Annotated in this window: 53 protein-coding genes (2 of these 53 only partly in view); 26 read left to right on the forward strand and 27 right to left on the reverse strand. The window is 33.4% G+C overall.

The features are described 5' to 3' along the window. From ACQ654_RS16725 to ACQ654_RS16745, 5 genes are all read left to right on the forward strand, one after another. Window positions 1-1,901, forward strand: the 3' portion of a protein-coding gene (locus tag ACQ654_RS16725; protein ID WP_430411493.1) for a serine hydrolase. 88 nt of this gene lie to the left of the window's left edge; only the last 1,901 of its 1,989 coding nucleotides appear in the window; its start codon lies off the left edge, out of view; it ends in the stop codon at window positions 1,899-1,901. Between the two features lie 25 nt (window positions 1,902-1,926). Next, window positions 1,927-3,168: a serine hydrolase domain-containing protein gene (locus ACQ654_RS16730; protein ID WP_430411494.1), complete on the forward strand. Its 1,242-nt coding sequence runs from the start codon at window positions 1,927-1,929 to the stop codon at window positions 3,166-3,168. A gap of 1,098 nt (window positions 3,169-4,266) precedes the next feature. After that, a complete protein-coding gene (locus ACQ654_RS16735) occupies window positions 4,267-4,836 on the forward strand; it encodes a hypothetical protein (protein WP_430411495.1) in 570 nt (189 codons plus the stop codon). Window positions 4,837-4,894: 58 nt separating this feature from the next. Continuing rightward, window positions 4,895-7,087: a peptidase domain-containing ABC transporter gene (locus tag ACQ654_RS16740; RefSeq protein ID WP_430411496.1), complete on the forward strand. Its 2,193-nt coding sequence runs from the start codon at window positions 4,895-4,897 to the stop codon at window positions 7,085-7,087. Then, entirely contained in the window at window positions 7,074-8,363 is a 1,290-nt protein-coding gene (locus ACQ654_RS16745; RefSeq protein ID WP_430411497.1) for a hypothetical protein, read from the forward strand. Before ACQ654_RS16740 ends, ACQ654_RS16745 begins: the two co-directional genes overlap by 14 nt. Window positions 8,364-8,386: 23 nt before the next feature. Here ACQ654_RS16745 and ACQ654_RS16750 read toward each other — a convergent pair whose 3' ends face one another. The 3 genes from ACQ654_RS16750 to ACQ654_RS16760 all read right to left on the reverse strand — a co-directional run bounded on the left by ACQ654_RS16750 (window position 8,387) and on the right by ACQ654_RS16760 (window position 12,128). Continuing rightward, window positions 8,387-9,835 (reverse strand): helix-turn-helix domain-containing protein, encoded by a 1,449-nt coding sequence (locus tag ACQ654_RS16750; RefSeq protein WP_430411498.1) that lies wholly within the window; start codon window positions 9,833-9,835, stop codon window positions 8,387-8,389. Between the two features lie 749 nt (window positions 9,836-10,584). Further along, window positions 10,585-11,742: a sensor histidine kinase gene (locus ACQ654_RS16755; protein WP_430411499.1), complete on the reverse strand. Its 1,158-nt coding sequence runs from the start codon at window positions 11,740-11,742 to the stop codon at window positions 10,585-10,587. 200 nt (window positions 11,743-11,942) lie between these two features. Continuing rightward, window positions 11,943-12,128 carry a hypothetical protein gene (locus tag ACQ654_RS16760; protein ID WP_430411500.1) on the reverse strand — a complete coding sequence of 62 codons (186 nt, stop codon included), beginning with the start codon at window positions 12,126-12,128 and terminating at the stop codon, window positions 11,943-11,945. 184 nt (window positions 12,129-12,312) lie between these two features. Between ACQ654_RS16760 and ACQ654_RS16765 the strand changes: the two genes are divergently transcribed. The 4 genes from ACQ654_RS16765 to aat all read left to right on the forward strand — a co-directional run bounded on the left by ACQ654_RS16765 (window position 12,313) and on the right by aat (window position 15,949). Next, window positions 12,313-13,173 (forward strand): flavin reductase family protein, encoded by an 861-nt coding sequence (locus tag ACQ654_RS16765; protein ID WP_430411501.1) that lies wholly within the window; start codon window positions 12,313-12,315, stop codon window positions 13,171-13,173. A gap of 5 nt (window positions 13,174-13,178) precedes the next feature. After that, the gene (locus ACQ654_RS16770) at window positions 13,179-13,553 is read left to right on the forward strand and encodes a DUF3127 domain-containing protein (protein ID WP_430411502.1); all 375 of its coding nucleotides are present in this window, start codon (window positions 13,179-13,181) and stop codon (window positions 13,551-13,553) included. Between the two features lie 201 nt (window positions 13,554-13,754). After that, window positions 13,755-15,131 (forward strand): short-chain fatty acid transporter, encoded by a 1,377-nt coding sequence (locus ACQ654_RS16775; RefSeq protein WP_430411503.1) that lies wholly within the window; start codon window positions 13,755-13,757, stop codon window positions 15,129-15,131. 188 nt (window positions 15,132-15,319) lie between these two features. Next, entirely contained in the window at window positions 15,320-15,949 is a 630-nt protein-coding gene (gene aat / locus ACQ654_RS16780; protein WP_430411504.1) for a leucyl/phenylalanyl-tRNA--protein transferase, read from the forward strand. A 339-nt stretch (window positions 15,950-16,288) separates the two neighbouring features. Here the strand turns inward: aat and ACQ654_RS16785 are convergent, their stop codons facing one another. The 3 genes from ACQ654_RS16785 to ACQ654_RS16795 are packed head-to-tail and all read right to left on the reverse strand — an operon-like array spanning window position 16,289 to window position 18,118. Beyond that, window positions 16,289-16,975, reverse strand: coding sequence for a DUF2490 domain-containing protein (locus ACQ654_RS16785; protein WP_430411505.1), 687 nt, complete (start codon window positions 16,973-16,975; stop codon window positions 16,289-16,291). Next, window positions 16,956-17,540, reverse strand: coding sequence for a hypothetical protein (locus tag ACQ654_RS16790; protein ID WP_430411506.1), 585 nt, complete (start codon window positions 17,538-17,540; stop codon window positions 16,956-16,958). Before ACQ654_RS16790 ends, ACQ654_RS16785 begins: the two co-directional genes overlap by 20 nt. Continuing rightward, on the reverse strand, window positions 17,537-18,118 hold the full coding sequence (locus ACQ654_RS16795) for a DNA-3-methyladenine glycosylase I (RefSeq protein ID WP_430411507.1): 582 nt from the start codon (window positions 18,116-18,118) through the stop codon (window positions 17,537-17,539). Before ACQ654_RS16795 ends, ACQ654_RS16790 begins: the two co-directional genes overlap by 4 nt. Before the next feature lie 159 nt (window positions 18,119-18,277). On the opposite strand from ACQ654_RS16795, the gene ACQ654_RS16800 reads away from it, so the two are divergent. Next, window positions 18,278-18,889: a thioredoxin family protein gene (locus tag ACQ654_RS16800; RefSeq protein WP_430411508.1), complete on the forward strand. Its 612-nt coding sequence runs from the start codon at window positions 18,278-18,280 to the stop codon at window positions 18,887-18,889. Between the two features lie 297 nt (window positions 18,890-19,186). On the opposite strand, the gene truB is transcribed toward ACQ654_RS16800, so the two are convergent. The 9 genes from truB to ACQ654_RS16845 form a co-directional block, all read right to left on the reverse strand. Then, the gene (truB, locus tag ACQ654_RS16805; RefSeq protein ID WP_430411509.1) at window positions 19,187-19,891 is read right to left on the reverse strand and encodes a tRNA pseudouridine(55) synthase TruB; all 705 of its coding nucleotides are present in this window, start codon (window positions 19,889-19,891) and stop codon (window positions 19,187-19,189) included. Continuing rightward, window positions 19,891-20,688 carry an undecaprenyl-diphosphate phosphatase gene (locus ACQ654_RS16810; protein WP_430411510.1) on the reverse strand — a complete coding sequence of 266 codons (798 nt, stop codon included), beginning with the start codon at window positions 20,686-20,688 and terminating at the stop codon, window positions 19,891-19,893. The genes truB and ACQ654_RS16810 overlap by 1 nt, the downstream gene beginning before the upstream one ends. Before the next feature lie 3 nt (window positions 20,689-20,691). Beyond that, window positions 20,692-20,982: a DUF3098 domain-containing protein gene (locus tag ACQ654_RS16815; protein ID WP_430411511.1), complete on the reverse strand. Its 291-nt coding sequence runs from the start codon at window positions 20,980-20,982 to the stop codon at window positions 20,692-20,694. A gap of 54 nt (window positions 20,983-21,036) precedes the next feature. Then, the gene (locus ACQ654_RS16820) at window positions 21,037-21,396 is read right to left on the reverse strand and encodes a hypothetical protein (RefSeq protein ID WP_430411512.1); all 360 of its coding nucleotides are present in this window, start codon (window positions 21,394-21,396) and stop codon (window positions 21,037-21,039) included. 181 nt (window positions 21,397-21,577) lie between these two features. Beyond that, window positions 21,578-22,414, reverse strand: coding sequence for a hypothetical protein (locus ACQ654_RS16825; protein WP_430411513.1), 837 nt, complete (start codon window positions 22,412-22,414; stop codon window positions 21,578-21,580). A gap of 12 nt (window positions 22,415-22,426) precedes the next feature. Continuing rightward, window positions 22,427-23,038 (reverse strand): MarC family protein, encoded by a 612-nt coding sequence (locus ACQ654_RS16830; protein ID WP_430411514.1) that lies wholly within the window; start codon window positions 23,036-23,038, stop codon window positions 22,427-22,429. 145 nt (window positions 23,039-23,183) lie between these two features. Then, complete coding sequence (locus ACQ654_RS16835) at window positions 23,184-24,539, reverse strand: hypothetical protein (RefSeq protein ID WP_430411515.1); 1,356 nt, start codon at window positions 24,537-24,539, stop codon at window positions 23,184-23,186. Window positions 24,540-24,656: 117 nt separating this feature from the next. After that, complete coding sequence (locus ACQ654_RS16840) at window positions 24,657-24,827, reverse strand: hypothetical protein (RefSeq protein ID WP_430411516.1); 171 nt, start codon at window positions 24,825-24,827, stop codon at window positions 24,657-24,659. 24 nt (window positions 24,828-24,851) lie between these two features. Beyond that, window positions 24,852-25,730 carry a cell division protein FtsX gene (locus ACQ654_RS16845; protein WP_430411517.1) on the reverse strand — a complete coding sequence of 293 codons (879 nt, stop codon included), beginning with the start codon at window positions 25,728-25,730 and terminating at the stop codon, window positions 24,852-24,854. Window positions 25,731-25,855: 125 nt separating this feature from the next. Between ACQ654_RS16845 and ACQ654_RS16850 the strand changes: the two genes are divergently transcribed. The 5 genes from ACQ654_RS16850 to ACQ654_RS16870 all read left to right on the forward strand — a co-directional run bounded on the left by ACQ654_RS16850 (window position 25,856) and on the right by ACQ654_RS16870 (window position 31,927). Further along, window positions 25,856-26,770 carry an ABC transporter ATP-binding protein gene (locus ACQ654_RS16850; RefSeq protein ID WP_430411518.1) on the forward strand — a complete coding sequence of 305 codons (915 nt, stop codon included), beginning with the start codon at window positions 25,856-25,858 and terminating at the stop codon, window positions 26,768-26,770. A gap of 5 nt (window positions 26,771-26,775) precedes the next feature. After that, complete coding sequence (locus ACQ654_RS16855; RefSeq protein ID WP_430411519.1) at window positions 26,776-27,558, forward strand: ABC transporter permease; 783 nt, start codon at window positions 26,776-26,778, stop codon at window positions 27,556-27,558. Window positions 27,559-27,699: 141 nt separating this feature from the next. Continuing rightward, window positions 27,700-30,543: a leucine--tRNA ligase gene (leuS, locus tag ACQ654_RS16860; RefSeq protein ID WP_430411520.1), complete on the forward strand. Its 2,844-nt coding sequence runs from the start codon at window positions 27,700-27,702 to the stop codon at window positions 30,541-30,543. Between the two features lie 20 nt (window positions 30,544-30,563). Next, window positions 30,564-31,145 (forward strand): hypothetical protein, encoded by a 582-nt coding sequence (locus ACQ654_RS16865; RefSeq protein WP_430411521.1) that lies wholly within the window; start codon window positions 30,564-30,566, stop codon window positions 31,143-31,145. Window positions 31,146-31,231: 86 nt separating this feature from the next. After that, a complete protein-coding gene (locus tag ACQ654_RS16870; RefSeq protein WP_430411522.1) occupies window positions 31,232-31,927 on the forward strand; it encodes a zinc metallopeptidase in 696 nt (231 codons plus the stop codon). 466 nt (window positions 31,928-32,393) lie between these two features. Here ACQ654_RS16870 and ACQ654_RS16875 read toward each other — a convergent pair whose 3' ends face one another. Both ACQ654_RS16875 and ACQ654_RS16880 read right to left on the reverse strand, forming a co-directional pair. Beyond that, window positions 32,394-32,864, reverse strand: a complete 471-nt coding sequence (locus ACQ654_RS16875) for an Lrp/AsnC ligand binding domain-containing protein (RefSeq protein WP_430411523.1) — start codon at window positions 32,862-32,864, stop codon at window positions 32,394-32,396. A gap of 249 nt (window positions 32,865-33,113) precedes the next feature. Further along, window positions 33,114-34,478 carry a saccharopine dehydrogenase family protein gene (locus ACQ654_RS16880; RefSeq protein ID WP_430411524.1) on the reverse strand — a complete coding sequence of 455 codons (1,365 nt, stop codon included), beginning with the start codon at window positions 34,476-34,478 and terminating at the stop codon, window positions 33,114-33,116. A gap of 90 nt (window positions 34,479-34,568) precedes the next feature. On the opposite strand from ACQ654_RS16880, the gene ACQ654_RS16885 reads away from it, so the two are divergent. Then, the gene (locus ACQ654_RS16885) at window positions 34,569-34,967 is read left to right on the forward strand and encodes a DUF423 domain-containing protein (RefSeq protein WP_430411525.1); all 399 of its coding nucleotides are present in this window, start codon (window positions 34,569-34,571) and stop codon (window positions 34,965-34,967) included. A 68-nt stretch (window positions 34,968-35,035) separates the two neighbouring features. After that, entirely contained in the window at window positions 35,036-36,634 is a 1,599-nt protein-coding gene (pckA, locus tag ACQ654_RS16890) for a phosphoenolpyruvate carboxykinase (ATP) (RefSeq protein ID WP_430411526.1), read from the forward strand. 98 nt (window positions 36,635-36,732) lie between these two features. Here the strand turns inward: pckA and ACQ654_RS16895 are convergent, their stop codons facing one another. Both ACQ654_RS16895 and ACQ654_RS16900 read right to left on the reverse strand, forming a co-directional pair. Next, window positions 36,733-37,479, reverse strand: a complete 747-nt coding sequence (locus ACQ654_RS16895; protein WP_430411527.1) for a uroporphyrinogen-III synthase — start codon at window positions 37,477-37,479, stop codon at window positions 36,733-36,735. A gap of 24 nt (window positions 37,480-37,503) precedes the next feature. After that, window positions 37,504-38,163: a DUF4271 domain-containing protein gene (locus ACQ654_RS16900; RefSeq protein ID WP_430411528.1), complete on the reverse strand. Its 660-nt coding sequence runs from the start codon at window positions 38,161-38,163 to the stop codon at window positions 37,504-37,506. A 110-nt stretch (window positions 38,164-38,273) separates the two neighbouring features. Here ACQ654_RS16900 and ACQ654_RS16905 point away from each other — a divergent pair, with 110 nt between their 5' ends. From ACQ654_RS16905 to ACQ654_RS16915, 3 genes are read left to right on the forward strand one after another with little or no spacing between them, the layout of a single operon-like run. Beyond that, a complete protein-coding gene (locus ACQ654_RS16905) occupies window positions 38,274-39,008 on the forward strand; it encodes a polyprenol monophosphomannose synthase (RefSeq protein ID WP_430411529.1) in 735 nt (244 codons plus the stop codon). Further along, entirely contained in the window at window positions 39,001-40,335 is a 1,335-nt protein-coding gene (locus ACQ654_RS16910) for a dihydroorotase (RefSeq protein WP_430411530.1), read from the forward strand. The genes ACQ654_RS16905 and ACQ654_RS16910 overlap by 8 nt, the downstream gene beginning before the upstream one ends. Continuing rightward, window positions 40,335-40,796, forward strand: coding sequence for a DUF4296 domain-containing protein (locus ACQ654_RS16915; protein ID WP_430411531.1), 462 nt, complete (start codon window positions 40,335-40,337; stop codon window positions 40,794-40,796). Before ACQ654_RS16910 ends, ACQ654_RS16915 begins: the two co-directional genes overlap by 1 nt. 84 nt (window positions 40,797-40,880) lie before the next feature. Here the strand turns inward: ACQ654_RS16915 and ACQ654_RS16920 are convergent, their stop codons facing one another. After that, on the reverse strand, window positions 40,881-41,885 hold the full coding sequence (locus ACQ654_RS16920; RefSeq protein ID WP_430411532.1) for an NAD-dependent epimerase/dehydratase family protein: 1,005 nt from the start codon (window positions 41,883-41,885) through the stop codon (window positions 40,881-40,883). 65 nt (window positions 41,886-41,950) lie between these two features. Here ACQ654_RS16920 and tyrS point away from each other — a divergent pair, with 65 nt between their 5' ends. From tyrS to ACQ654_RS16940, 4 genes are all read left to right on the forward strand, one after another. After that, complete coding sequence (gene tyrS, locus ACQ654_RS16925) at window positions 41,951-43,252, forward strand: tyrosine--tRNA ligase (RefSeq protein ID WP_430411533.1); 1,302 nt, start codon at window positions 41,951-41,953, stop codon at window positions 43,250-43,252. A gap of 164 nt (window positions 43,253-43,416) precedes the next feature. Further along, on the forward strand, window positions 43,417-45,783 hold the full coding sequence (locus tag ACQ654_RS16930) for a TonB-dependent receptor domain-containing protein (RefSeq protein ID WP_430411534.1): 2,367 nt from the start codon (window positions 43,417-43,419) through the stop codon (window positions 45,781-45,783). Between the two features lie 438 nt (window positions 45,784-46,221). Further along, window positions 46,222-46,905, forward strand: coding sequence for a sensor histidine kinase (locus tag ACQ654_RS16935; protein ID WP_430411535.1), 684 nt, complete (start codon window positions 46,222-46,224; stop codon window positions 46,903-46,905). Then, on the forward strand, window positions 46,902-47,645 hold the full coding sequence (locus ACQ654_RS16940) for a LytR/AlgR family response regulator transcription factor (protein WP_430411536.1): 744 nt from the start codon (window positions 46,902-46,904) through the stop codon (window positions 47,643-47,645). The genes ACQ654_RS16935 and ACQ654_RS16940 overlap by 4 nt, the downstream gene beginning before the upstream one ends. 285 nt (window positions 47,646-47,930) lie before the next feature. Here ACQ654_RS16940 and ACQ654_RS16945 read toward each other — a convergent pair whose 3' ends face one another. The 7 genes from ACQ654_RS16945 to ACQ654_RS16975 all read right to left on the reverse strand — a co-directional run bounded on the left by ACQ654_RS16945 (window position 47,931) and on the right by ACQ654_RS16975 (window position 56,668). Then, a complete protein-coding gene (locus ACQ654_RS16945) occupies window positions 47,931-48,908 on the reverse strand; it encodes an acyl transferase (protein WP_430411537.1) in 978 nt (325 codons plus the stop codon). Between the two features lie 49 nt (window positions 48,909-48,957). Beyond that, a complete protein-coding gene (locus ACQ654_RS16950) occupies window positions 48,958-49,458 on the reverse strand; it encodes a hypothetical protein (RefSeq protein ID WP_430411538.1) in 501 nt (166 codons plus the stop codon). A 205-nt stretch (window positions 49,459-49,663) separates the two neighbouring features. Next, window positions 49,664-49,999 carry a hypothetical protein gene (locus ACQ654_RS16955; protein ID WP_430411539.1) on the reverse strand — a complete coding sequence of 112 codons (336 nt, stop codon included), beginning with the start codon at window positions 49,997-49,999 and terminating at the stop codon, window positions 49,664-49,666. 182 nt (window positions 50,000-50,181) lie between these two features. Continuing rightward, window positions 50,182-50,313: a hypothetical protein gene (locus tag ACQ654_RS16960; protein WP_430411540.1), complete on the reverse strand. Its 132-nt coding sequence runs from the start codon at window positions 50,311-50,313 to the stop codon at window positions 50,182-50,184. Window positions 50,314-50,579: 266 nt separating this feature from the next. Then, on the reverse strand, window positions 50,580-52,406 hold the full coding sequence (locus ACQ654_RS16965; RefSeq protein ID WP_430411541.1) for a T9SS type A sorting domain-containing protein: 1,827 nt from the start codon (window positions 52,404-52,406) through the stop codon (window positions 50,580-50,582). 185 nt (window positions 52,407-52,591) lie between these two features. After that, a complete protein-coding gene (locus tag ACQ654_RS16970) occupies window positions 52,592-53,791 on the reverse strand; it encodes a multidrug transporter (RefSeq protein WP_430411542.1) in 1,200 nt (399 codons plus the stop codon). A 39-nt stretch (window positions 53,792-53,830) separates the two neighbouring features. Continuing rightward, window positions 53,831-56,668, reverse strand: coding sequence for a TonB-dependent receptor domain-containing protein (locus tag ACQ654_RS16975; RefSeq protein ID WP_430411543.1), 2,838 nt, complete (start codon window positions 56,666-56,668; stop codon window positions 53,831-53,833). 222 nt (window positions 56,669-56,890) lie between these two features. On the opposite strand from ACQ654_RS16975, the gene ACQ654_RS16980 reads away from it, so the two are divergent. Both ACQ654_RS16980 and ACQ654_RS16985 read left to right on the forward strand, forming a co-directional pair. After that, window positions 56,891-57,574: a response regulator transcription factor gene (locus ACQ654_RS16980; protein WP_430411544.1), complete on the forward strand. Its 684-nt coding sequence runs from the start codon at window positions 56,891-56,893 to the stop codon at window positions 57,572-57,574. A 3-nt stretch (window positions 57,575-57,577) separates the two neighbouring features. Further along, window positions 57,578-57,671 carry the 5' portion of a sensor histidine kinase gene (locus ACQ654_RS16985; protein WP_430411545.1) on the forward strand. 950 nt of this gene lie beyond the right edge of the window, so only the first 94 of its 1,044 coding nucleotides appear in the window; it begins with the start codon at window positions 57,578-57,580; its stop codon lies beyond the right edge, outside the window.

Raw genomic sequence — 57,671 nt, forward strand, 5'->3', positions numbered from 1 at the left:
CAAATGGAGAAGGAACTTCCTTAGTATTACCGCATATTCAAGTCATTCCAATAAAAGATACTAAGACAGAAAGAAACTATGAGCTTTATATAGAATTGCCCGAAGATTATTCTGAGAATACTAATAAAACCTATCCTGTTCTTTATTATACGGACGCTACATGGCATCGCGAAATGCTATCTGGGGCAACAGAATACATGCTAGAAGATGTGATTTTAGTTGGAATTTCTTGGCAATTAGATATCAATGAAGACCTGAAAAAAGAGAGAGGAACACACGTGAGTCGGTTTCGAGATTATAGTAGTCGCAAATCAAATAAACCTAAAATTCAAGCAAAATATCAATTAGGGCAAGCTGATAAACATATAGACTTTATTCGCAATGATGTCATTACCTATGTTGACAATACCTATCGAACTGACCTAAATAGTCGCACCTATTTTGGGTATTCAATGGGCGGAGAATTTGGTGCTTATGTACTATTGACACAGCCAGATATCTTTAATAATTACATTCTTGGAAGTCCATCGATCAAAAATGATGTTCCGTATCTAACTAAACTAAATTCGAAATTTGGACCTTTTGATGCGTCAAATAGAAAATCGAGTCTGAATGCGAATGTTTTTATTGCTTATGGTTCATTAGAAGAAGAGATGGTTGAACCTATTGAGGAATTTATTAAATTATTAAAAGATAGAAGAGATGGCGGTTTAGCCGTACATAAAGAAGTGATTGAGGGTAATCATGGAACTGCATTCCCTATGACAGCAGTTCGCAGTATAGCTTGGTTGACATCTTTGATGAGTCCTGTTTCAAGTGATAATTATGATGTCTCATTCTGGGATATGCCGCATCTCAATAATGCATTTATTAGCATAACACCAGAAGATAGAAAAGATGGGATATTTGTTGATACATTAGCGGTGAGTAGCAATGATCGAAACGCAATCCTCAAACTCTCTCAAGATATTTTTGATGGTAAACATGGTAACTATGATGCGTTACTCATTTCGCATAAAAACAAATTAGTTTTTGAATCCTATTACAAAAAAGGGCGTATCAATTTGCCTCATGGACAAGCATCAGCAGTAAAAGCGTATACTAGTTTGGTTTTGGGTAGAGCAATTCAAATGGGGTATTTATCTATGGAAGATCTACACAAACCTTTAATTAGTTTTCTAAAAGATGTAGATCCTGAAAAAATCACCAAAGGAGCCGAAAAAATTACACTTCATAAAGCATTGACCATGCACGGAGGATTGACTATAGACAGAGATAAATGGAAAGAAATTGAGAATGATTCAATTCGATTAAAAGGTCAAGGGCTGGTTCAGACACTTTTTGAGCAAAGCGAACCTATAACCGACGAATCTCAGACTTATTTGTATGGTAATTTTAATCCAATGCTGGTGATGACGGTCATTGATGCCGTGGTTCCTGGAACGGCAGAGGACTTTATTAAAAGGGAGCTACTTGATAAACTCGGTATTACAAATTATAAATGGTCAAATCATATTAGCGGTTTGCCAGAAGCAGGGTGGCGTGCAAATATCATGTCTCGCGACATGCTCAAATTGGGTAATTTGGTTCTCAATAATGGTAAATTAAATGGCGAACAGCTTATTTCTGTAGAATATCTTGCCAAAGCCACCAGTGGCATTGTGAAACCTACTCAAGATTGGATGCCAAAAGACTATCGTTACGGTTATTTTTGGTATCAAACATTCGTAAAGGTAGGCACTAAAAGTTATGATGCCACATTTGCTTGGGGAGGCGGTGGACAACGTGTAATAGTGATAGAAGAACTTGACTTAATAATTGTAATTTCTGGTCATGATAGAGACGATAAAATAATGTCTCAAATTTCTGAAATCATTATACCAGCGTTTGTAAAACAATAATTCCACAAAAAAATACATCTAAACCATGAAAAACATAACAGGACTACTACTTTTAATATTTCTTTTTCTTGCATGTAAAAATGAACAAAAAAAGGACTCAGATGCCTTAAGTACTACAAGCCCAAAATATGAAACGTATAATTATTCTGGATTTACAAAAGAAGAAATTTATGGATTCCATAAACGTATTTTTGAAGGAGGAAATTGGACCGAATATGGTGATCTGGAACGATACTATTATTTAAACTTTTCCGAAATAAAGAAACACTCGCGTATACTTAGGTCAAATACGCCAAAAATTCTAGAAGAAACACCAAGAGATGATGTAAAAAATTTTAGTACGTCAACAGATTTAAAAAAAGGAGGTGGACTATCATTAAATGACTATGTACAGCAAGTAGAAGTTAATGGGTTAATTATAATTCATAAAGGCACAATCGTCTTTGAAGGCTACCCAAGAATGTTCCCAACAGATTTGCATATTAATATGTTAATAACCCAAGTTTTTGTGAGTACTGCAATTGCTATTCTGGAGGATAGCCATTTAATCGATACTAGCAAACCCATTGATCACTACTTTGATGCCCTAAAAGGGTCAGGTTGGGAAGGTGTTCCAGTAGTTGATATTCTTAACATGAGTTCTGGAATTGATCGCCCATTTGAGACATATGAAAAAAGTTTAGACCCAATTAAAGAATTCGCTATGACAAAATCAACTAAGCCTTCAGGAACTGAGCAACAAAATTCCAATGCCGACGCTATGGTATTAACGCTATTAGTTGAAAAAATTAGCGGTCTTACCTTTAAAGATTTTGTGGAACAAAAAATATGGAAAAAGATAGGGGCTGAACATAGTGCCCTTTTAGCAATCAACACTAATGGGACTTCTGTTTCATATCGCGATGGCATGTCAACAACACTTCGAGATCTTGCTAAATTTGGTCTTGCTTTTACGCCTAGTGGTCGAAAGAGCGCCAATCCAATAATTTCTGATGCGCATTTATCTAAAATCAGAAATGTAAATAAAAATCTCAAAAAGAAGTTGCGATATTCAGAAGAAATAATATATAGTAGTTATCAATGGGGAGCAGTCTACGAAGATGGCGATCTTTACAAAGGTGCACATGGCGGGCAAGGTCTTTATATCTCTCCTTCTAAAGATTTGGTTATTGCATATTTCGGAACTGCCAATACTGATCGTGAAAGCAATCAACTTCATGTCATTTCTCGACAGCTTTCCAAATCAGGACTGTTTGATCTTGAGTGAAATGACCTATAAGAATATATAATACATGAAATATTTTGGTATTAGTAAGTATTTAAAAATTAGATCTTTAGAGTTTTAATACTTGTATGAGTACTATTTTTAAATGTTTGCAATACTGAAATTAAAAACCAACAAACTTACTGTTAAGTTGTTTATTTCTATGTATTGTTTCAATAAATGAAAGATAGAAATATGGTATTTTGTTTTCTTTTAATTTTGATACACTATATTTTTCAGCTACTAAAGAAGACGAAGTTCTTGATAAATTTTTCTTACTTTACAAAACGCATTAAACTCTATTAAAACAGGTGTTAACAAGTCTTTCATATCAACCCCAAAGTATCTAAAGTCGAACTTTTTGATTGAAGATTTAAAGGTAATTAGTCAGTTCGTTAATGAACATTCCGTAATTATTAATTTTTGTTAAGACTTACTTGTACATCATTGATACGGTTGACAATTAATAATTTTTTATTGATACTATGCTTTGCTAGTGCTCCATTAAAAATTTTCAACCAGTTTACAATTTCATTTTTACGTTGATCTCATAGAATGTTTTTTTAATATTCGGAAATATCAATATACCGCGGTTGTGCATTGAATAAATATTGCCAATTTCTTATTTCATTCGGTTATCAAAACCTTGTAATTTAGTTTTGAATTCTTTTTCAAAATCAATTACCTGAATTACCACATCTGCATAATTTGTGGTATATGGATATCATCGATTTTATCTCAATTCATCACATCAAATTTTATGTTCACACCGTACTTGATAATTTCTCAAGGAAAATAGTAGCTGATACTATTTCACACAGAAAGAATGTAAGAGCAAGAATGCTCATTGGTTTTCGTAAAGCCGTCAAATAAGAACTTGATTTTATTGTAGATGTAGACACCGAAAACCATTCTAAATTACTCAATTCAAAATACACAGAAATTTCTTTGATCAAATTTAATTTAATTGATCAATCACACATAAACAATTGATCAATCACAACTATAACTAATTGATAAACATATTTTTACTACATATATTTGGCTTATGGAAGAAGCCGAAAATCCAGAAAAGAGTAGGCACATTTTAAAATTATTAGTATGAAAAAAAAGATTTTAAACGACGGCTGTATGCGCACAATTATTGGAGGTCCAACACATCAATTACGGGATCCAATTCCACCTGGTGGTGCTGGTACAAGTTGTTTTCATGAAGAGACCATGATCGTGACTAACAATGGCTCAAAAATGATTAAAAACATAGATTTAACCATAGACAAAATTTGGAATCCAATTAATCAAAAGTGGATGGAATTATCTAGAAAAACGGTGACTCTTTGGCAAGGTGAAGTCTGTAAAATTGCAACTTCTGAAAATGAACTGATCACCACAAGCAATCACCCTTTTATGCTTAAAGATGGAACAGTTTTAAAGGCTGAAAATTTGGAGGTCGGTGATGTATTGGACAACGGCAGCGAGGGCATAGTTATTAAGGCTATGCAATTGAATAAAGTTCAGGAATATGTCATAGTGCATAATCTGGTGTTTAAAAATGCTGGAACAGCCGATTGTGAACATTTTGTAGAAGCTAATGGTATTCCTTCGGGAATTTTACATTTACAAGATAAAGTAGCAAACGCATCACTTACGAAGGCTTTACAACTCAATTAGTAATCTTGTACTGATTCAGGCTCTCGCTTGGATCGGTACTTCTTCTTTTACAATAACTATGTTTAAAAAAGCAAATAAACCATTCCCAATAATCATCCAAACTGGAATGATGGAGTGTGGCACTACCTCATTAGCAATGATTTTCAAATATTATGGATTGTACAATATACAACGCGCTCTTGCTGAAATGGCAGGAGTAGATACCCAAGGTACAGATCTTTACACGTTAGCGAGAATCGGAGTGCAATTTGGATTTAAATCCGAAGGATATGAGTTAGACTATGAAGGTCTCAGAGACATTACTTTACCCTGTATTGCACACTATGAAGGAGTACATTTTATAGTTGTTTATAAGGTTAGCCAAACGCATGTATGGGTAGTAGACCCAGCTTATGGCAAAGATAAATTCACTAAGAAAGAGTTTTTAACCAAATGGAATGGCACCGTTCTCACATTGACACCAACGGACAATATTTTTAAAAATAAAGATATGATGGATTTGGTTGCTGATGAGGTTAAAGAGAACCAATCAATGTTCAAACGGTTCTACAAACCCGTTCTAAAGCCTAATTACAAACTGCTAGTTCAGATTGTTCTTACTACCTGTTTTTTACAAATTATCGGATTGTCAATTCCATTATTCACTCAAGCCATTGTGGACCAAGTTCTTGTAAATCAAAACTTGAACTTATTGTACTCAGTTTTAGCGGGTTTGTTCTTTATATTCATCATACAAACGGTGTTTCTATATTTCAGGAATATTCTTTTGATTCAACTCAAGGTGCTTATAGAATATGATTTTTTTAGTCAATATTTTAAACATTTTATCTCGCTCTCTCAGCAATATTATGATCGGCACAGAAGAGAAGACTTTATAAATAGATTTAGAGAAAATATGACCGTAAGGCAAATATTGAATCCAGCGATGCTCCAAGCTATTTTCGATCTATTATTAGTAGTTATTTACATTCCTCTGCTATTTGTTTATAATATAAAACTAGGACTTTTGGGGGTTATTTTATCGGCAACTATTCTAATGGTTGCAATTTTATCATTACCAAAAATTAGAGCTTTAACCAATAAAGTCTTTTATAAAGATGTTGCTGTACTGGGTAAATTCCTAGATGTGCTCTTGGGAATCAACACCCTAAAACTACTGAGCATAGGGCAATTAAAATTCATGAGTTGGCAGCGTGAATACCGAAGTAATTTAAATATAGTGTCTGAGGCAGAAAAAGTGCAAACAATATTCATTACCATCCAACGCAGTCTCTTTCTCTTTACTCAAATTTGTGTTTTCTGGCTAGGTGCTTATTGGACTTTTAATCAAGAGTTAACTATTGGAGAATACTTGGCTTGTATTGCCATTTTTACCATTGTATTGAATGCCTTGAACAATGTTGCCGTACTCTGGATTCAAATGGCTGATCTATCCGTTTCTATGGCAAGATTAAATGATGTTTTACGGCAACCTAAAGAAGAATCAAAGATACTTCCGGGTATGACGGAAACTATAAATACCATCACATTTGATAACTTAAGTTTTGATTACGGATCAGATTCGGGTCGACTTACACTAAGAAAGATTAATCTCGTAATTAAGTCAGGTGAGAAGATAGGAGTAGTAGGACGCAACGGTGCAGGAAAAACCACTTTGGTGAAAATGTTAGTAAATTTATATCCAGAATATATGGGCGCTATCTTATTAAATCAATCGCGAGAAATCCGAACCATATCTCCCACGGTATTAAGAAAAAAAATATTCTTCTTTCCACAAGAAGTCTACATCTTTAATGGTACAATACGAGAGAATATTTTATACGCAAACCCGCAAGCAAGCAATGAGGAAATAATAGAAGCTTGTAAGTTGGCAGATTTTCATGAATTTATAAAGAATAATTTTTTAGGTTACAACCAAAAAGTAGGTGATGAAGGAGCAAACTTATCTGGTGGAGAAACCTTGAAACTTGCCTTTGCTCGGCTCTTTGTGTGTAATCCAGATGTAATAATACTCGATGAAGCTAGTAGTGAATTAGATATTGAAACGGAACGAATTATATTGACCAATGTTATGGAAAAATTTGCTAACAAAATCATCATATCCATTGCACATAGAATCAATACTCTTAGAAACTACGATAGAATTGTGGTTATGGACCAAGGTGAAGTCGCCGAATGTGGTCACCACGAAGAACTACTTAAAAAAGAAGGACTTTATCATCAATTAATCAATACCTATGTCAACTTCTAAATCAAAAAACAATCACAACAATACCCACGACCTTAAAGAGCTACAGTACAATGATTTGTATAAAAACAATGATCGACCTCTAAATGATCTCCGAAAACAACACAAATCATTTGTACTATGGGTTTGTGCAGGCCTATTTGTGTTAGCCTTAATCCTTGCAATTACCTTAAAGATTCCAAATTATGTAACTATTCCCGTTGTAATTGAAAATCAAGGCGAAACTAGAGAAATGAGTTTCTCTCACGATGTAAGAGTACTCAAAAATTATATTGGTCTTGGTGATTCTATAGTTGTTGGAGATCAACTTTGCTTAATTACATCACCTGAAATCAAATCGTTAATCAGTCAAATCGTAAAGGCAGAACAGAAATTACAATCACTCGTACAATTGGATTCAATTCAGCTTGAATCTACATTGCTTGGCTTACAGGAAGAACAGACTGCAAAATATGCATTGATCAAAGCGATCCAGACCGAACGTAAAGCAGCATTATCTGCATTCAAATCGGAACAACTAGCGCTTAAAGCCTCTGCTGATTATACGACAATTTTATTTCAAAAAAACCACACGCTCTATCGTAAAGGAGTCATAAGTCAAGTAGAATTTTTAACTGTGAAAAGAAACTATCAACAAGTTTTAGCGCAACGTGATGTATTGATGAAAAATCATTTGCAGAACATGCAATCTTATGAACTTCAGATTGAACGGATTAATGAGTCTTTAGTGCCAATTCGCAACCAAGAAACAGCTACTACATTAAATTATGAAATTAAAATTAAAAAGTTATATCAAGCTATTGAGATAGCTCGACACGAACTTGAACTTCAATACGGAAACGTTGAAATTGATGGAAATAGTCTTATTCTGAAAGCGCAAAAAGATGGAGTAATAACATATCGTTCATCAGGGCAGTCACGTTTAATCAGCGGTCAAATCCTTTACAGAGCCGAATACTCAAGAGAAAAATTGTTTGCGAAGGGATTTCTGAATAGTGAGATTATAGGTCAAATTGAAACAAATATGATTGGGAAGATCAATTTTGAGTCTTTACCTTCATATCAATGGGGAATATTAAAAGGTCGAATACACACCATTAGCCTTTCAACAGACAATGAAGGTAGGTATGCCTTTACAGCTACCATTAAAAATACTAATCCCAAAGTTTATCGTCGCTTGCGGAACGGGCAAAGTGGTAATATGTCGGTCATTATAGATTCTAAAACACTGATCGGTTATTTGACTGTTAGCTTCAAAAAAAACACGAGCATGTTGTAAAGCTATTTTAGATAAAATTTTTATTACGATTTTAAAATATCAGATGGATACTGACCATATTTGTTGTAGAACTTGCGAGAGAAACCTCCAGCATTCTTAAATCCACATTGTTGCGCTATAGCCTTAATAGTATATCGTTTATAGACAGGATTACTCGCCATTTCATTAAAGGCAAAATCGAGTCTTAGGTCATTTATGTACTGCGAAAAGTTTTTGTCTTTATCCATATTAATAACCTTGGAAAGATAGGTGTAGTTGGTACCAAACTTTTTGGCTAGTTGGCGAAGTTGAATTTTTTCAGAGAGAAATTCTTTAGTATTCTCAAAGTTTTCTAGTTGCTCTCGAATCTTATTTATGACATCAATAGAGATAGACAAGTACTGTTCAATTTCAGCTGCGTTTTGCTTAGAAATATTTTCTTCCTTTAAGTTAAGTAACACCCAATGCCTTAGCTTTGATTTGATCTTAATATTCTTGTAAACAAGCCAAACAATGAGCGACAAGACAAGTAAAGTAGCAACCAATAAATACACTAAACGAGTTATTGCTCTATTTTTCGATTTATACTTTTCAGAAGTCTTTAGCAGAAGTTGTTCACTGGCTTGAGACGTTTTTAAGGCCTCAAGCTCTTTAGTGAATTTCTCTTCATATTGCAAATCCATGTATTTAAAAATGGAATCTATTGATTGCAATACAATTTTAGGTTCAGAATTGGTCAAGGATGATACACGAAGCTGATATTTTAGCACTGTGTTTTGCAGACTCCTGTCTATGTTGTTTATGCCAATTGCATATATAGAATCAATATATTTTTGGGCGTCTTCATACTTGCCAAGTTCTAAAAAAGCTTCTGCAATATTTCCATAAGCAATAGCAAAACTAGTGTTGGTTCTAATGCTATCTTCAGATTTCCTCAAATTTTCAAGTCCCTTTAAATAAAAATTTAAAGCTTGATCATACTCTTTTTTATAGAACATATAAATACCATACTCTCCATAGATACTCTTCCTATAACCATAAGGTAAGCCGTCGACTTGGTCAATCAGCTCGTTCATGATCTCAAAAGCACCATTTAAGTCATTAAAATAATGGTATCTTATTTGTGCCCGTACCATTTTTGCACCGATAACGTTGATTGTATCTCTGGTACGTCGAACAGCTTGAATACGCAACTGATTATTGTCTAAAGCAAGATCATAATCTTTGGTCTCTAAAAATATATTCTCACAGAAAAAATAATATATCGCCAGCGATGTATAATCAGAAGATTCATTAATCAACGATTTAAACTTATCAGCGATCACGATACACTCACCATACTTCTTAAGATTAGAAGCAGTATACCAAGCCATGTAGAAATAATCTCGTTGCCGTGGATAACTTATTTCCTGATTTAATGCATCCACTGCCTTATAGAAGTAGACAGCTGCACTATCAATTTTGTTTTGAGCGTAGAAATATTCTCCAATCAAAAAATTATTTTCAACAATCAGTGAATCGTAAGTCGGTTCAAGCTTAGATAAAAGACTTTCAGACTGTTTGAGTAAAAAAAACGTTGAATCCTTTGAGGAAGTTGTTGATAATGATTGGAGTCTTTCGATCTTTAAGATCGACTCTAGCCTATCATTTTGGTTAAAACAACCAATTATTATTGTACAAGTTAACAATACAGTCAGAAAAATTATACAGAAATTTAGATTAGTTTTCAATTACTATCATGTTAGGAGAATCAGACCCTATGTCTATCTCTCATTTAAATATTATAGGCTTAACTGTATACTAAACAGGACTTTAAAATCTAAACTACGTATTCCTTTATTACTTTACTATTGAGTCCAATAGTTTAGAACACCTGTTCTTCGAGAATTCGAATTCGCAAATTTAGAAAGATTAGATTTTCGAAAGGCCCAGTTTTTTTGTACCTAACATCAACAATTATTCCAATATCAAAATTCAAAAATATTCCGGTTTTACGAGAAGTATAATCATAAAAAAATCATCATGTGTCGCCCTAAAATCGGTTGACAGTTTTTCAGTTTAATGTGCACTTTCAAAGTTAAGTAATAAATTATTTAACTACTTGGTTTTTTTATGTAATTACACGTTGTTATCTCATAAACTATAATTACTTAAACTCACACTATTTTTGATAGATGTGACCCTAAAACTCTTTTAAAATGACATATTAATAAGTCAATTCTTCCCTAACAGCAAAGTACGTCTAAACCACTGTTTTCAAAGAAATTTGCATGGTAGTTCCTTTGCCAATTTCTGATTTCAATACTTTTACTTTTCCTTCGTGATAATTCTCAACAATACGTTTTGCAAGCGATAAGCCCAATCCCCAACCACGTTTTTTACTTGTAAATCCAGGTTGAAACACCTTTTTAAAATTTCGCTTTGGAATTCCTTTTCCATTATCCGTAATTTGAATCTTTACAAACGAATCCGAAGGAATAATTTCTAACTTCAAATTGCCTTTTCCTTTCATGGCATCAATGGCATTTTTCACCATATTCTCAATTGTCCAGCTGTACAATTGTGCATTAATTTCACTGTAAATAGGTGTTTCAGGAGCTGCAAAAGTAAAATTGATCAACTTAGAAGAACGTGTCAACAAATAATCATACGAATCCTTGGTTTCTTGTACAATATCCAAACGTTCTAACTTAGGAATAGAACCAATTTTAGAAAAACGTTCGGTGATGGTTTGCAAACGATCAATATCTTTTTCGATTTCCATTATATAGTCAGGATCAACATTTTCGGTCTTCAAAATCTCAGTCCAACCAACTAAAGATGAAAGTGGTGTTCCAATTTGATGCGCGGTTTCTTTAGCCATTCCTGCCCATAACTTATTCTGCTCGGAAGCTTTGGAAGCACTAAAAAAGAAATACGCAACTGCGGCAAACAACACGATAATCAACAATAATGCTAACGGATAATATTTGAGTTTGTTTAAAGTTTCAGAATTTCCGTAATAAAGTGTACCAGATTTTACTTCTTTCTTTAAGCCTTTATCAAAATAAAATACTTCTATTGAATCATTCTCTTTTGAGAATTGTTTAATTTTCTTTTCAATATAAATTGTATCACTTGATTTTTCCTCATCTATATTCATAGTGATAATCTCACCATCAGTATTTCTTATGATTCTTGGATTAGAATTTTCAATAGCAATAACATCTACGGCTAATAGCAAATCTTCTTCGGCATTAATTGATTTTAATGCTCTTACCCAAATTTGCATTTTTGTGCGTTCATCTTTTTTAAACTCTTGAAAAAAGATATAGGTATTCCATAAAATTCCTGAAACAATAATAAAAGAAGCGAGAATCAGGATTCTTCTAATTAAAACAGGCTTATTTTTAAAAATCATATAAACACTTTGGAAATACTAATATAAACGAAAAGTTACAGTTTTATTGTAACAATAGAAAACTTGAGGTAAAATATACGTCATTCCGAACTTGATTCGGAATCCCATAGTGAAAATTATCGCTTCAGAAATTGGAATCAAGTTCGGTTTTAGACAAAATCTGAATCAAAATAAATTTTAAGCTCCTTCTATTTCCTTACTTATGATACTATAAGTTCTATAGTGATCGTAAACATTACTAAGAAAACTCCATCTTGAAAGTTATGACAGTGACAATTAGCAAGACCACCTGAAACAATAATTCCGTCAGAACAAACAATTTTTACAGTTTGACCTCCCAAAATAGCAAACTGCTGTACTTTTGTCAACGTTTTTACACCATCCATCTTTAAAATGTTTTAAATCATGATTAAAAGTTTTAGTGGATACTTCTCTAAATGCAACGATAAAACACATTAAATAGCATTTAGACTTCAAAAAAAATAAGTATTAACGCATTTATGACGTTTGTAATTAGAGTTGTTTCCTCCGCTTTTTTACACTAATTTTGTACCACTAAAAATATTGAAAATGGTATCAATTGATCCAAAAGAAATTCCAACTGCAAAACTACACGGCTATCTGTTAGGTGCTGTCGCGCCAAGACCAATTGCGTTTGCAAGTACAGTTGACGAAGAAGGAAATCCAAATCTTTCTCCGTATAGCTTTTTCAATGTATTTAGTGCCAATCCGCCAATTATGATTTTTTCGCCAGCGCGAAGAGTTCGTGATAACACCACAAAACACACACTTGAAAACGCAATCGCAACGAAAGAAGTAGTGATTAATGTGGTAAATCATGCCATTGTGCAACAAATGTCGTTAAGCAGCACAGAATATGCCGCAGGTGTAAACGAGTTTGAAAAAGCAGGATTGACAATGGTGCCTTCTGACAAAGTAAAGCCGTTTCGTGTAGCAGAATCGCCAGTGCAATTTGAATGTAAAGTGAATGAAGTTGTACACTTAGGAAATGAAGGTGGCGCAGGAAACTTAATCATTTGTGAAGTGGTAAAGCTACACATAAATGAAGATGTTTTAAACGATCGTGGAACAATTGATCATTACAAAATAGATTTAGTTGCCAGAGCTGGTGGAAGTTTTTACAGCAGAGCACGTGATGGATTTTTTGAAATTCCAAAACCAATTGCTACCTTGGGAATTGGCGTAGATCAAATTCCAGAAAATATTCGTACAAGTACAATACTAACAGGAAATGACCTTGGAATTTTAGGAAATGTAGAACAATTGCCAACATCAGAAGAAATTCAAGAATTTATCAACACAACAGAAATAAAAATTTCAGAAAACAAAGAAAAAAATCATACAGCAGCAAAAGAACTTTTAGCAAAAGGAGACGTAACAACTGCTTGGAAAATATTATTAGTAAAATAAATAAGATGGAAGTACAAGGAAAAATAAAAATGATTGGAGAAACTCAGACGTTTGGAAACAATGGGTTTAGAAAGCGTGAAGTTGTGGTAACAACAGAAGAACAATATCCACAACACATTATGGTGGAATTTGTACAGGATAAAACAGACTTATTAAACAACTTTCAAGTTGGACAGCCTGTGAAAATTAGCATCAATTTACGTGGTAGAGAATGGGTAAATCCGCAAGGAGAAACTAAATATTTCAACTCTATTCAAGGTTGGAGAATTGAAGGTGCACAGCAAGATGCGCCTGCAGGAATGCCACCTGTGCCACCAGCAGATGCTTTTGAGCCAGCAAGCGATTTCAAAGAAGAAGATCACGACGATTTACCTTTCTAAGAAAATAGTTTGGATATATTTTGTCTTTTCGAGCGAAGTCGAGATATAGATAAAATTATAACTCCTTTTAAAATATATAAAACCTCATAGCAATCTGTTATGAGGTTTTTATATTTTTCTTGAATCCAAAATGAACTAATGCCACATTGAGCAGAGTCGAAATGAAAGCATAATTTTGTAAATTCACACAAAAATCAACCAATGCAACTCACCAAAGCTATCGAAACGTTGTTCAAACGTTATTTGCCATCACCATTTACGATTGCTGTTTTATTGACATTATTGACCATTGTGTTGGCAACACTTTTTACAAAACCTGAAGCTTCAACAACAGGAAATCATTTCATACAAGTACTATCGTATTGGGAAAGCGGAATTTGGAATTCGAGCTTACTCGTTTTTGCATACCAAATGATGTTAATTTTGGTTTTAGGACATGTGTTGGTATTGAGTAAACCTGTCAATAAGATAATTTTAAAAATCACAAAATCAGTCACAAATACGACAAATGCTGTCATTTTAGTAAGTGTAACAACAATGTTAGTCGCCTTCTTTAATTGGGGATTGGGTTTAATTTTCGGCGCTATCCTAGCCAGAAAAGTTGGTGAGCATGCGCAGAAACATCAAATACCGATAAACTATCCGTTAGTTGGTGCCGCAGGATATGTTGGACTCATGGTTTGGCATGGCGGAATCAGTGGATCAGCACCTTCTAAAGCCGCCGAAATAGGTCATTTACAAGGTTTAATGAATGGTGTGTCAGATGCAAATATGATGGCGCAAATACCAGAAGTTATTCATTCTACAAATACCATATTTAGTTGGTGGAATTTACTCTTATTCGGAATGCTATTAGTTTTAATTCCATTCGTATTAAGTGTAATTTCAAAAAAAGCGAAACCAACAGAACTCAATTTACCAGCGTACGAATTTGATACAGTAAACAAGGAAACACTAGAAGGTGCCGAAAAACTAGATTATTCTTTTTGGTTTGCAATTGCATTTGGAATCTTAGTATTATTTGTATTCTTTCTTCAATATGGAAATAGCTTAGATTCGCTTTCGCCCAATATGTTAAACTTTTTCATGCTAGGTTTGGCAATCGTTTTACACGGAAATTTTAAAAGTTTCTTAAATGGAGTAGAAGAAGCCATCAAAGGAACTTCAGGAATTTTAATACAATTTCCACTCTATTTTGGAATCATGGGAATCATGAAAAGTTCAGGAATGGTCGGAATGATCTCAGATTCATTTGTCTCAGTCGCAACCATAACAACCTTGCCAATTTATACATTTTTTAGCGCAGGATTGGTAAACATATTTGTGCCAAGCGGCGGCGGACAATGGGCAATACAAGGACCAATTGTAATAGAATCTGCCATAAAATTAGGTGTTCCATTACCAAAAGCAATCATGGCGTTGGCGTATGGAGATCAAATCACAAATATGCTACAGCCATTTTGGGCATTGCCACTTTTAGGAATTACACGATTAAAAGCAAAAGAAATATTACCGTATACAATCATTTTAATGTTAGTAGGTTCGTGCGTGTATATTTTAGGCTTACTATTGCTATAAAAAAAGTCCCGAAAACGGGACTTATTACTGTGGTTTTAGGCTTTAACCCTAACGTACTAATTCAAAAAGCATTTAATGAAATAAATGTTTAGAAATGTTAAGATTATCACAAAATTGGTGAAAAATTACTAAAAATCAAAGATTTATGTGTGCTTTTCCAAAATAAGGCACTCGATTTAGAACAGAACATGTACATTTTAAAAGAAAAAATAGCGTTTCCTCCAGTTGAAGAAGCTTCTCCAGAAGGTTTTTTAGCCATTGGTGGCGATTTGTCTCCCGAACGATTATTACTAGCATACAAAAGCGGGATTTTTCCTTGGTTTAGTGATGATGAACCTATCGTTTGGTGGTCGCCAGATCCGCGAATGGTATTGTTTCCAGATGATTTAAAAGTTTCCAAAAGTATGAAACAATTATTGCGTCGTGAAACATTTACAGTAACGTATAACAAAGCTTTCAAAGAGGTAATTCGCGCATGCGCTTTCATAGAACGTCCAGGACAAGATGGCACTTGGATTACATCAGACATGGAAGAAGCATACATCAAATTACATGAGCTTGGATATGCCATTTCTGTGGAAGTTTGGCAAGATGAACAACTCGTTGGTGGCGTTTACGGAATTGATTTAGGTCATATATTTTGTGGCGAAAGTATGTTTGCTAAAGTCAGTAATGCGAGTAAATACGGTTTTATTCACTTAGTTGAACGATTAAAAAAGAACGGTTGCCAACTCATCGATTGTCAAATGCATACCAATCATTTAGCAAGTTTAGGTGCGTATGAAGTTTCACGTGAAGTGTTTTTGTCGTATTTGTGATAATTCAAAGATTCAAAGATTAAAGAGTTGTTTTAATCATAATCGGGAAACAGTCAAAGTCAAAGTTTAAAATTTATCATTCTTCAATCTCTTCATAAAAGTTGTAATACAATATAAGATGAACTTTATAGAGAGAAAAGTCAAAAACAAGCTCGAAATTATGATTAAATTTACCATAAGATCAAAAGACATATCAACACCTTTATTAATTTTTAAGTAGGCAAAGAATCTTGTTGCCAAATCTATATACAGAAGTATAAAAGTGTAAAATATAAGAGTTCAAATTAAATTGTAAAAAAAAGATTTCATACATTATTAGTAGTGTAAGATAGAAAAAAGTTACATTTTCAAAATTACAGAAGTTAGTACAAATAGAATTTCGCTAGTAGTATTTGTGTAATTTTCAAAGCGATATTCCAAACCAGTTTGAAGCTTTAAATTCTTTGTCCATTGCCAACCAATTTGTGTGGTAAAACGTTGATCAATTTGTGGTAAGTCAGTTTTTGCAACGCTTAGTAACGATTCAACATTAGTCACCAAATACGGTTCGCCAACATCTAATTTGTCACCTTGCAACGGAAAATCGATCGTAAATCGATACCGAAAACGATGCACAGTTTGGTCGGTTGTAATACGTTGTTCAGAACGAAATCGATGTCCAAATCGGATCACATTTGGTCGGTACGCGTAATTGTATTGTTGCGTCAAGCGAAGTTCATTGCTTTTATCTTCAAAATTCTCGCGAAAGCGATACATAATTCCTGCACTTACACTATGATTTGAGTTAAAACTATACGTGGAAAAGTGAATAAATTCAAACTGTCGCATTGTAAATTCAAATTCATCATCACGATAGATATAGTTTCTAGCTTTTGTGGCAAAATTTACTTTATACGTATCATTCACTTTATGATTTACCGCAAAAAGTGGTTCAAAAAAAGTAGTGAAATCATTTTGTGAAAAGACAGAATAAGAGCAGAGAAAAATCGCGAAAGCGAAGTAAAACCTAATATAAGATATGATCATAAGAGCCTTTAATAACTGTTCTTACCTGTTTAAAATCGCCATCTTTTGTAAATGTAATTTCGATAAAATAACGCTTCTTATCTTTCTTCACTTCTGCAATAATTTCATAAGAAAAAGTGCCTTTTAGATCACCTGAAAATGCATTTTTGATTACTTTTTTAGCTTGTGAAATATTATTTTGATATTGTCGTTGAATCTTTTTAAAACGAAAAGAAGCATACGCATTGTACATATGTTTTTTAATCATTTCAAGTGTTCTCGGTTTAATGTTTTTTGCTTTTATCGTAATTTCTACATCTTCTAAAACACCTTTTTTACTAAACTCAATACTGTACTTTTTTCCGTTGTATTTGAGTTTGGTTTCATAACTTAATTTCAAGCTGTCTCGTTCTTTATAATACTTTACTTTTTTGACGTTTTTTGGGAGTGTATTTTTTAGTAATTCTAGTGCATTTTTTGGAAAATCAACTTTTTTTATGCGTTCTTCCTTTTCGTATTTAAACGAATTTTGCGCGCTACAAAATAGCGAACTGCATACTATGAGTATTACAAAAAGTTGTTTCATAATTTCTGAACTTCTTTATATCGAAAACAATCAATCGTATGATCATTTACCATTCCTGTAGCTTGCATGTGCGCATACATCACCGTAGAACCGACAAATTTAAATCCTCTTTTTTTCAAATCTTTACTCAATGCATCTGATAATTCTGTCGTTGCAGGAACTTCTTTTTTATTGGAAAATGCATTTTGAATTTGTTTCCCATCGGTAAATTTCCAGATATACGTTGCAAAACTTCCAAACTCTTCTTGAATTTTCATAAAAGCTTGCGCGTTGGAAATGGTTGCTTTTATTTTTAATTTATTTCGAATAATGCCAGCATCTTGCAACAAACTATTATATGTATCTTCTCCGTAATTTGCAATCTTTTTATAGTCGAAATTATCAAATGCTGCTCGAAAGTTTTCACGCTTTCGTAGAATAGTAATCCAACTCAAACCCGCTTGAAACGTCTCTAAAATCAGAAACTCAAACAACGTATCATCATCACGAACAGGAACGCCCCATTCTTCATCGTGATAGGCCATATATAAAGGATCATTTCCACACCAAGTGCATCTTTTTTTATCCAAAAAATCCATTGTTTATCGTTTTAAGTGATTTTATGACAAACATCATAAAATGCTTTTTATTCGTTTTGTAAATTTACGAAGCTAAATAGTAAGAACAAAAGAAGTCGAAATTTACATTCGTAAGTTTTTTGTAAAACTGCGACTGATTTTGAGTAAAAACGATAGAAAATGACAACTACAGACATACATATAAAAAATATAATTGACGAAAGTTTACAGAAAGCAATTTCATATCCTGCCTATAGAACCTTGGTTAAGAGCTTGGTAGAAGAAGGGAAATCGACAGGAGAAACACAAACAGACGCATTGTCAAATTATTCTATGTTGAATGATAAGCGTATGAAGCGTTTGGATAAAACGACGAAGTTAACCGAAGAAGCTGTTGCAGAAATTGAAGCTTATAACGGAAATGTAACTTGGTTAGTGTTAACAGAAAGTTGGTGTGGTGATGCTGCGCAAACGATGCCAGTGATTAACAAAGTTGCTGAATTGAATGACAATATTACGCTGAAAGTAGTGTTGAGAGACGAAAATGAAGCGTTAATGAATGAATTTTTAACGAATGGAGGAAAATCAATTCCGAAGTTAGTTGCTATTGATAATGCATCCGGAAACATACTTGGAGATTGGGGACCAAGACCTACCAAAGCAACACAATTGGTGAATGATTATAAAGCCGAACATGGAAAATTGACACCAGAATTTAAGCAAGATTTACAAGTTTGGTATAATAAAGATAAAGGACAGAATACAGTTGACGATTTGTTGAAGCTTGTGTAATTTTTTTTGTCATTCTTCCGAAAACAGGAATCAAATTATATAAGATTTTAGGAACCCATTGTGCATTTTGAGTTCAAAAGTATAAACAAGCGTTAGCTTGAGTGATTTTGAGGTGCTAAAAATTGTATCGAGAACTTATTTAGGATTAAAATATTGTAAGATGTTTTGATCCTTTTTTTGTTGCTAAAGAATTACGTCATTGCGAAAGTTTTGAAAAAACTTGTGGCGATCTGCTTAATGAAGCAACAGACTACTTCGTCATTTTTCCTCGTATGACGTTTTTGGGAATTTTTAGACTCAATATTTATTACTGACTCTTAGGCTTTCACCAAAAAAGTCAGGAGTAATTGCGTTTTTTACATCGAAATCTCCAATTTTTGTTCTGCGCAATGCAGAAAGATGTGCGCCAGAGTGTATTGCTTTTCCAAAATCGTGTGCTAATGAACGAATGTAGGTTCCTTTGCTACAAACCACTCTGAAATCAATTTCGGGAAGTTCAATTCGTGAAATTTCGAATTCATGAATCGTTACTTTTCGCGAATCAACTTCTATTTCTTCTCCAGCACGTGCCAATTTGTACATGCGTTGTCCATCTTTTTTTAAAGCAGAAAATACAGGTGGCACTTGATCAATTTCGCCAAAGAAATCTAAACCTGTTTCGTAAATTAGTTTTTCAGTAATATGTTCCGTTGGGAAAGTTTCATTAATCTCGGTTTCCAAATCGTACGAAGGCGTAGTGCCGCCAACGGTAATTGTTCCGGTGTATTCTTTAACTTGACCTTGGAAATTGGTAATTTTCTTTGTGTCTTTTCCAATACAAATAACTAATAAGCCAGTGGCTAATGGATCTAACGTTCCGGCATGACCAACTTTTAGTTTTCGAAGCTTGAAATGAGATTTGAGCGCTAATTTTATTTTGTTTACTGCTTGAAACGAAGACCATTTTAACGGTTTATCAATCAGTAAGGTTTGTCCAGCTTGGTATTCTTCAACTGTTTTCATTACAAGTAAGTTTGATATCCTACATATCCGATTGCAATTAATCCGACAACTAAACAGTATATGGAGAAGTAACTTAGTTTACTTTTCTTCACTAAATTAATCATCCATGTGCATGCAAACAATCCAGCAATAAACGCGGCTAAAAATCCAGCAGACAATGGAATAATCTGAGAACTATCTAGCGCAAGCTCTCCACTGAAAATATCTTTTCCAATTTTACCAAAAATTAACGGAACGACCATTAAAAACGAAAAACGAGCTGCTTTTGTTTTGTCATTTCCCAGTAAAACAGATGTTGATATTGTAGCTCCAGAACGTGAAATCCCTGGTAACATAGCAATTGCTTGTGCAATTCCGATGACGATAGCATTTTTGTAACTTACGTCTTTTTTGGTGTTTGTTGCTTTGTCGGCTAAGTACAATAAAATTGCGGTAACAATTAGCATGCAACCGACTAATAGAATGTTTCCTTTGAATAAAGCTTCGAGTTCATCTTCAAATAAAACACCAACTATTACAGCTGGAATCATGGAAATAATGATTTTCAATGCAAATTTGAAGTCATCATTCCATTTAAATTGAAATATTCCTTTGAGTAATTCTAAAATATCTTTTCTGAAAATAACAATCGTGCTTAGTGCAGTTGCAAAGTGTACAACGACTGTAAATAGTAAGTCTTCTTTGAGTTCGACGCCCAAAATGGCTTTTCCTAGTTCAATATGTCCGCTAGAAGAAACAGGCAAAAATTCTGTTAATCCTTGAATAATTCCAAGGATGATTGCATTAATTACATCCATGAATTAGGCATTCGGATTCAACAATATTGCGTATACTTCAATGGCAAAACCTGCAATCACCAACATTGGTGCTATGTGAATTCGTTGTGCATTGAAAACGGCTTCATTGAATACATTTGGATCGTCGCTTGCGCCACCTGCCATTAAGATAAATCCTAAAGCAATTACAGCTAAACCGATAAACATGAATAGATAGTTTTTCTTTCCAAAAACAAATTCTTTTTGTTGCGGTTGTGGTTGCGAGGTATGTTGAGGCGTAGATTTTTTGCTACTTTCTGACTTCTTTTTTTTCATGTACGTTCTAATTTACAATTCCCATACGAATGCAGAAAGTTATAAAGGTTTGTTTTAAAACTCGCTGTAAACTACGGTTGTTCCTTTATCTAATCTAGAAATATGTGGAACAATGCCATCCGGACTTACTAATGTCCATCGGTTTGGGCAGTACAAAGTAACGGTTTTATTTAAAACTTTTGAACTTAATTGCGCTAAATTTACCCCTTTCTCTATACCACGATTGATATAGTAATAATGGCTATCGTTTTCGAGTCGAATTTGAATATCATTAGAAGTTCCTTCTTCAATAGAAACTATTTTACCTGAAATAAGTACACAATCATCCGAATTTACCGAGGTTACTGGCTTGAATGAATATGCTAAAAATATAACGAATGCTATGCCTAAAAATATAAATGTGAGTCGTTTCATCTTTTATAGTTTTTAAAAATTAAACAGTATTAGTATCACGTAAATATTTTCATCATAAATTGTGGTTTGAATTTGTTATTGTAAATATAACTCAACATTCTCCTAAATATTTTATAAGGAAAGGTTAAAAGCTGTTAATGTTTTTAGAGTGATTTTTTTTAAATGTAACAATTTGATGCCATCATTTTTTTGAACCTTCAAGTATTTGCTGAAGTTCATTGTGAAGTTTTCCATCAACTATATCAGTGAGTTTTTCTGTTTGAAAATTATAACGTTTTAAGATAGAAGGTTCTCGGTATTCTTCATACGTTCCATTCGTATTCTTATCAATTCCGTAGCGAATTAACAATTCTTTACTATTATTGATAAACTGATAATCTATAATTGGCAACTCACTATCTCCAACCTGTTGAAACTTTTTTGAATAAAAAGAATACATGTACAAAGACTTGAAATCTCGCAAATTAATCACACCATCTTTATAACTGTCTTTTGTGGCAACGTTGCATAACAAAAAGATATCGTCGTCAAAATATACAGTTTTAAAACCACTAAAGTTTACACGTTCGGTAAATAATTTTTGTGTATTTCCAGTTTTTTGATTGTAAATAATAATATTATTAAAATTGCCATAATAACTACCAGAATAGCGAATGTCTGCTTTTTCCTTTTCAAGAATTAAAGCTTCATGGTACATATTCAACAAATTACTTTTATTGATAATTTCGGCATCTTCTAAAGATTTCTGCGAAACAGGAATAATGTATAGTTGCTGTAATGTATCAATTAATTTTGGAGTTTCATATGAAATAACTTGTTCACGTTTGTTTTCTTTCTGTAACTCTTCTATTTTTTCTTCGGATAAAATTCCATCATCTTGATTGTCGTAATAGGAAGTTCTTTGGTATTCACTAATTAAAATAGAACAGAATCCAATCAATCCAATTACTAAAAAAACAATAGCAATAGAGCCTAAAACGGCTAGTAATTTTTGATTGTATTTTTTAAGTTTTTCCATGTTTAAATAAATTTACGAAGCTCCAAAATAATGACTAATTCCACTCAAAATACTTTGGACAGCGTAGGAAGCTAAAATTAATCCCATAATTTTACTAATTACGGTAATTCCATAACTTCCAATGCGTTCTTGTACCGAGTTTGCGACCAAAAGAATCAAGCAAGTGAGTCCAATCACAACCAATACCAATACAGTTGTTATTGCTTGTTGTTGAATGGAATAAATGTGGTTATCAGTCATAAGAACAACTGCCATAATGGCTCCAGGCGACGCAATTGATGGAATGGCTACAGGAAAAATAGTAACATGTTTATAATCTGTAATTTGACTTTTTTCACGTTCCGGTTTTCCATCACCAAAAATCATGGTTAGGGCAAAAAGAAAAAGAATTACACCTCCAGAAATTTGAAATGCATCTAATGAAACCGACATGCCTTCTAAAATTAACTGTCCAATTAAAATAAAGAATAGTAAAATCATAAAAGCAATTCCACACGCTCTAATGGCAATTTTTCGTTTGTGAATTTTATCAAACTCTTTTGTAGCTTCTAAATATACAGGAACCGAACCAATAGGATCAATTACTGCAATAAGAAAAAATATAGTAGTAAAAATAGCTGTCATGAGTTTTGTTTAATATGTTTTGTCTTGCTGCAATGAATCTTTTTTTAGATTAATTTTCAGAACGAATAGAACTGATTTCTTCAATTTCTTTACAACGAATCAAAAGAATTGTAATTAATCCTGAAAATATAGGGATTAAAATAAATCATTCTGCAATTTCGCCTAATAATTGAAACATTCCTGTTAATTTCATGCCCATTACCAAATCTGAAAAGCGCATGTTTTTTTGATTGACAAACATATCGATCGTAAAAAAGTCTTCAATTTCTTCGTTATTAATCAATTTAACTTTTAGAATGTATCCACTATGTTTTGAATCATTAAAATAATTGGCTTCTTGTATTCCTTCCAAAATTCCAACAAAATCAAAACAACCAAATTCAGCTGATTCCTGACTTGGCATATACATGCAAAAATTGTCACTAAACTTCACATCACCTTTTCCTTCTTTTTCCTCGGTAGGAATATCTACAACATACGCAATAGCAGATAATTGCATACGATGTTTTTTATTTTGCAAATACTTTTCCCTGTTAATTGCGTAATCAGTAGCGAAATAACGAATGCCAAATGTATCACGTCCACTTCCATGCACAATAGCTTCCAAATTGTTGGTGTTTTCCCATTCGTCAATTTGTGTATGTTCTACCTCAATTGCATAATTTGTATGTATTGTTGGAAACGAAGTTTTCATTTGTTTGTGTTCACTTACAACGCGTAATGTTAACCGATCAAAAGTTAATTCTCGTACACTTACAACTTTGTCATTTCTTAAAGAAACACCTTCTTCTTGTGCCAATGCGATATACTCATACAATTTTTCGGGAGAAGTACTTCTGAAAAATTCAAAGCCAAAAATTCCGCCCCAAAAATCGCCCACTTTTCCGTTGTTGACTGTTTTTATGGTAATTCCGACTTCGTTTTCAATCATTTTGGGTTCACGCTCTATACGTTCTTGGAAATAATCTTTTCCTTCTTCTAGTTCCGTTTCTAAAACTTTTTTGTATTCTTTATTCGTAACATCAGTCATAGGACCAACGGAAAATCCATCGTCTTCAAACTCATATGGAATTGCTATTGTTTTGCTAAACTTGTTTTTATCTTTTAGAATGACAGAAATTGCTGTTGGTTCATGAAAATCGTCTGCAATATCATGATCGTCATCATCATTGTCAAATAATGAATGGTAATAAATTGCATATGAATTGATGGTATTTTTATTCAATCGTGAAGCAAATTCCGCTTTCATTTCGGCAATCACTTGCGCTACAGAAAGCATGTAACTTTCATCTTTTGTCACATACAAGTAACCAATAATTTCACCAGTTGGCTTTTCGTATGCGGCAATTGGCGCATAATTTCCATTTGCCATCATGTTGATAAACAGTTTGGTATATTCGTTGTATTTTGAAATTACTTTGTACGCTTCGGAAGTTTCAGGCGTTGAAGAATTTTGTGTTGTTGAAGTGTCTTTGCGTTTAAAAAAATCAAAAAATCCCATACATATAATAATAGAAAAGCAATGCGCTTGTGTTTAGTGTACCAAGATATTAAAATTATAGTTTGAATACTATTTGTAAATCAAATGCATTTGAATGAAATAAAATCTAAACTTGTGCTATTTTTTCTGCTGACTTCTGATTGTTAAAATCATAGCAACAATCAATAAAATACTAGATACATTTCGCATCCAAAATTTACGATCAAATGCTTCAGAAGCTACAATGTTTACGATGATTAAAATAACACTCGCAACTATTAATATAATAGGAAGTACTGATTTTTTCATAAAGTTAATTCGGGATGAATAATTTTAGTAATACAATTGATCTGTGCGTAAATTTAAGAAACGTTGTGTTGCAAAAAAGCTACTAATCCATGTAATTAAAACGCCAATCAAGAAAATTCCAGCAAATACTGATCCTATTAATACTTTGTCATTGGCAAGTTGCAGTTGTGGCAACGATTTGTTTACATAATACAAAACACCAGCCATTCCTGCTAAAGCTAAAATTGCGGCAATAATGCCCATTTTTACACTATTCCAAATAAATGGCTTGCGGATAAAACTCTTAGTTGCGCCAACCATTTGCATCGTTTTAATGGTAAAACGTTTTGCATATACCGACAAACGAATAGAACTATTAATTAACAATGCGGCAATAAGTGAAAAGAAAATACACGTAATCAAAATTCCGAGTCCAACTCGCTTAATATTTGCATTCAGTTTAGAAACCAATGGTTTATCAAACGAAACTTCTGAAACAAAATTCTTTTCAGCAATCTCAGCGGCAATCGTTTCCATCTGTTCACCTGAAACAAACTGTGCATTCATATACACATCTAATGAATTCAACAATGGATTTTCACCTAAATAGTTTACAAAATCTTCGCCAATATCTTCTGTCAAATTTGCTGCTGCCGTTTCTTTCGAAACAAAATCAGCCGACTTCGTATATGCAGCTAACGCTAAAGTTTTCTGTAATTGCTTAATTTCAACATCTTTGGCGCTGTCTTTTAAATACACCGTTAAAGCAATTTTTTCCTTATAATAATCAGCTACTTTCTTAGTATTTAGCACCAACAATCCTAAAACTCCCAATAAAAAAAGTACAAGCGTTGTGCTTAGTACAACGGAGAAATACGAAGAAATCAATCGGTTTTTTTGATACTTTTCAAAAGAAGAACTCATAAATAAAATGTTGATTGGTAAAAATAGTAAAAAGTAAGTTAATATGATGGTGTTTCAAACTGTTAAAAAACAATAAGCTGTTACAAAAGTGGAAGTTGTTCGTCGTTACTTAAAAATACCAACCAATGAAAGAACTCTTAATTAAAACTAAAAATCTAGATTTTTCTTATACCAAAGGAAAAAAAGATATCAAAAATCTATCGTTAGAAGTCCCAAAAGGAAGTATTTATGGATTTTTAGGTCCAAATGGTTCAGGAAAAACAACTACAATCAGACTTTTACTAGGACTGCTAAAGAAAAATGGAGGAACCATAGAAATTTTTGATCAACTCATTGAAAAATCAAGAATAGAAAGCTTAAGTAAAATAGGTGCGCTCATTGAAAATCCTTCATTATATGAAAACTTGAACGCGCACGAAAACTTAAAAATTGCGGCAAACTATCGCGGAAATATTTCCAAAGAAAGAATAGATGAAGTGTTAGAAATTGTAAAACTAACGTATGCAAAGGGGAAAAAAGTAAAAGCATATTCGCTAGGAATGAAACAACGTTTGGGTTTGGCAATATCGTTACTAAGTAATCCGGAATTGTTGATTTTAGACGAACCAACAAACGGATTAGATCCAAAAGGAATCATAGAAATGCGATCGCTTATCAAAGAACTCAATCAAGAGCACGGAACTACCATATTTATATCAAGTCATTTACTAAGCGAAATAGAAAAAACATGCACGCATGTAGGAATCATAAGAGCAGGCGAAATGCTGTTTCAAGATACTGTAAAAGTATTGCAGGAATCTCAAAATGATACACTAAAAGTAGAAATAGAAACAAATGATATAAAAACAGTAGCATCAGTTTTAGAAACACTTTCCTTTTCTTCCGAACAAGTGAACGATCATACAATTGCGACCACTTTACAACATAAAAAAGATATTACAACTGTTATTGATACGATCAGAAATCGCAAAGTAGAAATCTATCAAATAAAAATAATGAACAATCTTGAAGAACTCTTCTTATCACTAACAGAAAACTAAAAATTATGAATGCCATTACATACTACATAGCAAGTCTAAAAAACGAAAAAATAAAGCTAAAAAGAACCTTTGCATTATGGCTAACATTCATCAGTGCACTATTTATTCCAATCATCTTTTTTCTATACTATCTTTTAAAATATGAAACACTCATTCCTGCCGAAGGTGTAAATCCTTGGGATAAGTTTATCAACGATCAAGTATTTGCTGCAGGACCATTAATTCCTTTATTCACCGTATTAATAACGAGTCTCATCATTCAACTAGAACACAAATCTTCGGCGGTAAAACACTTATTTGCTATGCCAATTCCAAAATGGAGTATCTACTTTGGAAAACTATCTATTGTCATTGGAATGATTATATTTACCTATAGCATCTTTTTTATACTCATACTCTTAAATGGCGCTTTTCAAGGAGCAATTCATGGTGAACTTAGCTTTTTAGAACATACGCCAAACTATACGAAATTTATCAAACTACTATTCCGATCATTCACTGCCATACTAGGAATTGTAAGCATACAATATTGGTTGAGTTTCAGAGTCAAAAACTTCATCATTCCATTAGGAATTGGAATGCTATTAGTCATGACAGGAATGATTGTTTACAGAGCTGAAGAAGCATTGTATTTTCCGTATGCATACAACATGCTTAGTTTATTTCCTGTAGACAAAGATGTGCTAAACTTACTTTGGTTTCCATCTGTCTCTTTCTACAGTTTAGGATGTTTTGCAATAATCTCAACACTAGGTTATTTAGATATAAAACGAATGAATATCAAATAATAGTCAAACAGTATTCATTTCAATACTTAAACGAAAGCGTTACAAATAATTTGTAGCGCTTTTTTGTATAGGATTACTACTCAACTTAGTAGGCTTTTTAATAGTGAATGCTTAAATTTGCGCTTCTTAAAAATCATCAAAATGAAGTACAATTTCAACGAAATTGAAGCCAAATGGCAAAAATATTGGGCAGAACACGGAACATTCCATGCCGAAGACAACTCGGACAAACCAAAATATTACGTGCTCGACATGTTTCCGTATCCATCAGGAGCCGGACTGCATGTTGGTCATCCATTAGGGTATATTGCTTCAGATATCTATGCGCGTTACAAGCGTCACAAAGGTTTCAACGTATTGCATCCGCAAGGATATGATAGTTTTGGGTTGCCAGCCGAGCAATATGCAATTCAAACTGGGCAACATCCAGCAATTACGACCAAAACGAACATTGCACGCTATCGTGAACAACTAGATAAAATTGGGTTTTCATTCGATTGGAGTAGAGAAGTACGCACGTCTGATCCTGCATATTACAAATGGACGCAATGGATTTTTATCGAGCTTTTTAACTCTTGGTACAATGTAAAAACTGACAAAGCGGAACATATTGATACGCTAATCGCGAAATTTGAAACGGACGGAAATGCTAACGTAAAAGCAATTTGTGATGATGATATCGCTGTGTTCACTTCCGTAGAATGGACTCAGTACAACTCAAAGACACAACAAGAAATACTACTAAAATATAGATTGACATACTTAGCCGAAACAGAAGTAAACTGGTGTCCAGCATTAGGAACGGTTTTGGCAAATGACGAAATTGTAAACGGAGTTTCGGAACGTGGCGGACATCCTGTCGTGCGTAAAAAAATGACGCAATGGAGCATGCGAATCTCTGCGTATGCACAACGTTTATTAGATGGTTTGAATACCATTGATTGGCCACAACCACTAAAAGACTCACAAACCAATTGGATTGGTCGCTCGCAAGGAGCAATGGTGACGTTCAAAGTAGACGGACACGACGCAAACATTGATGTTTTCACCACACGACCAGATACAATTTACGGTGTAAGTTTCATGACCTTAGCACCAGAACACGATTTAGTAGCAAAAATTACAACTGACGATCAAAAAGAAGCAGTTAAAACATATAGAGAAGCAACGTCAAAAAGAAGTGAACGCGAACGTATGGCAGATGTAAAAACCATTTCAGGAGTATTTACAGGCGCATACACATTGCATCCGTTTACGGGAGAAAAAGTGCAAATATGGATTGGTGATTACGTACTAGCAAGCTACGGAACAGGAGCCGTCATGGCAGTTCCATGTGGAGATCAACGTGATTACGACTTTGCAAATCACTTTGGACTTGAAATTCCAAATATCTTTGAAGGTGTTGATATTTCTGAAGAAGCGCATGCTGACAAAGAAGGAACTAAAATTGCAAACTCTGATTTCCTAAACGGTTTACCATACAAAAAAGCAATGAAAACCGTTATTTACGAACTAGAGAAACGCGGAATTGGAAAAGGAAAAATAAACTATCGTTTGCGTGATGCTGTATTCTCGCGTCAGCGCTATTGGGGAGAACCATTTCCAGTATACTACATAAATGGAATGCCGCAAATGATTGACGTACAGTATTTACCAATTGCCTTGCCAGAAGTAGAAAAATATTTACCAACCGAAACAGGCGAACCACCATTAGGAAACGCTGAGGTTTGGGCTTGGAATACCAATACCAATACAATAGTTGACAACAAACATTGTCATTCCGCACTTGATGCGGAATCCACTAAAGACAACGGAATCTATCCACTAGAACTAAACACCATGCCAGGTTGGGCAGGAAGTTCTTGGTATTTCTTCCGTTACATGGAAAAAGCATTGCGCGACGAAAACTTTGCAAGTCAAGAAGCGTTACAATATTGGGAAAATGTAGATTTATACATTGGAGGAAGCGAACATGCAACAGGACACTTATTATACGCACGTTTTTGGACGAAATTCTTAAAAGACAGAGGTTTTGTCGGAGTTGAAGAACCGTTTAAAAAACTCATTAACCAAGGAATGATTTTGGGGACGAGTGCAATAGTTTACAGAAAAACTGGAACAAACACTTATGTTTCAAAAGGTCTGAAAGATAATCTTGAAGTAGATGAAATACGTGTAGATGTAAACATGGTGAATGTTTCAGATGAAATAGATATCAATGATTTGAAAGCTTGGCAACCACAATTTAAAGATGCTGAATTTGTTTTAGAAGACGGAAAATATGTTGTCGGTAGAGAAGTAGAAAAAATGTCTAAACGTTGGTATAACGTCGTAAATCCAGATGATATCTGTGAAGCGTATGGAGCTGACAGTTTGCGTTTGTTTGAAATGTTTCTCGGTCCACTAGAACAAGCAAAACCTTGGAATACGGCAGGAATTACAGGTGTTTTTAGTTTCTTAAAGAAATTATGGAAAATGTATATTGCTGATGAAGGACCAAGAGTTACCGAAACCGAACCAACAAAAGACAACTTAAAAACGCTTCACAAAACGATTAAAAAAGTTCAGGAAGACATTGAAAACTTCTCGTTCAATACGTCAGTAAGTACGTTTATGATTTGTGTAAACGAATTAAGCGCGCAAAAATGTACAAGTAGAGAAATTTTAGAACCACTAACGATCTTAATTTCGCCATACGCACCGCATATTGCAGAAGAATTATGGTTTCGTTTAGGAAATGAAGGTTCTATCTCGCAAGTGCCTTTTCCAGTATTTGAAGAAAGACATTTGGTAGAAAGTTCAAAAGAATATCCTGTTTCATTTAACGGAAAAATGCGCTTCAAGAAAGAGCTGTCATTAGACCTTTCAAAAGAAGAAATAGAAAAAATAATCTTGGAAGACGAACGTACAAAAGCACAACTTGATGGAAGAACTCCGAAGAAAGTAATTGTAGTTCCGGGAAAAATCATTAATATAGTAGGATAAAATTATCTAAAGAGCTAAATATGAAAAGAGTAGTTTTTTTAATTGCCTTCATTTGTATGTCTTCTTGTCTGGCACAAAAAAAGCAAGTCAAAGAGCGTGTAGGGAAAGATTCTGAAGACAAGAAGTTTCCAACAGAATATGCATTTCCAAAAGAATATGTAGGAACCTATGCAGGAAACTTAAATGTAGCAGATGCTTCTGGTGTATTGCAAAATGTACCTATGGAGCTAAGCATCACGGCAACAGAAGATCCGAAAAAGTTCGATTACACGTTATCATACATTGTTTCAAAGAAAAAAGACGAACGTAAATACACACTAATTGTCGTAGATTACGAAAAAGGATTGTTCGATTTAGACGAAAATAACGGAATTGTACTACGCGCAAATTATATGCGACAAACCTTATTTAGTACGTTTGAAATCAATAATAGAATACTAAATAGTCGTGTAGAATTTAACAATGACGGACGCGTATTCTTTTCAATTACAGTTACTGAAAAAACGAATCCGCGAAAAACGGGAAGCGAAAAATTAGAAGTAATCAGTTATCATACAATTACCATACAAAGAGGAACCTTGCGCAAAGTAGAACGTGACTAGCAACTGACAAAAATTCATATACACACAAACCTCGCTAATTTGGCGAGGTTTTTGTATTTTAGAGCATATACAAAATAAAATAAATTATGTTTTCAAGCGGATATATGCTCTTAGCGGGCGCAATAATGTTGATAAGTATGTTTGTGAGTTCCAAACTCAAAAGCAAATTTGCACATTACTCCAAATTGCAATTACGAAATGGAATGAGTGGAGCTGAAATTGCAGAAAAAATGCTTTCCGATCACGGAATTAGAGATGTAAAAGTAGTTTCAACAGCAGGAATGTTAACCGATCATTACAATCCTGCCAATAAAACAGTAAACTTAAGTGAAGGTGTGTACAATCAGCGAAATGCAGCAGCAGCGGCTGTTGCGGCACATGAAGTTGGACATGCTGTACAACATGCTAAAGGTTATAAATGGTTGCAAATGCGATCTAAAATGGTGCCTTTGGTAAGTATAGCTTCAAAATTTTCACAATGGGTCATCTTTGGAGGAATCGCGTTAATGGCAAGTCAAGGAGCTGGATTAGGTCAAAATATCTTAATTGTCGGATTGATCATGTTTGCCATGGGAACGTTATTTAGTTTTATAACATTGCCTGTAGAATATGATGCAAGTAACAGAGCTTTGGTTTGGCTTAAAAATAAAAACATGGTATCACAAGAAGAATATGCAGGAGCGCAAGATGCTTTAAAATGGGCGGCTAGAACGTATGTAGTTGCGGCACTTGGTTCATTAGCAACCTTATTATACTTCATGAAATATTTGAATAGGAGATAATTAGTACACAATACTTTACAAGGAATATAAAATTTTCAAAGTGCAATACTATTAATTTTTCAAAGTGGGTTAAATAAGTGTGTCATTGCCTCTTGTTTTTGTGTTTACGCACGATTTGGAACTTGCCAAAATGTTAGAAAAGAACAAATACAATTTATACCATTTTAGCGAAAAAATTGGTGGAACTATATTGGTATTTGATCATAAAATATAAGCGAGAAAACTAAAAACGCGGAATGCGAGTAAGATTTTGGAATTATACGATTATCCTAAAGAAATTATTTTAGATGCTCAAAAAACGAAAAAAGATAATTTTAAAGGTACTTCTTGAGGGAAAATTGCATGCCCGTTTTCTGTCAAATAGTTACTGCGTCATTCTCTGAATCAAGTTTAGGATGACGTACTTTATAGCTTTTTACGAATATGTAGTATGAAAAATAAAAGTAAAATCAGTTATAAAATTCACTTACACTTTAATCTGTCGATCAATTTGTTGATTTAAAGAAATAAACGTTTCTGTTCGTGAAACACCTTTAATTGCTTGTATTTTATGGTTTAAAATGTGCATGAGATGTTCATTGTCTTTACACAAAATTTTAATCAATAACGACCAATTTCCTGTGGTATAATGACTTTCCATCACTTCTGGAATCAACTCTAATTCCTTAACAGCATCAGGATTTCGCATGGCTTTATCTAAATACACACCAATGAATGCCATTGTTTTATAGCCCAAAACTTTCGGATTGATGACAAATTTTGAACCCACAATCAATTTTGCATCTTCCAATTTTCGCAATCGTTGATGAATGGCGGCTCCTGAAATTCCAACAGTTCTGGCAATACTCAAAATAGGCGTTCGTGCATCTTGCATTAACGCGCGAAGAATTTGTTTATCAATACCATCAATTTCAATTTGCTCATTAACCACTTTCATAACAATATGTATTTTAAAATATGAAAGTTAAAAGTAGCTATTTTTTCTTAAACATAAAGTAAAAAGGTGTTTTGTCAACAAATTTGATCTTTTTTAAGAAGATTTCCTTTTAAATTGAAGTTTTATAAAAATGATAACTATTGTGCATAAAAGTAGATCTCGATACAAATTTACGCTGTAAATTCACTCGATTTGACAATGATAACGCTCATTTACAATTTAAAATTTAGCATTCAAAATAATATGAGTTTACATATTTGCAGGATCGTAGCCGAAATATGGGACTTCTTCTTCTTTAAAAACGACACCGTAATCTTCCAATTCTTTTAAAATAGGTGTGTATACTTCTTTTGTAATAGGTAATTGAACTCCTGGTGTTTTAATTTCGCCGTTCAAAATTTTCAAAGCGGCAATTGCTACAGGTAATCCAACGGTTTTTGCCATGGCTGTATAGGTTTGATCTTCTCCTAAAATTACCATTTTTGATTCAATTTGATGCTTTAAGCCGTCTTTTTCATAGCCAAATTTATGATACATTACAATCATATCTTTATCTTCTGGCGCAAGCGACCAACTGTCCATCAATATCTTTTGAAGAATTTGTGCAGGTGTTGCATTCTCTAATCCTACTTTTTTAGTTGGATTAAAAATGTCTAATTCCAATAGTTTTTCCCAAAGTGTATCATCTTGGTCAATTTTTAAATTATGACGCATTTTCAACTCTACAGAATCGGTTGGACTATAGGGTAAAAAAGAATTTACAAAGTCACGATAGCTCATTTCGGCTGAATTTTCAATCGTATAACTATCGTCTGTCATTCCTAAAATTACAAACATTTGCCACGCTCTTGAAAAACCAACTCTACGGATAGTTCCACGATATAACGTTAAAATATCGTCCAATCCGTAAACACTTCTATACTTTAATGAATCACGATTGGCATACGCTTCAAACTTTCCATAGCCTTCTACTTTTAAAAATTCTGTTCTACGAAATAATCTGTGATATGGAATATATTTATACGTTCCTTCCTGAATAAACTTTGCGGCACCACCTTGTCCCGCTAGTACAACATTTCTGGGATTCCAAGTGAATTTATAGTTCCACAAATTGGTGTCACTTTCTGGAGCAACCAATCCGCCTGTAAACGATTCAAACAAAATCATTTTTCCATCATTATCACGAATACGATCAATAACTTCCATAGCGCTCATATGATCAATTCCTGGATCAACTCCAATTTCGTTCATAAACACAAGCCCTTTTTCCTTTACAGATGCGTCCAAAGCTTGCATTTCTTTACTAATATAGGAAGCAGTTACCATGTTTTTTCCGTAATGAACACAGTCCTTGGCAACTTCAATATGAAAACGTGCTGGCAACATTGAAATTACAATAGAAGCTTTTTCAATGGCTGTTTTTCTACTTTCTTCATTAAAAACATCTAACAGTATTGCAGTAGCATTTGGATGATTTCCAACCAGCTTTTTTGCATTTGCTAGCGTAATGTCTCCAACTGTTATGTGTAAATTTTCAGTAGTACTTTTATCTAAAAAATATTTGATGAGGTATGAAGCAGATTTACCTGCACCAATAATTAAAATGTTTCGCATAGTGGCTTTTGTTCCGTAATTTTGTAAAAAAATGAAATATAACACGAATGTAGCAAAATGTTACATTTATAAAAATATCTATACACTTTTATGAGAAAAAAGATTTTAGTAACAGGAGCTATTTTAGGTTGTTTGGCAGTCATATTAGGAGCATTTGGTGCGCATGCACTTAAAAAAGTATTAACTATTGATCAATTAAATTCTTTTGAAACTGGCGTTCGGTATCAAATGTATCATGCGTTGTTATTACTGTTTATAGGTGTTGCACCTTATATTTCTGCAAAAGCACAGAAATTGATATACGTCTTTATACTTTGGGGAATTATATTGTTTTCAGGTTCCATATATCTGTTAGCGACAAAAGATGTAACAGGTTTTGATATTTCAACTATCGGAATCATCACGCCAATCGGTGGAACTTTATTAATTGTAGCTTGGATACTAATGATTGTTAGTTTTTTTAAGTTGAAAACGGATAAAATCGCTTAAAAATCTGTTATCTATAAAAATATTTATACTTTTGCTCTTTACAAAAAACACAACAAGAGTTAAAAGTTATGACGAATAACACCTTCTCAACGAAAACGATTTCGTTAAACCAATACGGAATCAAAGATGCGAAAGCACATTATCAACTTTCCTCAGATGAACTTCATGAAGAAACTATTAAAAACGGACAAGGAGTTGAAACTTCTTTAGGAGCTATAACTGTAAATACAGGAGAGTTCACTGGAAGATCACCAAAAGACCGTTTTATAGTAAAAGACAGTATTACAGAAGACAGAGTTTGGTGGGGAGACATCAACATTCCTTTTGAAGCTGCCGCTTTTGATAAGTTATATGATAAAGTTGTTGCATACTTATCTGAAAAAGAAATTTATGTACGTGATGCCTATGCGTGTGCAGATGAAAATTACAAACTAAACATTCGTGTAATTAATGAGTATCCTTGGAGTAATATGTTTGCACACAACATGTTTTTACGTCCAACAGAAGATGAATTAGAAAGGTTTGAAGAAGAATGGTTAGTGGTAAACGCACCAGGATTTATGGCAGATCCAGCAGTAGATGGAACGCGTCAGCATAACTTTGCTATTTTAAACTTTGAAAAGAAAATTGCATTAATTGGTGGAACTGGTTACACAGGAGAAATTAAAAAAGGAATTTTTTCTGCATTAAACTTCATTCTTCCAGTATTTAAAAACACTTTACCAATGCATTGTAGTGCAAATGTTGGAAAAGATGGAGAAACTGCAATCTTCTTTGGATTATCAGGAACAGGAAAAACAACCTTATCAGCAGATCCAGAACGTAAATTAATTGGTGATGACGAGCACGGTTGGACAAACGAAAATACAGTCTTCAACTTTGAAGGTGGTTGCTATGCAAAAGTGATTGATTTAAGTGAAGAAAAAGAACCAGACATCTATAAAGCAATTAAAAAAGGAGCAATTCTTGAAAATGTAGTGTTAGATGAAAACAAAAATGTAGACTTTGCCGACACAACAATCACGCAAAATACGCGTGTAAGTTATCCAATCTATCATATTGATAACATTCAGGTGCCATCAATAGGAAAAAATCCTAAAAATATATTTTTCTTAACGGCTGATGCATTTGGTGTGTTACCTCCAATTTCAAAATTAACACCAGGACAAGCGGCATATCATTTTATTTCTGGATATACTGCAAAAGTAGCTGGAACCGAAGCAGGAATTACAGAACCAGTTCCAAGTTTCTCAGCGTGTTTTGGAGCACCTTTTATGCCTTTGCATCCTACAAAATATGCAGAAATGCTAAGTAAAAAAATGCAAGAAGCTGGCGTAAACGTTTGGTTAATAAACACTGGTTGGACAGGTGGACCATACGGAACAGGAAGTCGTATGAAACTAAAATATACACGTGCTATGATTAGCGCCGCGTTGCAAGGAAAATTGAACAATGTGGAATTCCATACACATCCAGTTTTTGGATTGGAAATGCCAAAAGATTGTCCTAATGTACCGAAAGAAGTACTAAATCCAGTTGATACATGGGCAGATAAAGCCGCATATACAGCAAAAGCGAATGTACTTTCAAACTCATTCAAGAAAAACTTTGCACAATTTGAAGATTATGCAAATGAAGAAATCATGGCTGGCGGACCAATACGCTAGTTGGTAATACTAAAACCAATTCAAAATTTTTAAACTAAAAAAGCCTGAATCATTTGATTCAGGCTTTTTTACTATTGTAAATATATTATATAGCGTAATTATTTCTTATTCACTTCGTCAATGTATTTTGCCAATGCCATTGTCATAGATGGTGTTTCTGGTGTTGGTGCTTTGATATCAACTCTCAATCCAGCTTCTGTGGTTGCTTCTATAGTAGAATTACCAAAAACGGCTATACGTGTATCATTTTGCTCAAAGTCTGGGAAATTGGCTAATAATGACTTAATTCCTGATGGACTGAAAAACACTAAAATGTCATAATACACATTACGTAAATCAGACAAGTCACTTACTACAGTTTTGTAAAATACACCACGTTCCCAAGTTATATTAATAGAATCAAGTGTTTCAGGAACTGTTGGTTTCAAAGCATCTGATGATGGCAACAAAAACGATTCATCTTTATACTTCTTAATAAGTGGAGATAATTCTTGAAATGTGCGTTTCCCAACATAAATTTTACGTTTTCTGTACACAACATATTTTTGCAAATAATATGCTACTGCTTCCGATTGACAGAAATACTTCATCGTATCAGGAACTTTAAAACGCATTTCCTCAGCAACTCTGAAGAAATGATCTACTGCATTTCTACTTGTTAAGATGATCGCAGTAAACTTTGCTAAATCAATCTTTTGATGTCTTACATCACGAGCGCTTACGCCTTCAACGTGTATAAACGGCCTGAAATCGATTTTCACCTTTTGCTTGTCAATAAGCCTAGAATATGGTGAATTCTCAATTTTTGGTTCCGGTTGAGAAACTAAAATAGTTTTTACTTTCATAAACCTGTTTTTTTAAATTTTGCGTTATTTAACTAAAAATTTATACATAACTAAATAAGGGGCAATTTCAAGTGCGCAAAGATACAAAATAAAATAAAACAACTTACTGATTATCAATTTTTGATAATTTTTTAGTAGAAAAAATAATCCAATGAGATTATATAGTAAAAATGTGAGAATTATTGAGAAAAATATAATCTTATTACCATTTATATAATAAACCAAAAGCAAGTTAATAGGAATTAAGATGATTCCGAACAAGTTACGCGTGCTAAGTTTGTAAAAATTATAGGTGTCAACCTGTGACTCTAAATCTAAAATAACAGCAATTATTTTCTCAACAATATATTTTATGATGATAAAAAAAGTCGTAAAAGTGATGATTTTCACAAACAAAAAAGGCGCAGTTGCCAATGATGGATAGAAAAAAGTAATGGTTACGTAAATAAAAATGGTAAAAGAAATAACTTGAACCAAGAATAATAACGCGCTAAACCAATTAATAAGACCTTCCTGTTTGCTTAAAGCTTGATTTTCATACTTATTCGAAAACAAAAAAACTAAAAACAATGAAAATTGCTTTCCGAATACAAAGCGAATCAACACTAGTAAACAAAAAGAAACCAAGAACAATAGCGTAAGCCAATCCTTAGAAATAAGCGTTCTCTCAATACTCTCAAACATTTGGTAAAATTAGTGAGTATGTTAAATAATACATAAAAAATTATCACAAATCCTGACATTTCTTCGTTAAACGTATAATTTAGTTACTTTTGTTTGCTTAATTTGTAGAGATGTCCGACGCAATTGTTGTCATACCAACGTATAACGAAATCGAAAATATAGATGCGATTCTTGAAGCAGTATTTGCGCAGGAAAAAGCATTTCATGTGTTGGTTGTGGACGATAATTCTCCTGACGGAACATACAAACGTGTTGAAAAATTACAAGAAAAATACCCAACACAACTATTTCTAGAAAAGCGAAATGCTAAAACTGGCTTAGGAACGGCATACATTCATGGCTTTCGTTGGGCGTTAGAACGTACGTACGAATATATTTTTGAAATGGATGCCGATTTTTCACACAATCCAGATGATTTAATTCAATTATTCAATGCCTGCCAAGAAGGTGCTGATGTTGCCATTGGTTCACGCTATGTAAAAGGTGTAAACGTGGTCAATTGGCCAATGAACCGCGTATTAATGTCCTATTTTGCATCAAAATACGTGCGTTTCATTACAGGAATTCCTATTCATGACACAACCGCCGGATTTATCTGTTACCGTAGAAAAGTACTAGAAACTATTGGGTTAGATAACATTCGTTTTGTGGGCTATGCGTTTCAAATTGAATTAAAATTCAAAGCATGGAAATTAGGGTTTAATATCAAAGAAGTATCGGTTATCTTTACCGACAGAACCAAAGGCGTTTCAAAAATGGATACTTCTATCTTTTCTGAAGCTATTTTTGGAATCATAAAAATGAAGATAAGAAGTCTATTTACAAAACATAAACGCAATGCATAAAATACTCTTAAAAAACGCACAAATTGTCAGTGAATCTGAAATTAAAACAGCAGATATTTTAATTGAAGGTGACCGAATAACGACAATTGGAACGGAAATTAATGACGCTGATGCGGAAATAATTGATGCAACAGGAAAGCACGTTTTCCCAGGTATAATAGACGATCAAGTGCATTTTAGAGAACCAGGATTAACACACAAAGCAAACATTCAAACAGAATCAAGAGCGGCAATTGCTGGAGGAATAACTTCTTTTATTGAAATGCCAAACACAAATCCGCAAACAACTACAGTTGAGAAAATGCAGGAGAAACTTGACATTGCTAAAGAAACTGCATTTGCAAACTATTCGTTTATGTTCGGTGGAACAAATGATAACTTGGATGAAATCTTAAAAGTTGATCCAACGCAAGTTGCTGGATTAAAACTATTTTTAGGTTCATCTACTGGAAACATGTTGGTAGATGATGAAGCCGTTTTGGAAAAAATATTCTCAAGTACAGACATGGTTATTTCGGTACATTGTGAAGATGAAGGCACAATAAGAAAGAACTTAGCGGAATACAAAGCAAAATACGGAGACGACATTCCAATGGAGTTTCATCCAATTATACGAAGTGAAGAAGCGTGCTACATATCTTCTTCTCGTGCAATTGCATTAGCAAAGAAAACAGGAGCACGTTTGCATGTTTTTCATCTGTCCACAGGAAAAGAAACGGCATTGTTTGACAATTCTATTCCATTAGAAGAAAAGAAAATCACGGCAGAAGTATGTATTCATCACTTGTGGTTTTCTGATGAAGATTATGCTACAAAAGGAACCAATATAAAGTGGAATCCGGCAGTAAAGAAAGCTTCTGATAGAGCACAATTGTGGGAAGCCTTATTAGATGACAGAATTGATGTTATTGCAACCGATCATGCACCACATACCATTGAAGAAAAAAGCAATGTATACACAAAAGCACCTTCTGGAGGACCGTTAGTACAACATGCGTTAAACGCGATGATACAAGCACACAAAGCAGGAAAAATTTCGTTGGAAAAAATTGTGCAGAAAATGTGTCACAATCCAGCGCGACTATTTCAAGTAAAAGATAGAGGTTTTGTAAAAGAAGGTTATTATGCAGATTTGGTATTGGTTGATTTAGAAAATTCATATGAAGTTAACAAAGACAACATTCTATACAAATGCGGTTGGTCTCCATTTGAAGGTACAACATTTGATTCTGTAGTTACGCATACATTTGTCAATGGAAACTTAGCATACGTTGATGGGAAAATCTCTGAAAAACGTCATGTAAAACAATTAGAATTCAACAGATAATGAAAAGATATATTTGGTGTTTACTCGTAGTATTAGGAATGGTTTCTTGTAGAAAAGAAGCGGTCCCAAAACCTGACAATTTGTTGTCAAACCAAGAAATGGCAAATATTCTGTACGACATTACACTTATTAATGCAATGAAAGGTGTTGACAAAAAAGGCGTAGAAGCCAGTTTTATACAATATGACACGTATCTCTATAAAAAATACAATATTGATAGTGCACAGTTTGCGAGAAGTAACAACTATTACGCCGCAGATCCATTAAGATATGATAAAATTTATGCACTTGTAGATGCGCGCCTAAAAGAAGAAAGAGCAGAAGTAGAAGCGACAATGAAAAAAGAACAAGTGCGAAGAGATTCACTTCAAAAAGCAAAAAAAGAAGAACAAGCACGCCTCAAAAAGCTAAACGATACAATTCCAAAGGCTAAGTATGATTTAAAAGAAAAAGTCGGATAGTAAATTAATCAATCTATTTATATGTTTGAATTTAACAGTGAAACAATCTAGTTTCTAATAGGCTGTGACATAAACAATAAATGGTTAGTTTCTGTAGTGTTTACTCACACGTTCAATGGTTTCTTCTAAGGGCTTGAATTTGAAATTTAATGCATTTTGAATCTTGCTACTATCAAAAAATGATTGTGATTGAATTGATTTAGCCGTTTGTTTAGTCAATCTTCTGTGTTTTCCTGTAAAAAACTGTCGCAACCAATCCATTCGCCAAGCAATTGCTAATAAAAATGGACTAGCTTCTTTTGTTGGCGGTTGTACATGTAACGCTTTTGCTGTTGTTTTTGTAAATTTTTCTAGCGTCCAATTTTCAGCAACCAACACAAAACGTTCACTTTTTATATCACTTTCCATCAACTGAATCATGATGTAAACAACATCTTGCACATCAACATAACTCAAAACTCCGTTAGTGTAATACTTCAATCCTTTGTCAATTTTTCGAAACAAAGAACCACTTCCCAAACGCCAAAATCCAGCACCTAAAATAATAGCAGGATTTACAATTACAACATCCAAACCTTCTTGCGAACCGCGCCAAACTTCCATTTCCGAACCGTATTTTGAAATTGCATACACACTATTATCAATTTCAGGATTCCAGTGCGTTTCTTCCGTAATCGGAATTGTTGGATCTTCATTTTCGCCCACAGCGGCAACCGAACTCACAAAACAGAGTTTTTTTACACCATGTGCGATACATAAATTTACAATATTGGCAGTTCCTTCAATATTAATCTTGCGTAATGTGTCAAAATCTTTCGGATCAAACGAAATCAAAGCGGCTACATGATATACATGTGTTACATTCTCAAAAGCAAGTTCCAGCGAAGGAATATCCGTTACATCAGCTTTTAACCATGTTATCTTATCAAAAAAAGGAGTTGGATTGTCAAAATAGTATGAGAAAACATTTTTAACTGCTTCCAGCTTGTCAAGCGTTCTATAAATTGCCTTTACACGCTGTTCATTTCTTACTAAATACGCTAATAAATGCGCGCCAACCAATCCAGTTCCACCAGTAACTAATATCATGCTACTAAAATAAACTTTTTTCTTTTCACTTTTATATCTTTGCGAAGCTTTAAAAGATTATACAGATGAATAGCAATTTAGTAGAAGAATTACGTTGGAGAGGAATGATACACGATATCATGCCAGGAACTGAAGAACAATTGAATAAGGAAATGACGACTGCGTATATAGGATTTGATCCAACATCAGATTCTTTACACATTGGTAGCATGGTACCTATTATTTTATTAATGCATTTGTATAAGTCTGGACACAAGCCAATTGCGTTAGTTGGTGGTGCAACAGGAATGATTGGCGATCCATCTGGAAAGTCAGACGAGCGTAACCTGTTGACAGAAGATATTCTAAATCATAATGTTGCTGGAATCAAAGGTGTATTGTCTCGTTTTTTAGATTTTAATTCGAATGAAAAAAATGCGCCAATTTTAGTAAACAATTACGATTGGATGAAGAATTTTTCTTTTATCGATTTTGCACGTGATGTTGGAAAACGAATTACGGTAAACTATATGATGGCAAAAGATTCTGTAAAGAAACGTGTCACAAGTGAAGGAGCAGGAATGTCGTTTACTGAATTTACATACCAATTGATTCAAGGATACGATTTTTACCATTTACACAAAGAACACAATTGTTTGTTGCAAATGGGCGGATCGGATCAATGGGGAAATATTACCACAGGAACAGAATTGGTTCGTAGAATGAATACGGAAGAAGCTGCAAAAGCATACGCAATGACCTGTCCGTTAATTACCAAAGCTGATGGAACGAAGTTTGGAAAAACGGCTGGCGGAAATGTGTGGCTAGATGCCGATAAAACTTCGGTATACCGTTTTTACCAATTTTGGTTAAATGCTTCGGATGAAGATGCGATAAAATATATTAAAATCTTTACATTTTTAGATAAAGAAACAATTGATAACTTAATTGCGGTACATACAGAAGCGCCACATATGCGTTTGTTGCAGAAGCGATTGGCGGAAGAAGTTACAACATTGGTTCATAGTAAAGAAGATTTAGAAAATGCACAAAAAGCAACCAATATTTTATTTGGGAAATCAACTACGGAAGATTTTAAACAGTTAGACGAACAAACCTTATTAGATGTTTTTGAAGGTGTTCCGCAAGCGGAAATTGAACGTGCAGACATTGAAGAAGGTTTGGATATGATTGCGGCATTAGCGGCTAAAACAAACTTTTTAAACTCTAATGGAGACGCGCGTAGAGCGTTGAAAGAAAACTCGGTTTCTGTAAATAAAACGAAAGTTAAAGAAGATTATAAAATTACGACAGACGATTTGATTAATGATAAGTTTGTAACGATTCAACGTGGAAAGAAGAAGAATTTCTTGTTGATTGTTAAATAGTTTAATCAATAAATGGTATAAGAAGGTGTTTGACAATTTTGTTGAACGCCTTTTTTATTTCCCCGAATTCATTTCATTTTTTCCTCGATTCATTTCATAGCTATTTCAAAAACGGCACTCTCAAGATACTTTTGGAGTGTTATTAATTTTGAATTACTATAATTATGAAAACCATTACAAGACTTTTAATCGCTTTTGTTTGTTCAATTAGTTTCGGACAAAATTTTACAGGAAAAATAATTGACAAACAAAAGCTACCTATCTCATTTGCTAATATTGTAGCAAAAGATAAAGCTGACGATTCACTAATTACAGGTGTTATTTCTGATAAAAATGGGGAGTTTTCAATACATATAAAAAAGGGAAATGTGTATTTAGAAATTAGTTTTGTCGGATTCAACACTAAAAAAATATATCCGACGCAACCTACTATCGGAACAATCGTTTTAGAGGAAGATGGACAACAACTACAAGAAGTAGTGATTACTGCTCGTCAAAAACTCATTCAACAAAAAGTAGATCGATTAATTTTTAACGTAGAAAATACTGTTGCTGGTACTGGAGGAACCGCTATTGATGCACTAAAGGCTACACCAAGTGTTAATGTAGATACAGACAATTTAGCCATTGTAGGGAAAGGAACTGTACGTGTAATGGTTAATGATAGAATTGTACAATTATCTGGAAGTGAATTAAATGCTTATTTGAATACGATTGCATCCGATGATATTAAAAATATTGAAGTGATTACAACTCCTCCATCCAAATATGATGCTGAAGGGAATAGTGGACTTATTAATATTGTGCTAAAAAAATCAAAAGAAAATAGCTGGAATAATCAAGTAAGAGCTTCGTATACACAAGCAACATATTCGTTATTTAATTTTGGAAACACATTTAACTATAATAAAGACAAGATAAGTTTAATTGCTTCATTAAATCGAACTAAAGGACATACGGCACAGTTTAATGAGTTTGATATTATTTACCCATCTGCTTCCACCGAAACAAATCTTGATATGAAAAATAAAGAAAATCTGATTTCAGGTAGGTTAGGTTTAGATTACAATTTAACAGATAACGCTACTATTGGTATTTTATATTCTGGTTCATTTGAAGATAAAGGTATAAACGATGATGGAATAACACGAATGAATGATGGTAATGGAACGTTTACAGTTAATGAAGGTAACGCTGAGACCACAAGAAAAAACCACTCTATTAATGCGCATTACATTCAAAAATTAGATACGCTTGGTAGAAAACTATCTGTGGATGTGGATTACTTTAACTTCAAAAATTCATTTAATAGAAATTTTAGCAGTGAACAATTTATTACAAATGAAAGCTTCTTTTCAGCAGAAAATAGTACCAATCAAAATCTTAAAAATTACAGTGGAAAAATAGATATGGAACACCCAAGCGAGTGGGCAAATTTTTCTTACGGAGTAAAAACAACACTTACAAAAACAGATAGCGATGTAGCGTTTTATAATACCACTACTGGGACTCCAATTTTTGATCCAACACAGAGTAATGAGTTTGTGTATTCTGAAAACATCAATGCCATATATGCAGACATGTCTAAACCTTTAGGTGAAAAATGGCAAACAAAAATTGGGCTTCGTTTTGAAAACACACGCACAAAAGGAGTTTCAAAAACAAACAATCAAACAGATATCAATTCGTATAACAAACTATTTCCATCTGTGTTTATTGGGTATACTCCAAGTAGCGTAAACATGTTTAACTTGAGTTATAGTAGAAGAATTCAACGTCCTAGTTTTGAGCGTTTAAATCCGTTTCGTTTTTATATCAATTCTATTTCGTATCAAGAAGGAAACCCATTTTTAAAACCACAAATTTCTGATAATTTAGAAATAAAGCATATTTACAAAGGAAAACTCATCAGTAAAGCATTTGTAAGTTATGTAGACAATGGATATTTCAATATTATTGAAGCAGCAGATGGAGCGCAACAAAGAATTGTAGTAACATTTGACAATTTTTATACAGCTTATAATTACGGGTTAACGGAAACTTTCCTATTCAACCCAACAAATTGGTGGAATACAACAACACAAGCAACCCTATCAAAAATGGACACCCGATACAAAAATGGATTCGATTTAGATGCTGAGTTATTAAGCGGATGGAACTTTCAATTTTACAACAGAAACGTATTCCATTTAAACGAAGCAAAAACAGTACAAGCAGAAACTACACTTATTTACGCTTCGCCACAAAAATTGATGTATTTTTCAGTATCAGAAATGGTGAGTTTAGATTTAGGATTAAAGTTTTCACTACTAGATAAAAAGCTTAATTGCACACTTGCTCTTAACGACATATTAAGACGAAAAGCAACTAGTGTAAATACCAAAACTAACGGAATAGACCAAACATACTATAACTATTTTGATACTAGAAGTGTGAAAGTTAGCTTAAATTATAGCTTTGGCAATAAAAAAATAAAAGTAAAGCAACGTAACTCTGGAAACGAAGCAGAGCAAAATAGAGCAAAACAATAAGTAATATACAAGAAGGCTGTTTAAAGAATTAAATATTTTAAACAGCTTTGTTTTTAAACTAAAAATGTATTTTGTAAATCTAAAAATTATAAAGAAGTGAAGGTTTTCAATCAAAAAATAAATCTAAAACAAGTTTTAATCGTAATTGCACTATTGTTAATAAGCAATAGTGTTAAAATCTTTATTTTTTATCTCATACGACTTAAAGGTGACATTGATTTTTATAGCTATTACCATCACGTAACTATTTTAATATTTTCTATAGTTGCATTGCTATCTGTACTGGTTTCCTGGAAACTCATCAAAAAAATAGATACTACAAATACAATTCTGAAATTTGTAAAGGTCTATATTTTATCATTTTTTATATTCATTAGCATAGGTCTTATTATCGATTTTATTTTATGGACAACATTTAGTAGTCAAGAATATGATTTTATGGCTAGATTTTTAAATATGCTGTCGGTTGCTTTTGCATTTGTTGATGTCTTTGCGCTCACTTCAGCATTCTTATATTTTAGACAATCTCAAAAAATCACATTAGAATTAGAACAAGCCGAAAAAGAAAAGGCAATTATTCAATCCCAAATGTTACAAAAGAATTTAGAGCCACATTTTTTATTCAACAATTTAAGTATTCTATCAGGATTGGCTAAAAAGAAACCGGAGCAAATGGAAGATTTTATTGATGATTTTTCTGATGTATATCGTTACTATTTAAAACACGGAAAAAAGCAATTAGCCGAGTTGAAAGATGAACTTTCATTTTTGAAAAATTATATGAATTTGATGGAAAAACGCTTCGGAAATGCCTATCAATTAGAAAGCAAAATAGAAAATACTGACGGATTTGTAATTCCGTGTTCATTACAATTATGTGTAGAAAATGCGATAAAACATAACAAAGCAAGTGTTCAAAACCCTTTATTCATTTCGCTTTCGCGGGAAAATGATTGCATCATTATAAAAAACAAACTAAACAAAGTAGATTTTACTTTAGGGACAGGCACAGGGAATGATTATCTCAAGCGTCAATATCAAATCAGTTTTAACAAAGACGTTACTTTTACAGAAACTGACACTGAATTTATTGTTGAAATCCCGCTAATTTCACAAATATGAAAGTACTCATCATAGAAGACGAAGCTATAAATGTTGAAATCATTTCAGATCATATTCTTCGGTATAATGATAAAACCGAAATTGTAGCTTCGTTACAAAGCAAAGAAGAAGTAGAAAAATGGTATCAAACCAATGAACAAGTAGATTTGGTGTTTTCTGACATCGAATTGTTAGACGGAAATGTGTTTTCTTTATTGAAAACTAACATTATAAAATCTCCTATAATTTTTACAACTGCCTACAATACTTTTTACCAAGATGCTTTCGATGTAAACGGAATCGCTTATTTACTAAAACCCATCAGCTATAACAAGTTTAGTAAGGCAATGGAAAAGTTTGAAAACCTACAAAACAACGAGGTTGATTGGATGAAAGTATCAGAAACCATTCACGGATTAAACAAAAATTATAAAGAGCGCATCATCATAAAAACTAAAACAGAGATAAAAATTTTAAGCACAAAAAATACGGGAGCAATTTTATCTAATTCAGGAAAATGCTTTGCGATTGATGAGAACGGGAAAGAAAATGAATTCCGCTATAAATTATCCGATTTAATACAAGAATTAAACCCAAAAGAGTTTTTTCAAATCAATCGTGGTGAAATCGTAAATATCAATTTTATTGAAAAAATTGAGCCTTATTTTGGAGATAGATTGGCAATTTCGATCAAAAACTACAAACAGCATTTAATTACAAGTGCATCTGCAACAAGTGAATTTAGAAAATGGATTGAGTAAAAAAATGAGCAATTCCAACGCTTTGATGTATAGATTCTTTCAAAAAAACGAAGCCCTGAATAGTGTGTAGTAGGAGCAATATTCAGGGCTTAAATCATTAAATAACTAAACTAACTTGAGATGAAAATCTCTATAGTTAAGTCGTTTTTAGCTGTAAACCTTTCAGGATGTTTGTGTTAAATAAATTATAAAATATAAAGGTTTTTGAAAATATTATGTTCACTTATAAACTTACATCCGTGTATTGTATTCCTATTCCGCTGCGTTCTGCACCTTTTGATTGTGTTAAAAAACCATTAGGTTACAACCACGAATGTCTGAATGATCAAAGCGTCCGATGATTTCAAAAGTTCCGTTCGAATATATTTTTCCTAAATCTTGTGTAGCAATAAATGAACAGGAGTTTATGTTTGCCAAATCTATTACATTAATTCCGCCCGATTTTCCGTTGGTTTGTATTGTTAATGCATCTTCTGGATCGCGTGTGAATAGTTTCATCCAAGGTGGCGTTTGAAAGATGCCGTTTCCGTTAGAATATCCTTGTGAGAGCAATTCGGTCATGCCGTATTCTGAGTGAATTTCGGTTACGCCAAAACCTTCACAAAGCAGTTGGTGTAGTTCTGTGCGAATTAGTTCTTTTCGGCGACCTTTCATACCACCAGTTTCCATAACAATGGTATGTTTTAGCTTGAATTGAGACGTTTCAATCAAATCTAATAACGCAAATGAAACACCAATTAGGAGCACTTTTTTTCCTGCCGTGTCAAGTCTGATGAGTTTTTCTGTGAGTGCTTTTAAATCATGTAAATAAAAACCACTTTCCGCTTGTTTGCTACGCTTAATGAGGTCGTTTGCCATATAGACTAATGACGAGCCTTTTCGTTCTAAATAGTTGGGCAAAAGTGCTAAAACGATATAATCTTCAATGTTTCCGTAGAAATAGTCAAACCCTTTGCGATAGCTTTCTTCGTAAATAGATACGTCAGTCACATGATGTTTGCTTGTCGTACTTCCTGTTGTACCAGAACTTGTAAATGTTTCTTGAATTTGATTCGTATTGGAAACAATTTCATGCGATTTGAAGAATTCTATGGGAAGAAATGGAATGTCTTCAATTTTTGTAATGTCACTAGGATGTTTGTACAGTAAATCGCAAAATGAACGATAGGTGCGATTATTTTCAAATTGATGTTTGAACGTTTGAAACGTCAATGCTTCAAAAGTAGCTTCATCTGTAATGTTGAAAATAGTGTTGGAATTCATTGTTGTGTTCTGAAAGCACAAAAGTACTTAAAATAAGGGAAAACTACCGTTACTTTTGTTTTTGTGGTGAACTTTGTATGAGTTTTTCCAACTGATTTTTTGAAATGAGTTCTTTGTTAAATTTGCTCAAAATAAAATCGGGTTTTTGATACGCATTAACGTTTGCTGTTTTATATCCAACATAACCAATCATCCAATCTTTGTTTGCGTATAGATGTGGTTCGTACACTTTAAATTTAAAAGTTAGAAAGGTTATCCCGTTTTGTAGTTCAGTTGTGTGTTGGTATTTTATTTCATTTGGAAAGCTGTCAAAATCATCGTTCATATTTAGCCAATTTGCTAAATAACTTTCCGACGATTTTTCAATGTTTAGTAATGCTTTTGGGAATAGATTCGTTTTGTTGAATTTTTTGAGTGCGTGATACACCAACGTTCTGTACTCTAAGTTTTTCGCATATTTTTTGATTGTAGCTACTTTTGGATTCTGCCCTTTTTTGATCTGTTTGTAGATTGATCTGATTTTATCAAATTTTAAATCATCTCCAGTCAAATTAGAAATTCGGTTTCTGTTATAAATTGTACAGAAACAATTAAGATGATTCCAATAATTAACTGAATTATTTCCATAGTGTATGCACTCATTTTTTGCCTGAAACGACAAAAATAGATAAAATTATAAGGTTTACCTTAGCTTGTTTCTATTGAGATAGAAGAAATTATATTAATTTGATTGTGAAAAATTATGTTAGAAGTTTCTAATTTTTAGAAGTTTCATCAATCTTAAATTCTATTACAGACTTTATTGTATATACATGATCGGTAGTATTTGTAGCTTTTAATTGCATTGTAAATGTTTTGCCTACAAACGAATTGTCATCTTTTCCATATTTCTCAAATAATTTATTTTCTTCGTCTTCTATTGTAATGGCTTGGTTATTACTGTTTGTAAAGAAACACATTCCACCTTCGCTACCATCAAAAACAACTTTGTATGTATTGATGTTATTATCATTTTTTGCTTCTTCAGAATTACTCATAGTTAGACTAGTTGAAAAAGCGACTAAGCTAAAAAGGGTTATTATAAGTTTCATGATGTATTGGTTTTTTGGTTAATTCTATAAGTTAGTCATTGTATACTGACTTTAGGTGCTGATTCAATTTTTTTTGAAAATTTAGTTGATAAATCTACATGTATTTCATTTTACATTTTTGACTTTCTTTTTAAGAAATTCTTGGTGTTTGTCAGTATTTCACGAGTCAAAATGTGTTTAGTTTACTCTCTTACCATGTTTTCATTGTTATTTGAAGTTATCAAAATTGATACTTGCGCGTTGTTGTATATTGCTTTAGGGATAACTCTACCTATTCTTGCAAATTGCTTTTGTAAATATGGCTGTGTATTCATAATTGATAGTTTTATTAATTTCTTTATACAAATTAACGTCTACAATTGAAATTTTTTATTACACATTTTTAATTTTTTGTTATAGAATTTTAATGAGCCTACGTAGTTGCATTCTATGATGCTGAGATACATCTTATTTAAAAAAACCACCAAGTTTGGATATGTTTTAGGGAGAGATACTGAAAGTGTATGAAATTTGAATACCAATAAAAAAGCATCTTGAAATTTCAAGATGCTTTTTCGTATGTGATATGTATTTGGTAAAATTACTTGATGACTAATTTCTTAGTTGCAGATTTACCATTTTCTGTAATTTTAATTATATAAATTCCTGATTGTAAACCAGCAACATTTAATGTATTTGTAATTTTAGTATTGATTACTTGCTTTCCAATAATACTGTATACTTTTACTTCTTTTACGCTGTTTGAAGCAGAAGCGATTGTTACTGTATTTCCGTTAGTAGGGTTTGGATACATGCTAAATGTAGTTGTTCCAAATTCTTCTGTACTTAAAGCATCTTCAATATCACTAGCATATCTTGGTAATACTTGACGAGTCCCGCTAAATTCTCCACCTAAACCAATGATGTTTGTGTGTGTGTTAGGAACTGTAGCCATAACAATGTCTTCATCACCAAAAGAAACTCTGGCAACAGTCATGTCTCCACCACCAACTAAAGTTACGTTATAGTCTGTATTGTCTGTGAACATTGTACCAACATCCATAGCATCAAAAGTAACATCTAGTAATCTGATTAATCTACTTTCGTAAGCTTCACCATTTGTTAAAAATTCAGAAACAGTTACATCAATTGGTGAAACAACGTTTCCTGTTGTAGCGGCACCAGGTACATTTTCAGTTGGCACAAATTGAAGTACACCACTAAATTGAGATAATTGACCTTTTAATCCGATAAGACCATCTCCGATGTTTAATGGAGTGCTTAATGTTCCTGCTGTATCATCAATTAAAATTCCTGCACCACCATCTTGGATGTATTTTTGATTTCTTGTTCCTTCTGTTACGATATAAGAAATTACAGCTTGACCAGTTAACTCGTAAAAGCCACCAATAGTTCCATTACGTAAGTCTGTAATTGTTGCTACTTGTGTTTCACTATTAATAGAGAAAGAAACCATTTCAGTATCAACTACTACATTGTTTTCAAGTAACTCAACAGTTACATCATACATTCCACCATCTACAGTTGGAATTGTATAAGGACTAGAAACATCAGCGTCAACTGGATTTGTGTTTACAGTAATATTTACTTGGTTTCCAGCAACCATTAAGTCAATGTTTTGTGTTGTAAAAGTTACATCTACACTTGACGTTCCAGGAGAAAAAGTGCTTCCATCAGCAGGTGTTACAATACTCAAAGAAGATGCTGTAGAGTTATTCATAATTTCATTCCAAGAAGTAGCAACACGAACACCATCAGCAAGGAAAGTTGGAATGTTACTTGATTGACGAATTGCAATAGCACTAATTGATCTTCCAGTAGTTCCTGTATTGGTCGCTTCTGGCGTTGCAGGCTCTGTAGCAGTTACAGCAGTTAATACGTGTAAGTTAGAAACTCCACTCGTAACTTCATAAGAAAAAACTAAAAGATACGTAGTGTTTAAGGCGTAAGATGTTGTTCCGTATGTTAAGGTAGAACTACTTGTTCCAACACCAAATTGAATGCCTCCGCTTCCATCATCTCTTGCTCCAACTCTTGTAGTAAAACCACCAGAAATATTAAAGTGTAAGAAATAGTTTCCTGTACTTACAGCACTTAAGTTTACTAGCGCACTTCCATATACAGTTCCAGTTGAAATACCTGGAAAAGATCTGTTCACATCTTGAGAAGTTCCAGAAACTGATGCGTGTCCACCAATTCCTGAAGAAGGATATCCAGCCATTGTTAAACTTGGCGTTGCTACATATTGTACTGGGTCTGCAGATCCTGAATGCTGAACCCATGCGCCACCACTTGCCGCAGTTAAGTCTCCATCTGTCATTCCATAATCAAAGTTCTCTTCCAATACTTGTCCAAAAGACAAAGAGGAAATTAACAATGCAACTAGTAAAAAGTAATTTTTAGTCATACGTTATATTTTAAACTATTTATAATAATATATGGTGCAAATATACAAAAGAAGCTGAATTATAGAAGCCAACTTACGTAATTATACGTTGTTTTAACCATTTGATAACAAAAGCATTAATGTGTTCATAGCAAAAAACGCCTTCCGATAAGAAGGCGTTTTTAATTTTTATACTTTTTTTGAAATTAGTTTCCTACAGTCCAGCCAGCTCCCCAAGTTGAGTAGTCAGTTCCAGTTCCGTTTCCGTCACCAGTGATTAAGTCAGCATCTGTAAATGTAACTCCCGTATCATTTTTAACTTTTAATGTGATGTCTGTGAATAAGATATCAGTAACAGAAGTTTCGCCACTAGTAACTCCAGCACCAGTTGGGCTATCAGTTGCGTTTCCGTCTAAGTCAAACCCTTCACCGTATCCTTCTAAAACTACATTGTTAAATGTTGCTCTTGTACCAGCTCTTAAACGAATAGCTTCACTGCTAGTTGCAGATCCTAAACCTACAATTGTTAGGTTATTTACTGTTGGGTTAGAGAAGTAAATTGGGCTAGAGTTGTTTCCGATATCAGTATTAAAACCATCAGCTTCAATTCCTTTGTCATGATCAGCTCCATGCTTTACATATGCATTTGTAATTGTTCCTGTATATCCTTCTGTCCAGTCAATAGAATCGTCTTGTGCATTGACAACAGAAATGTAATCAGCATTTACAGTTCCACCAAAGAACTCAAAACCATCATCTTTTCCTTCAAATACTTGCACGTATTCAACAGTTGTTCCATTTCCAACTCCGTAGAAAGAAACGCCATTGTTTTCTGATTGTCCATCTGCAGAACCACCAGAATATTGTACACGTACATAACGTAAGATTCCTGAGTTGTCCGTAGTATCAGTTCCTCCGTAAGGTAAACTAGCAATTTCAGAAGTAGCAGTTGCGTTTCCTGCAACAGAGTTGATAGGCGCGTCTCCTAATAAGATTAAACCTCCCCAATCTCCAGCAGCTGGTGCAGAAGCATTCGATGTAAATACGATTGGGCAATCAGCAGTTCCTTGTGCGTCAATTTTAGCTCCTTGAGAGATAGCTATATATACATCAGATCCAGCAGCTAACGCTTCAATTGTCATACATGGAGGAATTGTTAATGTCGTTCCTGATGCCATGATTAAAGATCCATTTACAACATAGTTGTTGTTTGCGTCTAATGTTAAATCTTCAGTATATGTTCCTGATAAGAAAATTGTATTTCCAGTTGTTCCACCACCTGGGTTTGTTGTGTTGTTTGTTACACTGTTGTCAGTTATGTTTATATCTGCAGTGTCGTCTGTTGCACAAGAAGTCATAACTAATGCTCCTAAAAGTGCGAATCCAAATATTAAGCGATTTTTCATTTTTTTGTGTGTTTAAGTTGTACTGTTTTATTGTATTTGTTAAAATTTATATTTTAATTGTAATCCTATGTTTCTTCCTCTATCGTAGTTAGAAACCCCTTTTCCATTTGTTGATGTTACTAGTACATCTCCACCAGAAGTTTCACGAACGTATTTTACTTTTGGGTTTAGTAAGTTTTTAACACTGAAGTTAATTTCAAAGTTTTCTGTGATTTCATTTTTCATGATAAAATCTAATGTTGGAACCGCCTTTTCAATGATGTTTCCTAATTGTCCAGATCCCAAGGCGTCAATTCTGTCTGAGAAATACGAGAATACTAAGTTTCCTGTTGGTTTGTAACTTCCAAATGTTGGAGAGTAACTTACATCTGCGTTTAAGATGAATGGTGAAGCTCCTTGTAATTGTTCCGAGCTGTTTCTAAAGTTTACACTGTATGTTCCTTGAATTACATCAAATAAATCTTGCTCTGTGTGCATGATTGTAGTGTTCAATCCTGCAGAAAGTAATGTTTCTTCGTTTTCGTCTTGTAATAAGTTTTTTCTAATTTCAATTTCAATTCCGTATACATCTGCTTTTTCTCCAGTTCTGAAATAACGTTGTGTTCCTGTTGCATCAAAAGCAACTACTCGGTTTACAGGATCAGAGATTTGTTTCGCGAAAGCAGATACAGAGAAGATTTCTCCTTTTCCAAAGAACCATTCGTATTTTAAATCAAAGTTTAATACGTTAGAATATGCTACATCTGATACATTGATAAAGTCTGGATTGCTTGATCCTAGTAAGTCTGGATTACCACCAATTCTGTTTGTTACATCAATGTATACAAAAGGAGCCGTTTCTTTAAATTCAGGTAATGAAACCGTTCTACTTGCAGAGAAACGTAAGTTTTGCTCTTCAGTGAGTGCATATCTAATATTTAAACTTGGTAAGAAGAAGTTTTCGTAAGCACTTGCTGTGGCATTTCCGCTGTTTCCTAAGTTGATTACGTCGTATTCAATGCTTTGATCAAATGATTCAACTCTAAGTCCTGGAACAATTAGCCATTTTCCTGTTTTTATTTCTGCATTTCCGTATCCAGCAAATAAGTCTAAGTTTCCTTGGTATGTGTTTTCCGGACTTCCAGGTCTGTTTGTGTTACTTAATCCTGGCAATGAATTGATTACTTTTATTTCATAAATCCCGCCAGAAGTTAAGTTTAAGTTTGTAGGCGTAAATACACTATTTAAGCCATTTACATCCGTAATTGCAAAGTCAGAATCTACAATATCATATCCGTAACGAATGTTTTCAAAGTTACGTTCTTTGCTTCTTGCATTGTACCCAAAGTTTAGTTTGAAGTTTTCGTTTGCTTCATAATTTAGGTTTAAACGCCCATTAAATTCTGTATCATCAATATCTTGGAAATAACGTTGGTTGTCATAATCTACGTTACTAAAGAATGTTGGATTTGTTGTTGGATCAGCGTCTAACGCAAATTGATAATTTTCAATACTAATACGCTTACGATCTGGTTGTTTTGCATATACAACGTTGTAACCAGCCGCCCAATCTAGTTCAAATTTACCTGATTTATGGTTACCAATTAGTTGGTTTACATATACTTGGTTTTGATCAAATTGTGCATTCATCTGATAAAAACCTTCATCAGTATTTAAAATGGCATCTCTGTTTCTACCTTTTCCATCAACACCAAAATATCCAACTTCGTTTGTAGAACTGTTGATGAATAATGAATTAAATTTTAATTTATTTTTATCATCAATTTTATAATTTACAGTTCCCATGGCAGTTGTGGTTGTACTGTATTCAAATTCTTCAGCAGCGCCAAATGTTTTCTTTTCTACTGTAGTAAAGTCAGTTGCTTCACCACTTCTGTATTCATATCCGTTTTCAAAAGAAACAGTTCCAAATAGACTTAAACGTGATCCGTTTTCGAAATCAAATGATTTTCCAGCTGAAGCTCCAAAACTTATATTGATTGGTGTGCTTACATCTTCTGGGTCAATTCCGTGTGATAAAATCACAGCAAACGGATTTTGGTTATGTCTTGCATAATCTCCAAAAAATCCAGAACCTTCACTTTTTACAAAGTTTTCTCCAATTGCATTTGTATTTACACTTGTTCCTACAAATACATCAAAAAATCCTTTTCCTTTATATTCTTTCGAATCAATATTTACGTTTCCAGCGGCAAAATCTCCGTATTGTTTAGAAGAATATGCTTTACTAATAGATACATTTTCAATTACATCAGAAGAAAATAAACTCAATTCAATGTTTTTCTTATTAATATCATTTGCAGGCAATGGCAATCCGTTGAACGTTGTATTCAAATACCGATCACCCAATCCACGTACATACACATTGCTTGATCCTTCTTGTTTTGAAACTCCAGATATTTTAGAAACCGCTCCTGCTGCATCTCCAACACCTTTCTTAGCCAATTCTTCAGCTCCAATACTTTGTTTAATATCAACAGCTTTCTTTTGTTCTAATAACAAAGCCGCTTCAGATACTTTACGTGTTGTTGCAGTAATTACAACTGCATCTAAACTTGCTGCATTGGCACCTAAAATAATATCTACCGTTGTAATTTTCCCAGGGTTTACAATTACATTAGGAACTTCTCTTGTTTCGTATCCAACAAAACTAAATACCAATGTATAGGTTCCTGGTGCTACATTCGGAATTTGGTATAAACCATCAAAATCAGAAGTTGTCCCTTTTGTTGTTCCTTTAATAGAAACATTGGCAAATGGTAAAGGATCATTGTTAACTTCTTTATCTTGCACTTTTCCGGCAATAGTTCCGTTTTGTGCATATCCTAAAAAACAAGTTATTAATAGGAGAATCGTAAATGTAATTTTTTGTCTCATCTAGGTTTTTATTTCACAGGCAAAGAAATAGGAGAGGTGTAAAGATGGTGTTACTTGCAGGTTAAAACTTTGTAATATGTATGTTAGGTTAACGTTATCATATTAAATGAGTGTTAACTGCTTTCATTATTTAATTTTATCTTTACTTTTGAAGTGATGTAAAACACACGATTATTGTTTAATTAAAACAAAATCAACTACTTAAATCTAAACAACACACAGATGAAAAAAAAGGATATTAAAATATTATTGGTTGATGATGAGCCAGATATATTAGAAATTGTAGGATACAATTTATCTTCAGAAGGATATCAAATATCAACAGCGGCAAATGGTGTAGAAGCTATTGCAAAAGCAAAAAAAGTAAAACCACATTTAATCATTATGGATGTAATGATGCCCGAAATGGACGGAATTGAAGCTTGTGAGAATATCAGAAAAGATACAAATCTTGCAAATACAATTATTACATTTTTAACAGCACGTGGTGAAGATTATTCGCAAGTGGCTGGTTTTGATGCAGGCGCAGATGATTATATTACAAAACCCATAAAACCGAAAGTTTTGGTTAGTAAAGTAAAAGCTTTGTTACGTAGACTTAAAAAAGAAGAAGAAAACGCCCAAATTGTTACGGTTGGTAATATTGTAATCAATAGAGAAGAATACAAAATTGAAAAAGAAGGTGTAGAAATCATTTTGCCTAGAAAAGAGTTTGAATTACTTTCTTTATTAGCTTCACGTCCTGGAAAAGTATTTAAAAGAGAAGAAATTTTAGATAAAGTTTGGGGAAATGAAGTTATTGTTGGTGGACGAACTATTGATGTACACATTCGTAAACTACGAGAGAAAATAGGTGAAAACCACTTTAAAACTGTAAAAGGTGTTGGGTACAAGTATGTACAATAATATATGGCAAGAAAACTTAAAAAATCTTATAAATTTGCTTTACGATCGTCGTTATATATCACACTATTTACAACGTTGACCTTAATTGCATTGCTTT

The sequence above is a fragment of the Kordia sp. genome, assembly GCF_965283645.1.
In the GTDB taxonomy this organism is placed as follows: Bacteria; Bacteroidota; Bacteroidia; order Flavobacteriales; family Flavobacteriaceae; genus Kordia.

Coding starts and splice junctions, on each gene's coding strand:
- ACQ654_RS16850 (WP_430411518.1), top strand. CDS start 25,856: ATGAAAGAACTCTTAATTAAAACTAAAAATCTAGATTTTTCTTATACC.
- truB (WP_430411509.1), bottom strand. CDS start 19,891: ATGAAAACAGTTGAAGAATACCAAGCTGGACAAACCTTACTGATTGAT.
- ACQ654_RS16910 (WP_430411530.1), top strand. CDS start 39,001: ATGCATAAAATACTCTTAAAAAACGCACAAATTGTCAGTGAATCTGAA.
- ACQ654_RS16845 (WP_430411517.1), bottom strand. CDS start 25,730: ATGAGTTCTTCTTTTGAAAAGTATCAAAAAAACCGATTGATTTCTTCG.
- ACQ654_RS16855 (WP_430411519.1), top strand. CDS start 26,776: ATGAATGCCATTACATACTACATAGCAAGTCTAAAAAACGAAAAAATA.
- ACQ654_RS16970 (WP_430411542.1), bottom strand. CDS start 53,791: ATGAAAAATCGCTTAATATTTGGATTCGCACTTTTAGGAGCATTAGTT.
- ACQ654_RS16875 (WP_430411523.1), bottom strand. CDS start 32,864: ATGAAAGTGGTTAATGAGCAAATTGAAATTGATGGTATTGATAAACAA.
- ACQ654_RS16765 (WP_430411501.1), top strand. CDS start 12,313: ATGGTATCAATTGATCCAAAAGAAATTCCAACTGCAAAACTACACGGC.
- aat (WP_430411504.1), top strand. CDS start 15,320: ATGTACATTTTAAAAGAAAAAATAGCGTTTCCTCCAGTTGAAGAAGCT.
- ACQ654_RS16905 (WP_430411529.1), top strand. CDS start 38,274: ATGTCCGACGCAATTGTTGTCATACCAACGTATAACGAAATCGAAAAT.
- ACQ654_RS16975 (WP_430411543.1), bottom strand. CDS start 56,668: ATGAGACAAAAAATTACATTTACGATTCTCCTATTAATAACTTGTTTT.
- ACQ654_RS16770 (WP_430411502.1), top strand. CDS start 13,179: ATGGAAGTACAAGGAAAAATAAAAATGATTGGAGAAACTCAGACGTTT.
- ACQ654_RS16795 (WP_430411507.1), bottom strand. CDS start 18,118: ATGGATTTTTTGGATAAAAAAAGATGCACTTGGTGTGGAAATGATCCT.
- ACQ654_RS16840 (WP_430411516.1), bottom strand. CDS start 24,827: ATGAAAAAATCAGTACTTCCTATTATATTAATAGTTGCGAGTGTTATT.
- ACQ654_RS16760 (WP_430411500.1), bottom strand. CDS start 12,128: ATGGATGGTGTAAAAACGTTGACAAAAGTACAGCAGTTTGCTATTTTG.
- ACQ654_RS16980 (WP_430411544.1), top strand. CDS start 56,891: ATGAAAAAAAAGGATATTAAAATATTATTGGTTGATGATGAGCCAGAT.
- ACQ654_RS16830 (WP_430411514.1), bottom strand. CDS start 23,038: ATGACAGCTATTTTTACTACTATATTTTTTCTTATTGCAGTAATTGAT.
- ACQ654_RS16930 (WP_430411534.1), top strand. CDS start 43,417: ATGAAAACCATTACAAGACTTTTAATCGCTTTTGTTTGTTCAATTAGT.
- ACQ654_RS16775 (WP_430411503.1), top strand. CDS start 13,755: ATGCAACTCACCAAAGCTATCGAAACGTTGTTCAAACGTTATTTGCCA.
- ACQ654_RS16735 (WP_430411495.1), top strand. CDS start 4,267: ATGAAAAAAAAGATTTTAAACGACGGCTGTATGCGCACAATTATTGGA.
- pckA (WP_430411526.1), top strand. CDS start 35,036: ATGACGAATAACACCTTCTCAACGAAAACGATTTCGTTAAACCAATAC.
- ACQ654_RS16940 (WP_430411536.1), top strand. CDS start 46,902: ATGAAAGTACTCATCATAGAAGACGAAGCTATAAATGTTGAAATCATT.
- ACQ654_RS16960 (WP_430411540.1), bottom strand. CDS start 50,313: ATGAATACACAGCCATATTTACAAAAGCAATTTGCAAGAATAGGTAGA.
- ACQ654_RS16825 (WP_430411513.1), bottom strand. CDS start 22,414: ATGGAAAAACTTAAAAAATACAATCAAAAATTACTAGCCGTTTTAGGC.
- ACQ654_RS16820 (WP_430411512.1), bottom strand. CDS start 21,396: ATGAAACGACTCACATTTATATTTTTAGGCATAGCATTCGTTATATTT.
- ACQ654_RS16730 (WP_430411494.1), top strand. CDS start 1,927: ATGAAAAACATAACAGGACTACTACTTTTAATATTTCTTTTTCTTGCA.
- ACQ654_RS16945 (WP_430411537.1), bottom strand. CDS start 48,908: ATGAATTCCAACACTATTTTCAACATTACAGATGAAGCTACTTTTGAA.
- ACQ654_RS16740 (WP_430411496.1), top strand. CDS start 4,895: ATGTTTAAAAAAGCAAATAAACCATTCCCAATAATCATCCAAACTGGA.
- ACQ654_RS16920 (WP_430411532.1), bottom strand. CDS start 41,885: ATGATATTAGTTACTGGTGGAACTGGATTGGTTGGCGCGCATTTATTA.
- ACQ654_RS16745 (WP_430411497.1), top strand. CDS start 7,074: ATGTCAACTTCTAAATCAAAAAACAATCACAACAATACCCACGACCTT.
- ACQ654_RS16865 (WP_430411521.1), top strand. CDS start 30,564: ATGAAAAGAGTAGTTTTTTTAATTGCCTTCATTTGTATGTCTTCTTGT.
- tyrS (WP_430411533.1), top strand. CDS start 41,951: ATGAATAGCAATTTAGTAGAAGAATTACGTTGGAGAGGAATGATACAC.
- ACQ654_RS16835 (WP_430411515.1), bottom strand. CDS start 24,539: ATGGGATTTTTTGATTTTTTTAAACGCAAAGACACTTCAACAACACAA.
- ACQ654_RS16895 (WP_430411527.1), bottom strand. CDS start 37,479: ATGAAAGTAAAAACTATTTTAGTTTCTCAACCGGAACCAAAAATTGAG.
- ACQ654_RS16800 (WP_430411508.1), top strand. CDS start 18,278: ATGACAACTACAGACATACATATAAAAAATATAATTGACGAAAGTTTA.
- ACQ654_RS16755 (WP_430411499.1), bottom strand. CDS start 11,742: ATGATTTTTAAAAATAAGCCTGTTTTAATTAGAAGAATCCTGATTCTC.
- ACQ654_RS16810 (WP_430411510.1), bottom strand. CDS start 20,688: ATGGATGTAATTAATGCAATCATCCTTGGAATTATTCAAGGATTAACA.
- ACQ654_RS16915 (WP_430411531.1), top strand. CDS start 40,335: ATGAAAAGATATATTTGGTGTTTACTCGTAGTATTAGGAATGGTTTCT.
- ACQ654_RS16965 (WP_430411541.1), bottom strand. CDS start 52,406: ATGACTAAAAATTACTTTTTACTAGTTGCATTGTTAATTTCCTCTTTG.
- ACQ654_RS16955 (WP_430411539.1), bottom strand. CDS start 49,999: ATGAAACTTATAATAACCCTTTTTAGCTTAGTCGCTTTTTCAACTAGT.
- ACQ654_RS16885 (WP_430411525.1), top strand. CDS start 34,569: ATGAGAAAAAAGATTTTAGTAACAGGAGCTATTTTAGGTTGTTTGGCA.
- leuS (WP_430411520.1), top strand. CDS start 27,700: ATGAAGTACAATTTCAACGAAATTGAAGCCAAATGGCAAAAATATTGG.
- ACQ654_RS16815 (WP_430411511.1), bottom strand. CDS start 20,982: ATGAAAAAAAAGAAGTCAGAAAGTAGCAAAAAATCTACGCCTCAACAT.
- ACQ654_RS16870 (WP_430411522.1), top strand. CDS start 31,232: ATGTTTTCAAGCGGATATATGCTCTTAGCGGGCGCAATAATGTTGATA.
- ACQ654_RS16880 (WP_430411524.1), bottom strand. CDS start 34,478: ATGCGAAACATTTTAATTATTGGTGCAGGTAAATCTGCTTCATACCTC.
- ACQ654_RS16935 (WP_430411535.1), top strand. CDS start 46,222: ATGGCTAGATTTTTAAATATGCTGTCGGTTGCTTTTGCATTTGTTGAT.
- ACQ654_RS16790 (WP_430411506.1), bottom strand. CDS start 17,540: ATGAAACAACTTTTTGTAATACTCATAGTATGCAGTTCGCTATTTTGT.
- ACQ654_RS16785 (WP_430411505.1), bottom strand. CDS start 16,975: ATGATCATATCTTATATTAGGTTTTACTTCGCTTTCGCGATTTTTCTC.
- ACQ654_RS16900 (WP_430411528.1), bottom strand. CDS start 38,163: ATGTTTGAGAGTATTGAGAGAACGCTTATTTCTAAGGATTGGCTTACG.